Below are 56,295 nucleotides of genomic sequence, written 5' to 3'. Positions count from 1 at the left end.
GGCGACCTGGCCCGAGGCGGGCAGAAAGCTGGCGAAGATGACGGTGGCAATCAGTGCCAGTGTGAAGTTATCGGGGACAAAGCGGGGGCGAGACATATTCTTGAACTGAAGCCATCCATGCAAAGCACCGGACCGGTGCGCGATGGCTGCGTATTGGACACGCAATCCATTTAAAAGAGAAATGGATTTATTCGATAGACCTATAATTTTTTGATATGAATATCAGTCTGCGTCAACTGCGTGCCTTTGTTGCAGTGGCCCAAAGCAGCAGTTTCAGTCGTGCTGCCGATGCCCTGGCATTGACCCAGCCTGCTGTCAGCCGCAATGTGACGGATCTGGAGCAGGCCTTGGGCTTGCTGCTGCTGCATCGCACCACGCGTGAGGTGGAGCTGACCGAGGCAGGCCGTCTGCTGCTGGGCAATCTCTCGCGCGTGCTTGAGGATCTCGATGCCTGCCTGCTCGAAGTGCAAGGCCTGGCGACTCAGCGCAAGGGCCGCGTGAAGGTGGCCAGCAGTCCCACGCTTTCCGCCAACCTGCTGCCGCAATGCATTGCGCGTGGCAGACAACAGTCACCGGGCGTCAATATCCAGTTGCTCGATCGTATTCAAAGCGATGTGCTGCTCAGCGTGCGCAGCGGGGAGGTGGATTTTGGGGTGGTGATCGACCCATCCGAGAAACAGGACCTGCATGCACAGACCATCCTGACCGAGCCTTTTTGTCTGGTCTGCCTTTCCTCGCATAGCCTGGCGCGCAAGAAAGAGGTGCACTGGGAACAGCTGGCTGGTGAATCGTTGGTGCTGCTCGATCATGCGTCGGGCAGCCGACGCCTGATCGATGCCGCACTGCAGGCGCATGGCGCGGCTGCATCGGTGGTGCAGGAGGTGGGGCATACGGCCACCATCTACAGCATGGTGCAGCAAGGCCTGGGTTTGAGCGTGGTGCCGCGTCTCGCCATTCCCTCGGCCTGGGCAGCTCAGGCTGCTACGACTGCGGCAGCTGGCAGTGCCGTTTTGGTCAGCCGTCCCCTGGTGCCCAAGGTGCAGCGCAGCATCATGCTGGTCAAACGCCAGCAGCGTGAGCTATCGCCCGTCGCGCACTTGGTCTGGGATCTGATTGCAGCGGAGGCAGTCGGTCTGCTGGGCGAATAGCGGCTCAGGGCCTGAGCACGATGCGTGAATCAATCACCAGCCCCTGCGGCTGCGGCGCGACATATACCGGCTGGGGCGGGGCTACATAAACCGGTTGTGGCGCATAGTAGGCATCTGGACGATCTCTGCACTTGCGCTTTTCCTTGTACTCGCCATTGCTCTTCCACTTGCGCTCCACTTTGCAGTGGCCGTCCCAGTACTCTTCCTTGTGCTCGCGCTTGTGATGGTGATGACGATCGTGTGCCTGGCTGCTCAGTGGCGTGGCAATCAGCACCACAGGCAGGCAGATGGAAACAAGAGCAAGGATTTTCTTCATTGTGGGTGGGGCAGTCCATGGCCCAAGCCATGGCCGCATCGGTTTTAGAACGCTGCGAGCATAAGCGCAATGCACCGAAGAGACTGTATCAATTCATGAGCGAGATTTGTGCTGTGGCTGTGCGCTGGACGTGCATGAGGTGCTGGTACTTATGCAAAAGAGAGCGGCTTGTGCTTGAAATACATTAGCTTTGACATGATTTCTATCTGAAATCAAGTAAATTGAAGCGGAACAAGCTATTCAAAAGATAGCTTTTCAATGGATAACTGCTTTGATCTGGACCGTGGTAGTAGACACAGCTACTCGAATGCCATGGCTTCAGGAGACGGACATTGATTTCGCAAACCGGAGCCGGGATGGGCTGAGCCTCGTAAGACCGCTTTGGGCTGCTGGGCCGGCTCGCTGGTTTCCTATCGAGGCATGTCTGCGCCCGAAGAGGCTTCGATTGCTGGATTGCATGTCTGGACCGTGGCCGCTGCTTTCCGGGCAGACCTTTTCTGATGGTGTTGCCTTGGTCGCTCGGCTGGCGCGTGCGGTCAAGAGATGGCTCGGCTCTGGCGCTGTCCATCGCCGGATCGATGGCGCCACAGAGGGGTGATCCCATGTCCTGCTCACTGGATGGATCACCCGTCTGCCAGCCGTTCTCATCGGCAAGCCGGGCAGGCGAACCAGAATGTCCTATGTCGATGGGCACCAGGCACAGTCTGCCAGATGCTGCCGCAGCCCTGGCCGCCCTGGGAGCTGTGCCGCAGTTTCCTTGAGCAGGAATGATCGCTGCGGCCCCGTTGGCAGTGATTGAACCGTAGCTTCAGGTCCGGCCTCGTCTGCTGCTCTGCCCCGTGTCGTTTCACGAGATGGTGGAAAATCCGTCCGACCCTGTCCAATCTAAGCAGGGAAACTACAGGCAATGCAAAAGTGCCGCTCTTGCCAGGTTGACGATGAGAGGAGTGTCGAGGTGTGGTGTCGAAAAAAGAAGAGGGAGGCCAGCGTCACCAGTCGTGGTGGCGGGTGCAAAGTTCTGGCTGCCAAGCGCGATGCACAGCTGGCGACCAGTCTGCTGTTGGTAATCTGGGTCTCTGTACTGGTAGCCACCAGCTGGCAAATCTGGTCGGCGCATCAACGCACTCTGAGCGAGATTGATACCAACAATCGCAATCTTGCACAGACGCTGAACACCTATGCCGAGGGGGTCTTCACCCAGAGCTCCATGCTGCTGCTCGGCATGCTTGAGCGTCTCGAGGTGGAGGGCACCACGCCTGAGCATCTTGCGCGCATGCAGCAACTGGTCGGTCGCCAGGAACATCTGCTTTCCCAGCTCAATGAATTGCTTGTCATCGATGCGAGCGGTAAATGGCTCATGTCATCGAGAGGGGGATTTCTCGAGGGAAGCAACAGTGCTGACCGTCGCTTTTTTTCATACCACCGCGATAACCCGTCGCACGAAATCTTCATCGGTGCGCCCATACGTAGCCGCTCTACAGGGGAATGGGTGCTTACCATCAGCCGGCGATTTGAGAACCAAGAGGGGGACTTTGCCGGGGTCATCGTTGTCGTGCTGGGGATAGAGAACTTTCTGCACTTGTTCGGCAAGATCGATGTCGGCGAGCAAGGGTCTATCGGATTCGCAACGACCAGCGGACAGTTGTTGGTGCGTTATCCATTTCGTGAACAGGATCTGGGGCGTGACTTCTCTCGCTCCCCTAACTTTCTGCGCTATTACTCAAACCTGAAATCCGGCACGGCGTCCTTTGAGTCCGGCATAGATGGAACGGAAAGGCTATATGCCTTCAGGAGCAATGATCGTTATCCCGTTTTCACGGTGGTGGCCCGGGGGCGGTATGAGGCACTGCAAGCCTGGCGAAGCCAGGCGCTGCTGACGGCTGGTGTGGTGCTAGGCCTGCTGGCAGTTGTCACACTGATAGGCTGGCGTCTGATCCTGCTCATCCGACAGCGTGCGCAGGCAGAGACATCCTTGATGGCAGTGCGTGAGAAGTTGCTGGATGCCAACCTCAAACTGGAGCGGTTGGCTACCCAGGATTCGTTGACAGGGCTGGCGAACCGGCGACGCTTCGACGAGGTACTGCAACTGGAGGTCCGGCGTGCCGCGCGTGACGGGACGGTGCTCTCGCTTTTGCTCATCGATCTTGACCATTTCAAGGGCTTCAATGACCGCTATGGTCATGTCGCCGGCGACGAATGCCTGAAAGCGGTGTCGCGGCAGCTGGAGCTGTCGGCCAAGCGCTCAGGGGATCTGGCAGCACGTTACGGCGGAGAGGAACTTGCCATCATTCTTCCCAATACCGCGCTGGAGGGGGCCATGCGCGTTGCCGAGGAGTTGCTGAAGTGCATACGAGGACTCGACATTGCCCATGAGTCCAGCCAATTCGGCCATGTCACTGTGAGCATAGGAGCGGCAAGCATGCAGGGCAGGCATGGACTGGCGAGTCCGCTGGATCTGGTTGAAGCGGCCGATCAAGCCCTGTATCGGGCCAAGGCGGCTGGGCGCAATCGTGCCGAGTGCTGAACTATCGGAGCTGATCTCTCGGATCCTTGGACGACATTCAAGCAATCTGAGGGCGCGAGCCATCATTTCAAATCCGTAGTCTTGCCAAAGGGGAACGCTGCCTGGAGGTATTTGTCGATCCATGGCCAGGAGGTCGGCGCAGGACGCAGCAAAAGCACCGAAGCCGGTTGGCGTATTCCTGCGAATATCTGGCCTGAACACTGGTGCCCGCGAACGCAGGGAGGTTGGCCTATCGCATGATTTACGACAGGGCATCATGTTGATGCTGGCTCTGATAGTTATGACCTGCATCGAGGCCAGCGCTACGTGCAGGAAGGTCGCAGATCTACAAGGAAATTCAACACTTGCAGCGAGGGGCAGGAGCTGGGATGAGGCCGGCGATAGCAACGCCACCGATGACTGGTGGCGGACTTTGTGCATGCCTGATTCCCGGCTGGTCAGGCTGGATGTGCAGGCGGTGGGAATCTCAAACAAATGGCGTGAGAGTGCCTCAGCGATCCATATCGACACGCGCTGAAGGCAGTGCGAGCATCGAAGAGCCAGAGCTGACCTCTGCGATCTGCATCTGGAGCAGGCTGAGCTTGCAATTGAGCTGCAGGCCGGGTGCTTGCGCGGCCCCGTGATCCTGCAGCTGACACAAGCATGTCGAACTGGTCGCCGTAGCGCACCAGATCAACCGCCGAGGCTTAGTGGCGGCGCTGCTGCGGCGCAGGGTTGCTGTTGTTGGAACGCTCGATATGACGGAAGGTCAGGCGACCCTTGTTCAGATCATAGGGAGACATCTCCAGCGTTACCTTGTCGCCTGCCAGCACGCGAATACGGTGCTTGCGCATCTTGCCGCCGGAATAGGCAATCAGCTGGTGGCCGTTGTCCAGCGTCACACGAAAGCGGGCGTCCGGCAAAACCTCGTCCACTCTGCCTTGCATTTCAATCAATTCTTCTTTGGCCAAAATATTTCCTTTCTACAAAGAGGTCAGTTCAACTGGTTGTCCAGCACCATGCTGCGCCCCTCGGCGAGGGCATATTTGCTGGCCATATCCGGGGTGTCGAACTGGCGGATAAACCTGAAAATCCGGTCATAGGTTCCGCGTCGGATGGAAACCGCTGCAGCAACCTTGCCGGAGTGAGTCATTTGGGTGAGGGCAGTCACAATGTAGTTGCCGACACGCTCTGTGATTTGTTCTGTGTGCATATCGAGTCAACGGGCGGCACAAACCCAGGGCAGGGCATGCCGACCAATGAAAAATGAAGGAATCCAGCTCTGATGAGCCGGGATCAAATAAGCCAGCCGCTTGCGGGTGGCTTAAGCTTCTTGCCATGGAGTGCTATGACTGTATGGAGTCAAGCGTGGGCAACGTGAGAACTGCCTGAGAGATACTGCGCGGGGCAAGTGCCATGCAGCAATCGGCAGATTATAAAGCATTGTTCTTTTATGCGCAAATCGTGATGAAACCGAGTAGCTGCAAAAGAAAAAGCCCCAGGCTCTTGCGAACCTGGGGCTTTTATTCTGGTGCCGGAGACATGAATCGAACACGCGACCTTCTCATTACGAATGAGCTGCTCTACCGACTGAGCTACACCGGCGATAAGCTATAAATTATAGCGCTTTTTCATCGGCTTCGAGGTGGTAGCTGGTCACGCGTTCCACTTCGTTCTTGGAGCCGAGGACGACGCTCACGCGCTCGTGCAACTGCGTTGGCTGGATGTCCAGGATGCGCTGGCGGCCGTTGGTGGCCATGCCGCCGGCCTGCTCGACAAGCCAGCTCATGGGATTGGCTTCGTACATCAGGCGCAGCTTGCCGGCCTTTTGCGGCTCGCGCTTGTCCCAGGGGTACATGAAGATGCCGCCGCGGCAGAGAATGCGGTGGACGTCGGCCACCATGGCAGCAACCCAGCGCATGTTGAAGTTCTTGCCGCGCGGGCCGTCTGCACCTGCCAGGCATTCGTCCACGTAGCGCTTCACCGGGGCGTCCCAGTGGCGCATATTGGACATGTTGATGGCAAATTCCTTGGTGTCTTCGGGGATCTTGACGTTTTCCTCGATGAGCACGAACGAACCTTGCTCGCGGTCCAGCGTGAACATGGAGACACCGTCGCCCACGGTCAGCACCAGTGTGGTCTGGGGACCGTAGATGCAGTAGCCGGCAGCCACCTGCTGGGTGCCGGGCTGCATGAAGTCGCTGTCGTGCACGCCAGGGTGGCCTTCAGGCTTCTTGAGCACGCTGAAGATGGTGCCGATGGACATGTTGATGTCGATATTGGACGAACCGTCCAGGGGGTCGAACATCAGCAGGTATTCGCCCTGAGGGTAGCGGTTGGGCACCACATAGATGCCTTCCATTTCCTCCGACGCCATCGCGGCCAGGTGGCCGCCCCATTCATTGGCTTCAATCAGGGTCTCGTTGGCGATGATGTCCAGCTTTTTCTGCACTTCGCCCTGCACGTTTTCGCTGCCGGCCGTACCCATGACGTCGCCGAGCTCACCTTTGTTCACGGCAAAGCTGATGCGCTTGCAGGCGCGGGCCACCACTTCCAGCAGCAGGCGCAACTGGCCGGGGATGAGCCCGTCAACACGTTGTTGCTCGACCAGATAGCGGGTCAGGCTGATGTTTTTCTTCATGCTTCAACTCCTTGATATTCGATGCAAATCTGAAATGGACTGAGGGCAGGGGGCCCGATCACTTGCCTGGACGCCCTGCATTGCGCTGCTCAAGTTCTGCCAGCAGCTCCTTGACGCGGGTTTGCTGCTTGCTGTCTTTCTGGTTCAGCGCGTATTGTTCATAGCGGGCCAGCCATTGGCGGGCCTGCGGTTCTTGCTTTTGCTCATGGGCAAGGACCATGAGCTGGAAATAGCTGTCGTAGACGGTGGCATGGTCTTGCGCCGCCTGCGCAATCTGCAGACGCTCCTGAAGATAGATGGCAGCTTGCTTCAGATCGCCCAGCTCATAGCAATTTTGCGCAACATTGGTGAGTACACCGCGTATTTGCTGCAGCTTGCCCATGGCTTTGAGGCGTTCACGCGCGACAGGAAGCAGTCGCTCGTTGGCTTGCCTGGCCGCGCGAAACCGCTCCAGTTCATGCAGCAGATATCCTTCGTCCTCATAGACGCCGAGAATCTGCATCTGGCTCGGAAAATCCAGAGCCCGTGCAGGCCTCACGCTCTCGTCCCAGCGCATTTCGGCGGGTAGCACGGCAATCTGCTGCAGCGGGTATTGAGCCTGAAAGGCTTTGACCCACTTGAGCGCCGCTTCATGCTGCCCGTCATCTGCCAGCCAGCGGATGCTTGAGTAGCGCAGGAAAAAATGAGCGTATGACAGCTCAGGATCCTGAGTTCCGGACAAAGCCGTCAGTGCCGTCTGAGCTGCTTCGGCTGCCTCTTTGGGCATGCCGCGGCGAGCGTAGACGCTGGCCTGTGTGTAGTAGAGCCGGAAGATATCGCGTGCAGCGAACCCCGGCTTTTTCAACAGCGGCTCCAGCGCCTGCAGATCGGCACTCATGGCTCGCCCGCTGAAGCTGCCGCCTTCGCTGAAGACAGTGGCATAGAGGGGCGCAAAACGGGCTTCGAATCCCGCATCAGGCTTTGCCGCCTGAGTGCTCAGCGACATGCTCGCCGCAGCGACGGCAAGGGCCTTCATGCCCCGAGCCGCGTGTCGAGCAAGCATGTTCAGACCCATCAGTCCGCCAGGGCGCGGGTGATGACCTCGCGCACATCGTTGGACAGATCGGGCTTGGCAGCCACACGGGCGATGGCTTCGCGGGCCGCAGAGCGGTAAGGCTCGGCCAGTTTCTTCCAACGGTCCATCACCCGGGCCAGGCGGGAGGCCACCTGGGGGTTGATGCCGTCGATCTCGATCACGCGATCGGCCCAGAACACATAGCCCGCCGCATCGGCGCGGTGGAAGGCGCCGGCATTGTTGCAGTAGCTGAAGATCAGGCTGCGTGCGCGGTTGGGGTTCTTGATCTGGAAGTCGGCATGCTTCATCAGCGCCTTGACTGCCGGAAGCACATCGCCGCCGCGGTCGCTGGCTGTACCCTGCAGCGCAAACCATTTGTCCAGGACCAGCGCATCCTGCTTGAACAGCGCGTGAAAGCGCTGCAGCGCCTGCTCGGCCAGGGGGCTGGCACTGTAGACCAGGGCGGAGAGAGCCGCCATGCGGTCCGTCATATTGCCGGCATCCTTACAGCGTTGGTAGGCCTTGCCGGGCCAGACCGTGTCGCCGGTGCGGGCCGCCTGCAGGCACAGCATGGACAGGGCGCGGCCCGCCAGCGCACGGCGGCCGGCGCTGACATGGTCGGGGCGATAGGCGCCGGTGTCGCGATTGGCTTCCCAGGCGGCTTCCCACTCGGGCTGCAGTGCGGTCGCGAGCTGCAAGATCATGGCTTCGCGCACGGCATGCACGCGCTGGGGATCGACTTCGGCCAGTTGCTCGGCGATATAGCTCTCGGACGGCAGCGTGAGCACCAGGTCCTTGAACGCCGCGTCCAGCTTGTCGTCGCGCAGCACGCGGCGCATGGCTTCGATAAAGGCTTCAGGCAGGATTTCGGTACTGGCGTCGCCGCTGGCCGCGATGGCCTTGAGGGCATAACGCAGTCCCAGGCGCTGGCTGGCTTCCCATTGATTGAACGGGTCGCTGTCATGGGCCAGCAGGGTCAGCAGATCGGCATCGCTGAATTCATGCTCCAGCACCACGGGGGCGCTGAAGCTGCGCAGCAGCGAGGGCACGGGGGCTTCGCTCACATTGCTGAAGACAAAGCGCTGTTCGGCTTCGGTCAGCACCAGCATGCGGCTGGCGACAGCCTGGGCTGCATCTTCGCCTGGCAGTTGCAGGGCGATGGGCTGGCCGCTGGCCGTGAGCAAACCCATTTGCACGGGAATGACGAACGGCAGTTTCTCGGCCTGACCCACGGTGGGCGCGCAGCTTTGCGACAGCGTCAGCGTATAGGTCCGGGCGTCGGCATCGTACTGGCCCACGGCCTTGAGCACAGGCGTGCCGGCCTGGCTGTACCAGCGGCGAAATTGCTGCAGATGCTGGGCCAGAGCAGAGTCCGGGTTGGCGTCGGCAATGGCTTGCGAGAAGTCATCACAGGTCACGGCCTGGCCGTCATGGCGCTCGAAGTACAGCTTCATGCCCTTGGCAAAGCCTTCGCGGCCGACCAGGTTGTGCTGCATGCGTACGACTTCCGCGCCTTTTTCGTAGATCGTGACCGTGTAGAAGTTGTTGATCTCGATATAGCTGTCGGGGCGCACGGGGTGGGCCATGGGGCCGGCATCTTCGGGGAACTGCACGGTGCGCAGCACGCGTACATCGTCGATGCGCTTGACGGCGCGGGCCGAGGTCGTGCCCGCCATGTCCATGCTGAACTCCTGATCGCGGAAGACCGTCAGGCCCTCCTTGAGACTCAGCTGGAACCAGTCGCGGCAGGTGACGCGGTCACCCGTCCAGTTATGGAAGTATTCGTGTCCGACGACGGATTCGATATTGGCGTAATCGGTGTCGGTGGCCGTGGCCTGGCTGGCCAGAACATACTTGGTGTTGAAGATGTTCAGGCCCTTGTTCTCCATGGCGCCCATGTTGAAGTCGCTGGTGGCGACGATCATGAAGCGGTCCAGATCCAGGCTCAGGCCAAAGCGCGCCTCGTCCCATGCCACGGAGTGCATGAGGGAGTTCATGGCGTGCTCGGTCTTTTCGAGGTCGCCGGGGCGCACATAGACCTGCAGCAGGTGATCGCGGCCGGCACGGCTCTTGATCTTCTGCTCGCGTGCCACCAGATTGCCGGCCACCAGCGCAAACAGATAGCTGGGCTTTTTATGCGGATCGACCCACTTGGCAAAGTGGCGGCCATCCTCCAGGTCGCTGGACTCCACCAGATTGCCGTTGGACAGCAGCACCGGGTACTGGGCCTTGCTGGCGCGCAGCGTGACGGTGTACATGGCCATCACGTCGGGGCGGTCCAGGAAGTAGGTGATGCGGCGGAAACCTTCTGCCTCGCACTGCGTGAAGAACGTGTCCTCGCTCACATACAAGCCCATGAGCTTGGTGTTCTTGATGGGGGCACAGGTGGTGAAGATCTCCAGCTCCACGGGCTCGTTGCCCTCGGGCAGGTTCTCCAGCACCAGCTGGTCGCCATCCATCTTGAAGGAGGTACCGCCGCCGTTGACCATCACCCGCGCCAGATTCAGCTCGTCGCCGTCCAGGCGCAGCGCCTGTGCCGGCACCTCGGGGTTGCGGCGCACGCGCATCTTGCTGAGCACGCGCGTCTTGGCCGGGTCCAGGTCAAAAGTCAGGTCCACCGTGTCGATCCACCAGGCCGGGGCCTCGTAGTCGGCACGGTAAATCGCGGTGGCCGGGGCTTGCCCGTCACGCAGTTGCAGCATATCGATTCCTTTCTAGGATCAGAGGCCTTGCTTGAGCGAGGCTTCGATAAACACATCCAGGTCGCCGTCCAGCACCTTCTGGGTGGCCGAGACTTCGACGTTGGTGCGCAAGTCCTTGATGCGGCTGTTGTCCAGCACATAGGAGCGGATCTGGTGACCCCAGCCCACATCGGTCTTGGTGTCCTCGAGCTTTTGCTGCTCTTCCATGCGCTTGCGCATCTCGAAGTCGTACAGCCTGGAGCGCAGGCGCTGCCATGCCACGTCACGGTTGCTGTGCTGCGAGCGGCCGTCCTGGCACTGCACCACGATGCCCGTGGGAATGTGGGTCAGGCGCACGGCAGAGTCGGTCTTGTTGATGTGCTGACCGCCGGCGCCCGAGGCGCGGTAGGTGTCGGTGCGCACATCCGACGGATTGATGTTGATCTCGATGGAGTCATCAATCTCGGGGTAGACGAACAGCGATGAAAAGCTGGTGTGACGGCCACCCGAGCTGTCGAAGGGCGACTTGCGCACCAGGCGGTGCACGCCGGTTTCGGTACGCAGCAGGCCGTAGGCATACTCGCCTTCGACCTTGATGGTGGCACTCTTGATGCCGGCTACGTCGCCCGGAGTCTCTTCTTCGACCGTGGCCTTGAAGCCCTTGCGTTCGGCGTACTTCAGGTACTGGCGCAGCAGCATGCTGGCCCAGTCGCAGGCTTCGGTGCCGCCGGCGCCGGCCTGGATGTCGATGAAGCAGTTGAGCGGATCGGCTTCGCCGCCGAACATGCGGCGGAACTCGAGCTCCTCGATCAGCGGCTTGAGCTTGGCGGTTTCGGCTTCGATGGTTTCAAGGCCGGCATCATCGCCTTCTTCCTTGCTCATCTCGAACAGCTCGGAATTGTCGGCCAGTTCGGTGGTGAGCTTCTCCAGGGTCAGCACGACGGAGTCGAGCGACTTCTTTTCCTTGCCCAGCTCCTGTGCCTTCTTGGGGTCGTTCCAGACAGCAGGGTCTTCCAGCGAGGCGTTTACCGTGCGCAGACGTTCGTACTTGGCATCGTAGTCAAAGATACCTCCGGAGATCTGCCGTGCGCTCGGCCAGATCTTGGAGGGTGTTGCCGATAGAGTTGACGCGTTCTGCTTCCATGGTGAATCCGTTGTTCTTGCTGATAAATAAGGGCTGATTTTCTCATGCCGGACGGCTGTAAGGATGCAATGGCCTTCGACAGGGTTTTTGAGTGCTTCATCGGGGTGTCTTTTTGAACCCAGCTATGCCCCTGATGCCACCATCGGTTTTATTCATGGATGCTGTTACTCGAAGTAACAAATTCTGAATAGAATTCGCAGGCGCGCGCAGTGTGTACGCGCTTTCAGGCAGTTTTCCCCATTCCCCATCTCGCAGGTGCCAGACCTTGCAGGTCGCCCAGGCGCCCAATTCCCCCATGAACTTCTTTCGCAACCTCAAGCTGGCCAACAAGCTGCTGGTGTCTTTTGTGCTGATCCTGCTGATCAGTGCGGTATCGGGTCTGTATGGCCTGGTCCAGATGGAGCGTGTCAATGCCACGGCCACCGATCTGGCGCGCCAGTGGCTGCCGGCGGCCCGCAACCTGCAGGACATGCGTTATCAGCTTCAGCGCTATCGCTCGCAGACCATGCAGCATGTGATGGCGCAGTCGTCCGAGGAAATGGCGGTCTATGACAAGAGCATGCCCAAGCTCTGGGACGAGCTGGTCCAGAACCAGCAGTCGTATGCCAAGTACGTGAGAACCGACAAGGAGCGAGCCCTGCTGGCCGAAATCGGCGAGGAGCTCAAGGCCTATGCCGTGCAGACGGCCAAGGTGGTGGATCTGTCGCATCAGCTGCTCAACGATGAGGCCAGCGAAATCTTGCGCGGCGAGTCGCTCAAGATCAGCCGCGGCATCAATACACGTCTGGATGCTCTCAGCGAGATCAACCATCAGGCGACCGAGGAAACCAATCAGGCCGGCGATGACCTGTATGCCGCTGCCCGCTGGTGGGTGATGGCGCTGCTGCTGGGCTCCATCGTCATCGGCGTGGCGCTGGCGGTGCTGATCGCACGCTCCATCTCGCGTCCTTTGCAGTCGGCCGTTCAACTGGCCCAGTCCGTGGCTGCGGGCGATCTGAGCGCCAGCATCACCGTGCAAAGCCAGGATGAGGTGGGCCAGCTGCTGCAGGCGCTCAAGGACATGAACACCAGCCTGCAGCGCATCGTGGGTCAGGTGCGCCAGGGCACGGACTCGATTGCCTCGGCCAGCAGCCAGATTGCCAGTGGCAACCAGGATCTGTCTTCGCGCACCGAAGAGCAGGCCAGCTCGCTGGAGCAGACGGCGGCCTCGATGGAAGAGCTGACCGCCACCGTGCAGCAGAACGCCGGCAATGCCCAGCAGGCCAATCAGATGGCGTCTGCAGCGTCCCAGGTGGCCGTACGCGGTGGTGCCACCGTGGCCCAGGTGGTGCAGACCATGTCGGCCATCAACGATTCCTCGCGCAAGATCGTGGACATCATCGGCGTGATCGACTCCATCGCCTTCCAGACCAATATCCTGGCGCTGAACGCGGCGGTGGAAGCGGCCCGTGCGGGCGACCAGGGCCGTGGCTTTGCCGTGGTGGCCTCCGAAGTGCGCACCCTGGCCCAGCGCTCGGCCGAGGCGGCCAAGCAGATCAAGCAGCTGATCGACGACTCCGTGAGCAAGGTGCAGGAAGGCAGCACCCAGGTCGACGAGGCCGGCAGGACCATGGACGAGATCGTGATGAGCGTGCGCCGTGTCACCGACATCATGGGCGAGATCTCGGTGGCCAGCCACCAGCAGACTTCGGGCATCGAGCAGGTCACCCAGGCTGTGACGCAGATGGACCAGATGACCCAGCAGAACGCTGCCCTGGTGGAGGAGGCCGCAGCCGCGACCGACGCGCTGCGCAGCCAGGCCGCCGCGCTGGCCGAGACGGTGAGCTTCTTCAAGCTCGGCGCCCAGTCCGGTCTGCAAGCCACGCCAGCCCTGGCGCCTGCGGCGCTCAAGTCCGCGCCTGCCAGGGCTGCGATCAAGGCTGCGGCCCCGCTCAAGGCCCCGTCGGCTGCGCTCAAGCGCCCGGCGATGTCGGCGGGGAGCAAGCCGCCGGTCCTGAGCCCCGCGAAAAGCGCAGCAGCGCCCCAGCCGCAAAAGGCAGCAACGGCAGACGATGGCGAGTGGGAGAGCTTCTAAGCACGGTACGGGCGTGCGGTGCCGGGCCTGGTGCTGTTAGCTATGTTGCTATTGATTAAGGAGCTTTTATCGTATGTATTCATTGAATTTCAATATGTTTTGCATCTGAAATCATTTGATATAAGGCGGTATAAGCTTCTTTGTTGATAGCGAGTAACAAGCCTGCCTTCGAAACAAAAACACCCCGCAGCCGTGGCTGACGGGGTGTTTTTGTTTCCAGGGAGCAGGAGCGGCGTGATCCGCTCCTGCCGCCTCGCATCAGCCGCCGCGTGTGATGGGCACTTCGGCGTTCTTGCCGTAGCTGCCGTATTTGCCCAGCTCCCATTTGGCGATCGCGTTGCGGTGCACCTCGTCGGGGCCGTCGGCAAAGCGCAGCGTGCGTGCTGCGGCATAGGCATAGGCCAGCGGGAAGTCGTCGCACATGCCGCCTCCACCGTGGACCTGCATGGCCCAGTCTATGACCTGGCAGGCCATGCTGGGGGCGACGACCTTGATCATGGCGATCTCGGTCCTGGCCACCTTGTTGCCGGCCACGTCCATCAGCCAGGCGGCCTTGAGCGTGAGCAGGCGCGCCATGTCGATCTTGCAGCGGGCTTCGGCAATGCGCTCCTGCGTCACGGTCTGCTGGGCCACGCTCTTGCCGAAGGCCACGCGGCTGCTGGCGCGCTTGCACATCAGTTCCAGCGCGCGCTCGGCCAGGCCGATCAGTCGCATGCAGTGGTGAATGCGGCCCGGGCCCAGGCGGCCCTGGGCGATCTCGAAGCCGCGCCCTTCGCCCAGCAGAATATTGCCGACGGGAACGCGCACGTTCTCGAAATACATCTCCATGTGGCCGTGGGGCGCATCGTCATAGCCCATCACGTTCAGCGGACGCTCGATGCGGATGCCCTTGGCATCGGCCGGGATGATGATCATGCTCTGCTGCGAATGTTTGGCCGCTTCGGGGTCGGTCTTGCCCATGGTGATGAAGACCTGGCAGCGAGGATCGCCGGCACCCGAGATCCACCACTTGTGGCCGTTGATCACGTATTCGTCGCCCTGGCGCTCGATGCGCGTGCAGATATTGGTGGCGTCGGAGGAGGCGACTTCGGGCTCGGTCATGGCGAAGGCCGAGCGGATCTTGCCTTCCAGCAAGGGCTTGAGCCAGCGCTCCTTGAGCTCGGCACTGCCGTAGCGGGCAATGGTCTCCATATTGCCGGTGTCCGGCGCGGAGCAGTTGAAGACTTCGGAAGCCCATGGCACGCGGCCCATGATTTCGGCCAGCGGTGCGTATTCCTGGTTGGTCAGGCCCGCGCCGTGGTAGCCCGAGGCTTCGGCGCTGTCCACGGGCAGAAACAGATTCCACAGGCCCGCGGCCTGGGCCTTGGGCTTAAGCTTTTCAATGGTTTGCAGCGGCGTCCAGCGCTTGCCGGCGGCCGTGTTGGCCTGCATCTCCTCGGCATATTCCTTTTCCGCCGGGTAGATGTGTTCGTCCATGAACTTGAGCAGGCGTTGCTGCAAGTCCTTGGTTTTGGGCGAGTAGTCGAAGTCCATGAGTGCTCCTTTTATTGTGGGACGGTCAAGTTGCGTGGTGGTGGATAAAAAGTCAGGCGCGCTGAGCAAAGGACCAGGCCAGCTCCGCCATGGGGCGGGCGGTGTCGCCCGAGGCCTTGGCCTGGGCGCTGGAGGCCGTGCCGGCCTCGACGCGCTTGGCAATGCCTTGCAGGATGGCCGCGATGCGGAACATGTTGTAGGCCAGGTAGAAGTTCCAGTCGCGCTGCAGCGTGGCCACATCGGCAATGCCGGTGCGCTGGCAGTAGCGCTGGATGTAATCGTGCTCGGCAGGGATGCCCAGGCCCGCGATGTCCAGCCCCGCGATGCCGCGGCCCAGCTCGGCCGGTATATGCCAGCTCATGCAGTGGTAGCTGAAGTCGGCCAGCGGATGACCCAGCGTGGACAGCTCCCAGTCCAGCACGGCGATCACGCGCGGCTCGGTGGGGTGGAACATCAGGTTGTCCAGGCGGTAGTCGCCATGCACGATGGAGACGCGGCCCTCGTCGCGCGCGCTGGCCGGCATATGGGCGGGCAGCCACTCCATCAGTTTGTCCATCTCGGGGATGGGCTGGGTCACGGAGGCCACATACTGCTTGCTCCAGCGACCGATCTGGCGCTCGAAGTAATTGCCGCTCTTGCCGTAGTCGGCCAGGCCACGCTCGGCAAACTTTACGCTGTGCAGGGCTGCGATCACTCGATTCATCTCGTCGTAGATCTCGGCGCGTTGCGCAGGCGTCATGCCGGGCAGGGACTGGTCCCAGAGCACGCGACCCTCCATGAACTCCATGATGTAGAAGGCGCGGCCGATGACGGATTCATCCTCGCACAGCGCATACATATGCGGCACGGGCACATCGGTGCCGGCCAGGCCCTTCATGACGCGGTATTCGCGCTCGATCGCATGGGCCGAAGGCAGCAGCTTGGCCACGGGACCGGGCTTGGCGCGCATCACGTAGCTTTTGCCGGGCGTGATCAGCTTGTAGGTGGGGTTGGACTGGCCGCCCTTGAACATCTCCACCTGCAGCGGACCTTCAAAGCCCTGGACATGACGGCTCATCCAGTCGGTCATGGCATTGGTATCAAACGCATGCTGATCGGAAACCGCGCGGGTGCCGACGAAATGCTCATAAGTGCTCATGCTGTCTCAGTCCTTTGTTCGATTTGTGATGGGCAAGGCGCAGCCCGCCACGCCGCACAAAAGTGCAGCGAGCGAATGCGTGAAAGGGGGGAGTTGCCGCAGAACGCGGCAAGAGAGAAACGAAGGTGAAAACTGGCGCGATCCCCGCCAGAGATGCCGAGCAAGAGCCGCCTCGCAGCGATGGCATCGTCCCCCTCCCGCAAGCGCAGCGAAGCGAGAGAGGGGGAAGCGGCAAAGCCGCTCAGGGGGTGAATCAGTGGTCGGTGTCTGCAATACGCAGCAGCGTCACCCGGTCGCGCACGATGAGGCCGCCCGGCTCGATGCGAATCACTTCCTCGCGCTCCATGGACTTGAGCTCCTGGTTCACGCGCTGGCGCGAGGCGCCCAGCAACTGCGCCAACTCTTCCTGTGCCAGATGCAGGCCGATGCGGATCTCGTTGCTGTCCGACAGGCTCATCACGCCATAGCTGCGCGTCAGGTGCAACAGCTGCTTGGCCAGGCGCGCGCGCAGCGGCAAGGTGTTGAGGTCTTCCACCAGGCCGTAGAGCTGGCGCACTCGGCGTGCATTGAGGCGCAAGATCGCTTCGGAAAACTCCACATGCTCTGCCAGAATGCGCTTGAAGTCCGCCTTGGATACGCACAGCAACGTGGTCTCGCCATGTGCATAGGCGTCGTGCGTGCGCTTGTCGCCATCCAGAATCGCGACATCCCCGAACCAGATGCCCGGCTCCACATAGGTCAGCGTGATCTGCTTGCCCGTGATGGAGGTGGAGCTGACCCGCACCGCTCCACGTGCACAGGCAATCCACTCCTCGGGCGGTTCGCCGCGAGCGCAGATGAGCATGCCATCTTTGTATCGTTTGACGTAAGCGCATCGAAGAATGTCGTGCCGCAAAGAGGGCGAAAGGGATGAAAACCAGCGACCAGAGTTGATCGCCTCACGTTCTTCCATACTAAGAATTGGCTCGTCCATGTTCTGTCTTATGCGTGACTGGTAACCGCCCCATTGTCGCGTGTGGGACCGGCTGTGCCGCAGCTGGTGGACTCAGGGTTGTCACCTGTGCGTCCGCTTTTACCGCGAACAGGGCTTGTGCCGATCAAGAAAACCCAGCAGATATGCGGTCTGCACAGCGGCTGCCAGCAAAAATGCCCGCTGGCTGCGGGCATTCAATCTTGTCATTTCCGGAGTTTCGTGCACCAGGCATGTACGGCACTGCTGCAGTCGTTGAGCATGCAGTAAAAAAGCTGCCGGCACCTATATCAAGCGCTGGCAGCTATTGAGTCGGAGGTAGATGCGCTCAGGCTGCGGCCTGCATGCGCTGCAGCAGATGCTGGGCGGCAGCTTCCGGATCGGGGGCGTTGACCAGAGCGCGCACCACGGCTACCGAGCCCACGCCCGTGGCGCGCACGGCGGGGAACAGGTCCTCGGAAATGCCGCCAATCGCCACCAGCGGGTATTGCTGCATCAGTCGCACATAGGCCGCCAGACGCGCCAGACCTTGCGGGGCAGTCGCCATCTTCTTGAGCGTGGTTGGGAATACGGCGCCCAGGGCGATATAGCTGGGCTGGACCGCATGGGCGCGCACCATCTCGGCGTAGCCATGGGTGGAGACGCCCAAGCGTGTGCCCGAGCTGCGGATGGTCTGCAGATCGCGCTGGCCGATCACGTCCAGATCTTCCTGGCCCACATGGATGCCGTAGGCGCCTGCGTCCAGCGCGGCCTGCCAGTGGTCGTTGATGAACAGGCGTGCATTCGTGCCCTTGACGGCTTCGACAGCAGCCTTGACTTCACGGGCCACGGCGGCCTGGTCGCCGGATTTGAAGCGCAGCTGCACCGTGGGCACGCCCGCGCGGGCCATGCGGCCCACCCATTCGGCCGTGGGCAGCACGCCATACAGGCCCAGTTCGCTCGGGCAATGGGCAAAAGCCAGTGCCGGGTCGGCCTTGCCGAGACCGAAGTCGCGTGGGTCGTCGGGCCAGTGGGTGACATCGAACTGGTTGGTGCGTTCGCTCTGGCACTGCCAGGCCTGGGCCAGTGTTTGTGCATCCACGGCGATAAAGCCCAGCTGGCTGCAGGCTTCCAGCGCGGCCAGATAGGCGGGCTCCTGGCGCAGCGCGGGCGGCACGGGCTGGGGCGTCAGCTCGACCGAGTTGGCATCGTGGTGCAACCGGGCGCCAAAATTGGCACTGTGCTGGTGGATGATGGCTTGCGCCAGGGCCTTGATTTCTGCGGAGTCCATGGGCCGGCCTTTATTCCTGATGCCAGAAAGGGGTGCCCAGCACGGGCGTGCTGGGCTGGGCGGCGTTCTGCTCCGCCATGGCGCCAGCGCGCCAGGCGGCGTGACCGGCATTGACGGCATCGGAGAACGCGCCGGCCATGGCTACGGGGTCTTCGGACAAGGCCACGGCGGTGTTCAGCAGCACGGCGTCATAGCCCCATTCCATCACGGTGCAGGCGTGGGAGGGACGGCCCAGGCCTGCATCGACGATCAGCGGCACCTTCAGGCGCTCGCGCAGCATCTGCATGGCATAGGGGTTGATGGGGCCGCGGCCGGTGCCTATGGGCGCAGCCCAGGGCATGACGGCCTGGCAACCCACGTCGACCAGTTTTTGGCACAGCACCAGGTCGTAGGTGGTGTAGGGCAGGACCTGGAAACCGTCCTTGATGAGGATGGAGGCAGCCTCCACCAGGTTGAGCGTGTCGGGCTGCAGCGTGTAGTCGTCGCCGATCAGCTCCAGCTTGATCCAGGGTGTGTCGAAGACTTCACGCGCCATCTGGGCCGTGGTCACGGCTTCCTGGATGGTCATGCAGCCTGCCGTGTTGGGCAGCACGGGCACGTTGAGCTTGCGCAGCAGTTCCCAGAAGCTGGCGCCGGTCTCGGCCGCATTGCTGCCCTGGCGGCGCAGCGAGGCCGTGACCATGGCGGGCCTGGAACGCTCCACAGCCGCTTCGAGAATGGCGGGCGAGGGATAGCGCGAGGTGCCCAGCAGCAAGCGGCTTTCAAAACGTTGGCCGTAGAGAACCAGGGTGTCGTCGGTGGTTTTTGTATTCATGATTTATCTATATCTCTTGTCTTTGTACCGCAATGCGTGTGAAGCCCAGTGAGCCTCAAACAGGCATGTGCCCAGTCAGTGACACCGAGCAAGAGCCGCCTCGCCGCGAGGGTGTCGTCCCCTGGGGGAAGGCGCGAAGCGACTCAGGGAGGTCATTCCTAGCCGCCTGTCACTGGAGAGATGACTTCCATCCTGTCGCCCTCGTTGAGCGCATGGTCGGCGTACTGCGTCTTGGGCACAAACACCATGTTGACCGCCACGGCAAACGGGGGCTTGGCCTGCATCTGCGCCAGCGCATCGGCCACGGTGGCATGGGCTTGCAGCTCGGTGGCTTGCTGGTTGAGGGTGATCTTCATGGCATGAAACAGAAAATAAAGCGGGTGCTAAGTTAAACCTCTGCACGGCGGCGCTTGCGTGCGCAGGAGGTGCAAGTGCTGTGCGCCAAAGTTCGGGCTCGCGGCTCAGCCGCGATGCACGGCGACATCGAACTCGCGCGCCAGCGGCGAGTCGTTGCGGTCCACCAGCTCCAGCACCACGTCGAGCATGGCGGGCGAGATCATGAAGCCGTGGCGGTAGAGGCCGTTGACTTCCATGACGCGCGGCGTCAGCAGGCGCACGGCGGGCAGATTATCGGGCAGGGTGGGGCGGCACTGGGTGGCGATCTCCACAATCCGGCCTTCGGCAAAGCCCGAGTGCACGGTATAGGCCGCGCTCAGCAGCTCCAGCGTGGAGCGCACGCTGGCCGGCGACATATCGTCGGATTCGATCTCGGTCGCGCCAATCACGAACAGATGGTCTTCCTTGGGCGCGATATAGATGGGGTAGCGTGGATGGATCAGGCGTGTGGGGCGCTGCAGCGTGACTTCGGGCGCATGGATGCGCACCACCTCGCCGCGAATGCCGCGCAGCTGCTTCCATTGGCTGCGGGCACCCAGGCCCCGGCAGTCGAACACGAAGTCGGGCTGGCCGGCCTCGCCGGGGCGGAAGTCGCCGACCTCACGCGGGCTGTCCCAGTGCAGCTGCACGCCCAGGGCGCTGAGCTTGTCGACCAGCGCCGTCAGCAGCTGGCGGTTGTCGAGCTGGCCTTCGCCGGGCAGATAGACGGCCTGGTTGAAGCGTCCCTGCAGCGCGGGCTCGCAGTCCTGCAGCGCCGCGCCGGTCTTCTCCTGCATGGCCGGCAGGCTGGGGTTGATGCGCCGGTTTTTCTCCAGCAGACCGAAAAAGCGTGCCGCATCGCCCTGATCCTGGCGGTGCCAGAGAATCAGCGTGCCGTTTTGCTGCAGAAACACATGCTGCTCGAGCTGAGCTATCAGCTCGGGCCAGCGCTTGAGCCCATGCTGGCCCATGCGCACCACGCCGGGCTCGGTAATGGCCGACTCGGCCAGCGGCGCCAGCATGGCGGCTGCCACGCGCGCTGCAGCACCATCGCCTTGCGGGCCATGGGCGTCATAGAGGTCGATGGCGTGACCGCGCTGGGCCAGGGCCAGAGCCAGCAGGCGGCCCATGAGGCCGCCGCCGAGAATTGCGATCTTTGAAGAAGCTTGTAGCAATGACATGTGCAAATCGTTTTCCATCCGGACACAGGAACAGGGCCATGTGCAGGACAAAACGCGGCATGCCTTGCGGCTTGTGAAACTCCCCACGCCAGCATGACCTGGATCGGGTGCAGGGGGCACAGGGCACGAATGGTGCTCTGGTGCGCAGCCCGTGGCTGGCGCAGCCCCAGGGTGTTTCTCAGTCCGCACAGGCTGCTTGCCTGCGGGACACCCCTGTTTCGTCCGTTGGACATTACAGCACAACCGCAAACAGCACGCATTGACCATGCGCATGGGCGATAATTTTTGCCATGACAGTGATTGCTTCTTCCTCCATCTCCGGCGCCGCAAAAAAGCGCTATGCACGTGTGCTCTCCATCGCCGGCTCGGACAGCGGCGGTGGCGCCGGCATCCAGGCCGACCTCAAGACCTGTGCGGCACTGGGTTGCTACGGCATGACGGCGATCACGGCCATCACCGTGCAGAACACGCTGGGCGTGACGGGTATTCACGGCATTCCGCTCGATACCGTGCGCGGCCAGATCGATGCCGTTGTGCAGGACATAGGCGTCGATGCCGTCAAGATCGGCATGCTGGCAACCCCCGATGTGGTGAGCGTGGTGGCGGATGCGATCCGTCGCCACGGGATCAGGAACGTGGTGCTGGACCCCGTGATGGTGGCCACCAGCGGCGATCGCCTGATCGTTCCCGAGACGGCACAGGCGCTGGTCCAGGAGCTGTTCCCGCTGGCGACGGTGATTACACCCAATCTGGATGAAGCAGCTTTGCTGCTGGGTCGCAGTATCGACGGCATTGCGGCGCTGGATGCAGCCGTGGCCGATCTGCTGGCCATGGGGGCGCCGGCCGTATTGCTCAAGGGCGGGCATCTGAGCGGCGATCTGGTCATGGATGTGCTGGGCCGACAAGGCCGGCAGGCCGGCGACTATCTGCGTCTGCAGTCGCAGCGCATCGTCACCCATAACGGGCATGGCACGGGCTGCACGCTGTCGTCGGCGATTGCCTCTTTCCTGGCCCAGGGGCTGGCGCTGGAGGCCGCGGTGACCGAGGCGCGCAGCTATATTCTGGGCGCCATCGAGGCGGGCGCCGAGGTCTATACCGGCCAGGGTCACGGCCCCCTCAATCACGGCTATGCGCCGCGCGCGCAGATGATCGTCGAAGGCTGATTGCCGGTACCTGCAGAAAAGGCCTGCTGCTGCAGGCCTTTGCTTTGGGTGTTCGTGTTGCAGGGCTTACCAGCCACAGACCAGATTCTTGGCCACCCAGCCGCTCTGGCCGTTGCTGCGCTGGACCTGGGCCCAGCTGCCTTGCTTTTTCAGAGTCTGCAGCACCTCATGCTGCTCCAGCTTGCCCACGCGCTTGTGCTTCTGGCCGGGGCCGGAGCGCAGATTGGCCGTGCGCGCCGTCACCACCATATGCGGGCTCTTGCTGGTCAGCGGGGCGTGGACCCAGCCCAGCGTGGACTCATAGTCCTTGACGCGCAGCCACTGGCCCTTGCGCTGGGTGACTTGCAGCGGATAGCCCTTGCTCAGTTCCCAGAGGGTTGCGGAGCGGGTGTTGGGCTGCTCGCGCACATTCACGGTCGTGCCCTTGATGCTGACAAATTCCTGGGCTTGTGCGAGGGCCGGCAGCAGGCCGGCGGTGAGCGCACCCAGCGCGATCAGGCTTGAAGTGGCGGCGGTGCGGATCCAGCGGTTGCAAGGCACGGGGCAGATTCTCCTTCGAACGATTAAAAACAGGCTGTAACCCTCATCGGACTTGCGTGGCTAGCTATAGTTCCTGTAGAAAGCTGACAGGGGCTGAACACCCGACAGTCATAAAGGAATGCCATGAACCAGCCAGTTCGCGCCCATGGGAGCGCCTCGTTGACCACCCGATTGACGCTTGTGATGACGGCTCTGGCCGCCGCGACCCTGCTCACGGCCTGCCAGAGCAGGGCGTCGGCGAATGCTCCGGCTGTAACACCTGCCGCCGCTGCGGCGCCAAAAGCCGGGGACCCGCAGATGCCGGGCCAGCAATTGCTGGCCGCTGCCGCGCAGGGCGATGTCGTGGCGGTGCGCAATCTGCTGGCCGGCAACGCGCCTGTCGACGTGCAGGACGCCCGGGGCAATACCCCGTTGCTGCTGGCCACGGCGGCCAACCATATCGAAGTGGCGCGATCGCTGCTGATGCACGGTGCCAGCCCCAATATCCAGAACCAGATGCAGGACAGCGCCTATCTGCTGGCCGGCGCGCAGGGCCGGCTGGAGATTGTGCGCATGACGATTTCCTATGGCGCCGATCTCAAGAGCACCAACCGCTATGGCGGCACGGCCCTGATTCCGGCCTGCGAGCGCGGCCATCTGGAAACAGCCCAGGCGCTGATCGCCGCCGGCGTGAATGTGAACCATGTCAACCGGCTGGGCTGGACCTGCCTGATGGAAGCCGTGGTGCTCAGCGACGGCGGGCCGCGCCATCAGGCCATCATCCAGGCCTTGATCGACGCGAAGGCGGATCTGAATCTGCCCGACAAGGATGGGGTGACGGCCCTGGCCCATGCACGCCAGCGCGGGCAGAAGGCCGTGGTTCATATGCTGCAGGCGGCGGGCGCCAAGTAAGAACAGAGGAGATGGCTGCAGAGCCTTTCTACCGCGCGTGTGATGCTATTGCTTTTGAGTTTCAGTCAGGCAGCAATGGAGCGCGGCTGCAGCTGGCGTGTGGCGACTGCCACCACAAAGGTCAGCGCCAGCGTGGGCAGGGCCGAGCCCAGGGCCGTGCTGACATAGGGCAGCAGGTGATAGAAGGCAATCCCCAGCACCCAGATGGTCACGGCATCCCAGCGCACGGCGGGCGCTTTTTGCATCAGTTGTACGGCATCGGTGCCAAATGCCAGGCGACCCAGCATTACGCCGAACAGCGGCACAAAGCAGGAGCTGAGCAACAGCAAAAACGGCTCCAGACTGTGCATGGGCAGTACCATGGCCAGCGCCGTGCACAGGGCCGCGATCAGCAGGCCCCAACGGCGAATGCTCCAGCGCGGTTGCAGGCTGTGGGCCGACATGGCGCCCGAGTAGGCATCGCCATAGGCATTGTCCACCTCGTCGATCAGAATCAGCGACAGCGCAATCAGCCCGCCCTGGGCCAGCAGCAGGGCCGTGACCAGGTCTTCGCTGGGCAGGGTCAGGGCCACCAGCACGCCCAGGGAGTAGCACCAGATATTGGCCAGGGCAAAGCCGGTCCAGGCACCCGTCAGCGCGGACTTGCCGCTTTTGCCGTGGCGCGCATAGTCGGCCACCAGCGGCAACCAACTGATGGGCATGGCGATCACCAGATCGACGGCGCCGAGCATGCTCATGCCGCCTGCACCTTCACGGGCCATCAAGTTGCCCAGGCCGGTGGCGCTGGCCATTTTGAGGAATTGCCAGCTCAGCCACAGCAGCGAGGCAATCACCAGCGGCAAGGCCACGCGCGAAATGATGCGGCGCACCAGGGTGGTCATGGAGCCGCTCATCAGCAGCAGGATCACCCCACCCCAGAGCAGCGTGGCCAGCCAGGGCCAATAGGCAGCGCCCATGATGCCGCTTTGTTTGCCCAGCGCCACGGTCGCGTCACGCATCACCACCAGCTCGAAACTGCCCCAGCCCAGCAGCTGGATGATGTTGAGCACGATAGGCAGTCGTGCGAAGCGGCGGCCGTAGACACTGTGCATCAGCCCGGCGCTGGACAGGCCGCTGTCGCAGCCCAGCTTGCCCACCCAGCCCAGCAGGCCGGCGCCGATCAGGGAGCCGATGGCTATCGCAATCAGCGCATGCAGCGGGCTGAGCGCAGGCAGCAGATAGGCGCCCATCTGCATGACCAGCAGGCCAACGCCCAGACTGAACCACAGCGAGGCATGGTCGCGCCAGGCAAAGACGCGCTCCTTAGCCGTCACCGGGGCCAGGGCCCGATTGGCCGATGTGGAAGAAGATGAATTCATGAATGCTCCGCCAGAAAAACGAAGCAGGGGCCGCATGGTTTGCGCGGCGAGCCAGCAAAGACATGGCCAGTCGCGGTCTGACACCTTGGACAGCTTCCCTGCGCGAGGATGATCTCGGGCAAGCGGTGGTCAAGACACCGCTTGCGCAATCAGGTTCAAAGGGACTCTCTCAGCCCTGACCGGTCATGGTCAGGACACCCCCAGCATTGCTGCCTGCCTTGGGCTGCAGCGAGCGCGATTGTGCCAGACATGCTGCGGCGGGGCAGAACTGCAGCGCAAAGCTGTGTTGCAAATGCTTGCAAATCAGAGTGCCTGTCTTGACCCCGTTGCGTCTGCTGCTGCGTTTCAGCCTCCGACAAGTTTGTTTCAGCCGCTGTGGCTGCATCTTGAGGAGGCCTTGTCCATGTTGTCTGTCCCTATCGAACCCCCGGTTCCTGGTTTCTTGCTGTCGCGCGGCCGTTTGCTGCGCGCTTCGCTGCTCTGCGCTGCCGCGATGGTGGCCGCCACGCCGGCTTCGGCCTGGATGCGCGGCAACCCAAAGCTGGCCCAGATCAGCATCGTCGAACGCGCCACGGGCCGGGTACTGCCCCAGTACAGCCACGAGGGCGAGCTGTGGGTGGTGGGCCGCCCCGGTGCCAATTACGCGGTGCGCATCCGCAACTTCGAGAGCCGCCGCATCATGGGCGTCATCAGCGTCGACGGGGTCAATGCCATCAACGGCCGCACGGCGAGCTCCCGCGCCGAAGGCGGCTATGTGCTGGATGCGGGTGACAGCTACGACGTGCGGGGCTGGCGCAAGAGCAATGACAATGTGGCTGCGTTCTATTTCTCCGAAAGCGATATGTCCTATGCCGCCAGAACCGGCAGGCCGCAGGATGTGGGCGTGATCGGAGTTGCGCTGTACCGCGAAAAGCTGCCCGAGCCTGCTGCCTACCAGGGGCCGCTCCATGAGCCGCAAGCGCAGGCCAGTGCCTCGGCGGCTGAATCTGCAGCGGCGGATGTCGCCGTGCCTCAGGCCGCCAGCAAGAGCCGCAGCGCCGAGCGCCGTGCGCCACAGGCCTCGCCGACCCCCTCGCTAGGCACGGGCCATGGCGCGGTGGAGCGCTCGCAAGTCACCCAGGTGGACTTCGAGGCCGATACAGACCAGCCCCGGCAGATGGTGCGCATCCGCTACGACAGCTATGCCAACCTGGTCGCCAGAGGCGTGATTCGCGAGCCCCGTCCACGGCCGTCCCAGCCGCGCGCGCCCAATCCTTTTCCCGGGGACAACGGCTTTGTGCCGGATCCACCCCGCAACTGAGTTGATTGCGCTGTCGTCGGAGTTTGCATAATCGCGGGCATGCTTGCACCGCCGCTTGCCCAAGCCCAACTCGCCGATGAAGCCCTGATGCGCAGCTATGCCGCAGGGCAGGCCACGGCGTTCGAGACGCTTTATGCCCGGCACAGCCTGCGCATATGGCGCTATTTCTATCGCAACACGGGCGATGCGGCGCTGGCCGACGATCTGGCGCAAGACCTCTGGCTTACCGTGGTGGACTGCGCCTGCCGCTATGAGGTGCGCAGCAGGTTCACGACCTGGCTGTTCACCATGGCGCACAACCGCCTGGTCGATCACTGGCGCAGGCAGCGGCCGGGCATCAGCCTGTCGGCAGACACGCAAGAGTCCATGCGGCTGGCCGAAAGCCTGTTTGCGGCCTCGGGCTTCGAGCCCGAGCAGCATCTCGATCGTCAACTCATGGCCCAGGCCATCCTGGCAGCGCTGGCCCGGCTCCCGGCCGAGCAGCGCGAGTGTTTTCTGCTGCAGGTCGAGGCTGATCTGACGCTGGCCGAAATTGCCCAGGCCACCGGCGTTGCCGAGGAAACGGCCAAAAGCCGCTTGCGCTATGCGCGTGCCAAACTACGCGCCGCGCTGGAGGAACTGGCATGAATATGCACCCCGAAAACCCGTCTGGCGACGACAAGCTCGATGCGCTGCGCGAGCTCTACCACGAGGCCGTGGCAGAGGATCGTGGCCCCAGTGCGCAAAGCAGCGCAGCCATCCTCAAGCGCGCACGCCAGCGCGCGGCAGCTGTGGGGCAGGAGCCCACGGAGCCTATGGACAAGCCTGCCGCCAATGACCGCTTCTGGCTGCGTCATGCGCTGGGCGGACTGGCGGCTGTCGGGCTGGTGGGCTGGCTGATGCTGCAGCACGCCGCCTGGTGGAGTGGGCCGGACAAGGAGAGCGAGCGAGATTCCAGGGCCGAAGCAGTGGCCCAGCCAGCTGAATCGCAGCCGGCTCCGGCAGTTGAGGGTGCGGATCGCGCCGCCATGGTGGAATCGGCTCCGGGCGCGGCGGCGCTGGCGCAGAAATCCACGGAAAAAAAGACTCGAATCCAGGCAGGGAAAACACCAGAAGCTATGGATATGGAAGCATCTATAGCTGCATCAGCCCCTGTGCTGCGGCCAGAGGCTGCTCCGGCCCCGGGTGCGGCGGCGCGCTCCGCAAAGCCGGCTGCCAAAGCGCCATCCCGCAGCGATGAGACCACAGAACCTGCTGCCACGGCGGAGGCCATGGCGCCGCAGATCTCCAGGTCAAGCGCGCAATTGCCGCTATGCCCCTTGACGGCCGAGGTGCATGGCAACACGCAAGCTGCAAAAGAGGGGGCGGACAAAGCCTCAGGCATCGCAGGCAAGCCGCTGGATTGCCGTCCGCGAAAGCATGGGGAAACGCAGCCGGATGATGCCAAGTCTGGGCGGGATGCTTCTAAATATATAGCATATCCGCCACAGTGAGACAAAAAAAGCCCGCTTGACGCGGGCTTGGGTGATGGTCTGGCCAGTACTTTTGGGTACTGACGTTAGATCATGTTACTGGATTTTTGCGCTTTTGCGCAGATGATCTTGGAACTGCTGCTCTTTTTGCTGCTGCAACTGCTGCGTGATCTGGGGTTTGACATCTTCGAACTTGGGCATTTCGGCCTGGCGCTCGTCATCCATGCGGATGATGTGCCAGCCGAACTGGCTCTTGACGGGCGCGTCGGTCATCTCGCCCTTCTTGAGCTTGATCAGGGCTTCGGTGAACTCGGGTACGTAATTGTTGGGGTTGGCCCAGTCCAGATCACCGCCACGGGCGCCCGATCCGGGATCCTTGGATTCCTTCTTGGCGATGTCTTCAAACTTCTTGCCGGCCTTCACCTCGGCAATGATGGCCTTGGCGCGGTCTTCGGACTCCACCAGGATGTGGCTGGCCTTGTATTCCTTGCCGCCATTGGCAGCGACGAATTTGTCGTACTCGGCCTTGGCTTCGGCATCGGTCACGGGGTTTTTCTTGCGGAAGTCGTCAAACAGCGCGCGGATCAGCACGGTCTGGCGTGCCATTTCCATCTGCTGCTTGTAGGCTTCGGAGCCGGCCAGGCCGCGGCGGTTGGCTTCCTGCATGAAGATTTCACGCGCGATGACTTCATCCTTGATCATCTTTTCCATCTCGGGCACAACGGGCTGGCCGCTGGCTTCGATCTGGGTCTTCAAGGCATTGACGCGGGCCATGGGAACGGCCTTGCCATTGACGATGGCCACATTCTGGGCCGAGGCGGACAGGGCGGCTGCGCCCAGAACAGCGGCGGCCACGATGCGGGCCAGTTGCTTTTGTTTCATGCTCATTCGAGTTGTGATTGAGAAAAGTGAGTGAAGTTCAGTCCATACGCAACAGGCTCCCGTCAAGGAGCCTGTGGTCAGAACAGTGCGTTCTCAAAGTACTTCAATGGCGATGGCATGAACACCCTGGTCAATGAAGTCTTGCAGTGCATCATACACAAGGCGGTGGCGTGCCACGCGGGTTTTTCCATCAAAGGCAGGGCCGGCGATGCGCACGCGAAAATGCGTGCCCACACCGCTGTCGTTGGCGCCGGCATGACCGGCATGCTGATAGCTCTCGTCGATGACTTCGAGTCGGGTCGGGGCCAGACGCTGGCGCAGGGCGGCGTCCATGGCCTGGGCACTGATGGTCACGCTCATGGCTGCTTGTCCTTGGCTTCGGCTGCGTTGGGCACGCCGTCCTGGGGCAGGTAGCGGCTCATGTAGATGGCTTGTGCAATCACAAACACCACCATCAGTCCCATGCCACCAAACAGCTTGAAGTTGACCCAGGTATCGGTGTCGAAGTTATAGGCTACCCAGATGTTGAGTCCGCCCATGGCAGCGAAGAAAGCAGTCCAGGCCCAGTTGAGCTTGAGCCAGATGGCGTCGGGCAGTTGCAGCTGCGCGCCCATGACGGAGCGCAGCAGGTTCTTTTTGAACACCAGCTGACCGATCAGCAGCGCGCCGCCCATGAGCCAGTAAAGCACCGTGGGCTTCCATTTGATGAAGTTGTCGTCATGGGCCAGCAAAGTGGCGCCGCCAAACAGCACGATGACGCCGAGGCTCATCCACTGCATGGGCTCGATCTTGCCGGTCTTGAAGCGCAGATAGGCGATCTGCGCCACGGTGGCGGCAATGGCCACGGCCGTGGCGGTGTAGATGCCCCAGACCTTGAAGGCCACGAAAAACAGGATGATGGGGAAGAAATCAATCAGCAGCTTCATGCGCGAAATGGTAGTCGTTCTGGAATTCAGACTGCGTAGCACCGACAAGGTTCCCGGCGCTGCGAGCAAAGCCGCATCATGCACCAAAGCCCAGGTCGTACCGTAGGCAAAGCCTTGTACGTCGGACGGATTCAGCTATCAAAGCTGATGTGCAAGGCCGGCGCAGTGAGCCCGGCCCGAAGCCGCGCGGCCCTTGCTGTTCAAGCCTTGCCAGCTCTTATTTTGGGGGCTCGTTCTGGAAATCCAGCGAGGCCGAGTTCATGCAGTAGCGCAGGCCGGTGTCGGTGGGACCGTCGGGAAAGACATGGCCCAGATGGGCCCCGCAGTTGCTGCATACCGTCTCGGTGCGGACCATGCCATGGCTGCGGTCCACGATATTGGTGATGGCACCGGGCAGGGCCTGGTCGAAGCTGGGCCAGCCGCAGCCGGCGTCAAACTTGGTATGGGAGTCGAATAGCCTGTTGCCGCAGCAGATGCAGTGGTAGCTGCCATCGGCCCAGAACTGCTCGTATTTGCCGGTGAAAGGTCGCTCGGTGGCTGCGTGGCGTGTGACCTGGAAGGCCGCCGCTTCGGCGCCCTTGTCCTGCAACAGGGCTTGCCATTCTTGGTCGGATTTCTGGACAGGAAAGCTCATGATGAACAGCTGATTTCAATCGAGGAAGCCCAGTCGGGCGGGAAGCCGGCCCAGTCGGCGTGGTCCGGGTGCGAGTCATAAGGCGTCTGCAACACGGCCAGCATCTGCTGCACCGGGGCGAAGTCACCGGCCTGGGCGGCGCGAATCACGGTTTCGCCCAGATGGTTGCGCAGCACAAAGCGCGGATTGGATTTTTGCATCAAATCGACGGTCTGTGCTTTGTCCACTTGCGCCAGCTGCTCTGAATAAGTGAGTGACCAGGCATCAAAGCTGGCCCGGTCAAGAATGATGTCACGCAGTGGCTCAAAGTCGATTTTCGTTTCCTGCCTTTGTGCAACAGCATCGGTCAGGCGGCTGAAAAAGATGGTGTAGTCCACCTTGCTGTCGGCCAGGATCTGCAGCAGCGGGTTGACCAGCTGCGCAAAGCGGCCTTCGGTGGCAGGCGTGCCGGCCTCGTTTTCGGGCAGGCCCAGCTTGGCCAGCATCTGGCGCGCATAGGCGGCGGGGAAGACGGTCTTGTAGGACTCCAGCGCAGCAATCGTCAGCTCTTCGTCGCCGATCAGCGGCAGCAAGGCCTGGCCCAGGCAGTAGAGATTCCAGTAGGCCACCTGGGGCTGGCGGTTAAAGGCATAGCGGCCCTGGCTGTCGCTGTGGTTGCAGATATGGCCGGGGTCGAAGGCATCGAGAAACTGGAAGGGGCCGTAGTCGATGGTCAGGCCCAGAATGCTCATATTGTCGGTATTCATCACACCATGGCAAAAGCCCACGCCTTGCCACTGGGCCATCAGTCGGGCAGTGCGCTCGCTCACGGCCTGCAGAAAATTGGCGTAGGGATTGCCGTTCAGTGCAACAGCCGTGCGGCATTCCGGGTAATGCTGGTCTATGACCAGATCGGCCAGGGCTTTAAGTTCGGTCTGCATGTCGCGCGCGGCGAAATGCTCGAAATGGCCGAAGCGGATGAAGCTTTCGGCCACACGGGTCACGACGGCGGCAGTTTCCATGGTCTCGCGCGCCACGGGCAGGGGCGAGCCCGTCAGCGCCAGCGCTCGCGTGGTGGGAATGCCCAGGGCTGCCATGGCTTCGCTGCAGAGAAATTCGCGAATCGACGAGCGCAGAACGGCCCGGCCGTCGCCCATGCGTGAATAGGGGGTGCGGCCAGCGCCCTTGAGCTGGACTTCAAAGCCCTGCTCAGTCTCGCCCAACAGGATGGCACGGCCATCGCCAAGCTGGCCGGCCCAGACGCCGAACTGGTGACCGCTATAGACAGTGGCCAGCGGCTTGCTGCGGCCTTTGCCATGGCCGGAGACGGCATTGCCGCTGAGGATTTGCAGCGCTTCGGCGCTGTGCAACCACTCGGTGTTCAGACCCATCCAGCGGGCCGTGCTGACGCTGGCGGCAATCCAGTGCGGCTCTGGCACGGGCGTGGGTTGGAGATAGGTGAAAAAAGCCGGGCCCAGAGCTTCGAAGCGGCCGGGCTTGCGCCATTGCGGGGCAGGGGATTCGCTCATGCAATCATTGTGCTTGAGCAGCATCAAGGATAGGGTTTGCAGGGTTGTCGAGCCGGTTTCCGTTGGAGAGCAGCCTAGGTTTTTCCCTGAGTGCGCGCACATCGTTCAGAGGGAGGATGCAGACAAAGGTCGCCAAGGTTACGCATTGGTGACAGTCCTCAGATGACGGCCTGGAAGCCCGCGCTAGGATGCTTCCCGATCATCACAACGATATCCAGGAGACTGCCAATGTTGGGTCTGATGCAAAGCCAGCCGCTGTTGATTTCTTCCCTGATCGAGTTTGCCGCGCGCAACCATGCCGATGGAGAGATAGTCTCCCGCCGTGTGGAAGGCGATATCCACCGCTACACCTACAAGGATCTGGCGGCGCGCTCGCGTCAGCTTGCCAACAAGCTCGATGCCATGGGCCTGGTGCCGGGCGAGCGCGTGGCCAGCCTGGCCTGGAATGGCTATCGCCACATGGAGATGTATTTTGGCGTCAGCGGCTCGGGCCGGGTGTTGCACACCATCAACCCGCGCCTGCATCCCGAGCAGGTCGCATGGATCGTCAATCACGCCGAAGACAAGGTGCTGTGCTTTGACCTGACCTTTTTGCCCATCATCCAGGCCGTGCATGCCAAATGCCCGCAGGTGCAGCAATGGGTGGTGCTCTGCGATACAGACCGGCTGCCGGCAGACAGCGGCATTCCAGGCCTCGTCAGCTACGAGAGCTGGATTGCGGGCCAGTCCGATCAATACCGCTGGCCGCAGTTCGACGAGAACACCGCATCCAGCATGTGCTACACCAGCGGTACCACGGGCAACCCCAAGGCCGTGCTCTACAGTCACCGCTCCAGCACGCTGCACGCCTATGCCGCAGCGCTGCCCGATGTGATGTGCCTGTCGGCCCGTGATTCGGTGCTGCCCGTGGTCCCCATGTTCCACGTCAATGCCTGGGGCTTGCCCTATTCGGCGGCGCTCACGGGCTGCAAGATGGTCTTTCCGGGCCCGGCGCTCGATGGGAAGTCGGTCTACGAGCTGATCGAGTCGGAAGGCGTGACCTTTGCTGCTGGCGTGCCCACCGTCTGGCAGATGCTGCTCGGCTATATGAAGCCGGGCGGCCTGCGTTTTTCCAAGCTCAATCGCACGGTGATCGGCGGCTCCGCCTGCCCGCCCGCCATGATCACCGCCTTCCAGGACGACTACGGCGTGGAGGTGCTGCATGCATGGGGCATGACGGAGATGAGCCCGCTGGGCACGCTGTGCACGCTCAAGAACAAGCATCTGGAACTGCCCAAGGAAGAGCAGATGAAGATCCGGCAGAAGCAGGGGCGCGCGATCTATGGTGTGGAGATGAAGATCGTCAACGACGCCGGTGACGAACAGCCCTGGGATGGCAAGAGCTATGGCGACCTGCTGGTGCGCGGCCCCTGGATCATCGACAGCTATTACAAAGGCAGCGGCAACCCCCTGGTGCGCGGGGCTGACGGCCACGGTTGGTTCCCGACGGGGGATGTGGCGACGATAGACCCCGACGGCTATATGCAGATCACCGACCGCAGCAAGGATGTGATCAAGTCCGGCGGCGAATGGATCAGCTCCATCGATATTGAAAACATCGCCATGGCCAACCCGGCCGTGGCCATGGCGGCCTGCATAGGCATGCCGCATCCCAAGTGGGACGAGCGCCCCATCGTGGCCGTGGTCAAGAAGCCCGGCGCGGAAATTACGCGCGAGGAGTTGCTGAAGTTCTATGAGGGCAAGACGGCCAAGTGGCAGATTCCCGATGATGTGGTGTTTGTGGACGCTATTCCAATCGGTGCCACAGGCAAGATGCTCAAGGCCCGTCTGCGCGAGGAACTCAAGGACTACCAACTGCCCACGGCGGTCTGAACGTTCCCCGGCCTGGCCGGAGCAAAGCCATCATCGTGAGATGATGGCTTTTTTGCCTGGGCCTTTTCTGGCGCCATTGGTTGACATCCATGCCTTCAGCTCCCGGTTTTTGCGACTGCTCGCCACCCTTGATATCGGATGGTGGTCGCGCCCACGATTTGCCGCGACGCCAGCTTCTCGGAGCCGCCTTGCTGGGCGGGCTGGGTGCATGGAGTCTGCCTGCAGCAGCCTGCGGGCCAGAGACTGTCGCCCCGGCTGCGCCGCGCAATGTGTGTCTGGAATGTCTGGCACGCCGGGCACAGCAGCGCTCGGCGTTTGTGAACAAGGAGTTGCCGTGAGCGCCGGGCCGCTGTGGCCGCAAACAAGGCCTGCACGCAAGAGCTGGCCTTTGCGCTGGTCGCAGCTCAATTCGACCGGCAAGGCAACAGGCAAGCCCTTGCAGCTGTATCTGTTGCTGGATGCGGCGCAGAACCAGGACTTGTTGGCACAGGTGCCGGAAAGCGGTGCCGAGGCCTTGTTTGCTTTCACGCGCGCGAGCAAGGAGGGCCAGCTCAGTCCCTGGTTGGTACACCTTGGCAGCACTGCTCAGGCCTTGAAAACGCCACAGCAGAATTTTCTCGATGCCGTGCTCGATGTGGTGCAGGCCAGCCCTTGTGCCAGCTTGCTGGCAAGCGAGTGCGAGATGCCGGTGCTGCTGGCCCATCTGCGCCTGGCCATGGACCCAAGATTGCCTGGCGGCGACGGCAGCTATCTTGCCTTCTGGGACCCTGCCGTGCTGGCGGCCTTGCTCGGGCAAAGCGATCCGGACACGCAAACCGGCATCGAACCCGTGCTGCGCCCCGCCCAGTGCCAGGCCTTGCTGGGTCCGGTTGCACGCTGGTGGTGCTGGAGCCGATCGGGCCGGTTGCATGAATATGCGGTGGCTGATTTTGTCGGGCCTGCGGCGCCCCTGCCGCTTCAGCTCGGCACCGCTCAGGTCGATGCGTTGGTAAAGGGCAATGTGCCCGATCTGCTGATCTATTACCTGAATCTGAACCAGGTCCATCTGCGCGACAGATTGCCGCCGCTGGCAATGCATTGGTTTGCGCGTCAGCAACTGGAGTTTGCGCGCCGCCATGGGCTTGCTGGTACGCGCGACCTGCTCAACTATCTGTGTCTGGCGCTGATTGCAGGAGCACGCTTTGATCAATTGCCCGGAGTGGTCGAACTGCTGGCCAAGGTCAAGGCCGGCAGGCTGAGTTTCGACGAGTTGATGCGCGATATAGGTCCGCATCTGGAGGACAGGGAGCTGCCGGAGCCGCAGGTGCTGACCAGCTCCAGCGGCCTGCCGCTGACGGAAAGCCAGTTGCCGCTCTAGGTCGCTGAATCAGATAAGTCTCTGCACTTTTATAGGCGGGCGCCAGCAGCTATTGTTTTGGGAGCTTCGGCCTGAGGTAAACCCTGCAGTCGCCAAAGTGATATGCGCTAGGGCAACCCCCAAGCCGCAGGCGCTGGCTTGCCCTTTAGTCTGGGCGTCGCTCATAACCACCAACGGAGACGCTCTATGAAGTTTGCAATCAAGGCTTTGACAGCATCGGTGATCCTGGCGTGCGCGGGGAGTGCGATGGCGCAGAAGGGCGAGACCGTCAAGGTCGCCTGGATTGACCCGCTCTCGGGCCTGATGGCAGCGCTGGGATCCAATCAGCTCAAAAGCCTGCAGTACGTGGCCGAGGAAATCAACAAGAGCAGTGCTTCGGGGGTGAAGTTCGAAATCATCGGCATCGACAACAAGCTCAGCCCGCAGGAGACCACGGCCGCGCTGCGCTCGGCCATGGACCAGGGCGTGCGCTATGTGTTCCAGGGCAATGGCTCGGGCCCGGCGCTGGCCATCATGGATGCGCTGGAAAAGCACAATGCGCGCAACAAGGGCAAGGAGGTCGTGTTCCTCAACTATGCGGCGGTGGACCCGGACCTGACCAACAGCAAGTGCAGCTACTGGCATTTCCGCCTCGATGCCGATACCTCCATGAAGATGGAGGCCTTGACCACGTATATGAAGGACGTGCCAGAGGTCAAGAAGGTCTATCTGATCAACCAGAACTACTCGCATGGCCAGCAGGTGTCCAAGTTCGCCAAGGAGATGCTCAAGCGCAAGCGCCCCGATGTGGAAATCGTGGGTGATGACTTCTCTCCTCTGGCCCAGGTGCGAGACTTCGCGCCCTATGTGGCCAAGATCAAGCAGTCGGGCGCCGATACGGTGATCACCGGCAACTGGGGCTCGGACCTGGCGCTGCTCATCAAGGCCGCCAACGATGCAGGTCTGAACAACGTCAAGTTCTACACCTATTACGGCATTGCCACGGGCGCGCCCACGGCCATGGGGGCGGCGGCGGCGGGCAAGGTCTATATGGTGGGCTACGGCCACCTGAACATGCCCGGCACCATGGACAAGATCGTCAAGGGCTTCAAGGCCAAGGTCAACGAGGATATGTACACCGGTACCGTGTACACGGGCCTGAACATGCTCGACCAGGCTTTTGCAAAAGCCAAGACCACCGATCCGGTCAAGGTCGCCGCGACCATGGAGGGCATGAAGTTCCAGAACTACAACGGCGAGGTCGAGATGCGCAAGACCGATCACCAGCTGCAGCAGGGCCTGTACATCGCGCGATGGGAGAAGGCCGGCGGCAAATACCCCATGGACTCGGAGAACACGGGATATACCTTTGCGCCCGTGAAGTACTTCGAGCCCTATGTGGCCAGCACCCCCACCAGTTGCCAGATGAAACGCCCCTCCTGAGCGGGGGAGGCGGGATCGATATTCGGGGCGCCCTGGTGGCGTCCTTTTTTTATTCCCGGGTTTCATTCGCCTGCAAGTGCGATCAGCTGTCGCACAAGTGTCGCCAACTGCCGCGAATCGGCCTTGGAAGTCGCATGCGTGATAGTTACTAAGGCTTTCCCCAGCGGGAAAAAGTCTACCGACCGGTAGATTGGCGGCAGTCGCTAGCAAAAACAATGAAAGGAGACAAGTATGAAATGGGTTATACGTGCGGTGGCCCTCTCGGCTATGGCTGTGAGTGCAGGTGGTGCATGGGCTCAGAAGGGTGAAACCGTCAAGGTCGCCTGGATTGATCCCTTGTCGGGTCTGATGGCTGCCGTGGGAACGAATCAGCTCAAGACTTTTCAGCTGCTGGCGGAAGAGTTCAACAAGAAAAATGCCTCGGGCGTGAAGTTCGAGGTCGTGGCGCTGGACAACAAGCTCAGCCCGCAGGAGACTACGGCTGCGCTGCGCTCGGCCATGGATCAGGGCGTGCGCTATGTGACGCAGGGCAATGGCTCGGGACCGGCGCTGGCCATCATGGATGCGCTGGAAAAGCACAACAATCGCAACAAGGGCAAGGAGCTGCTCTATCTGAACTACGCTGCGGTGGATCCCGACCTCACCAACAGCAAATGCAGCTACTGGCATTTCCGTCTCGATGCCGATACCTCCATGAAGATGGAGGCATTGACCACATTCATGAAGGACGATGCCGAGGTCAAGAAGGTCTATCTGATCAACCAGAACTACGGCCATGGTCAGCAGGTGTCCAAATACGCCAAGGACCTGCTCAAGAAAAAGCGCCCCGATGTGCAGATCGTGGGTGATGACTTCTCTCCTCTGGCTCAGGTGCGCGACTTTGCACCCTATGTGGCCAAGATCAAGCAGTCGGGGGCCGATACGGTGATCACCGGCAACTGGGGAGCGGATCTGTCGCTGCTGCTCAAGGCCGCCAATGATGCGGGGATGAACAACGTCAAGTTCTATACCTACTATGCCTTCGGTCCTGGGGGGCCTACTGCCATGGGCGCAGCGTCCGAGGGTAAGGTCTATACCGTGACTTACGGGCACTACAACATGGGTGCGCCGATTCAGGCCAGCATGGAAAGCTTCAAGAAGAAGTTCAACGATGACCTGACGCAAAGCTCCATCTACCATGTGTTCGCCTTGCTGGATGCAGCTTTTGTCAAGACAGGCTCCACCGACCCGGTCAAGGTTGCGGCGGCACTCGAGGGTATGAAGCTGAAAAGCTTCAACGGCGATGTCGAGATGCGCAAGAGCGACCACCAGTTGCAGCAAGGCCTGTATATCTCCAGGTGGCAGAAGGCTGGCGGCAAGTTCCCTTATGACGCGGAAAACACAGGCTACACCTTCGCTCCCGTGAAGTACTACGAGCCCTATGTGGCCAGCACGCCCACCAGTTGCCAGATGAAGCGTCCGTCCTGAGTCAGGCTCACTCTCCCTCGTGCTGCAGCATCCGTACCCACAAGAACGCATAACAGGTGCAGTGCTGCAGCAGTCTTTTTGCTCATGAGAACAAGGCAAGTCGATGACGCCTGAATTTTTCACCATATCGATGCTCAACGGTGTGAGCTACGGGCTGCTGCTCTTCATGCTCAGCTCAGGCCTGACGCTGATCTTCAGCATGATGGGCGTGCTTAATTTCGCTCACACCAGTTTCTACATGCTGGGGGCGTACTTCGCATACACGCTCAGCGGCATCATCGGGTTCTGGCCCGCGCTCTTTCTCTGCCCCGTGCTGGTGGGCGTGCTGGGGGCGCTGTTCGAGCGCTACAGCCTGCGCCGCGTGCACAAATATGGCCATGTGCCCGAGTTGCTGGTGACTTTTGGTCTGTCCTATCTGATTCTCGAGGTGGTGCAGCTGGTATGGGGGCGGGGCACCGTGCCTTATGCGCTGCCGTCGGCGCTGCAGGGGCCGCTGTTTACCCTGTATGGCACACAGTTCCCCAAGTCGCGCTCCTTTGTGATGCTGGTGGCGCTGCTGATGCTGGTGGCCGTCTGGCTGCTGCTGACGCGCACACGCATTGGCCTTGTGATTCAGGCCGCGCTCAAGAACCCCGAAATGGTGGAGGCGCTGGGCCACAACGTGCCGCGTGTCTTCATGCTGGTGTTTGGCGGTGGCTGCGCGCTGGCCGGCCTGGCCGGCGTGATCGGCGGCAACACCTATGTGACCGAGCCAGCCATGGCGGCCTCCGTGGGCTCCATCATTTTCGTGGTGGTGGTGGTCGGCGGCATGGGCTCGCTGGCCGGGGCTTTCGTGGCCTCGCTGCTGATCGGTGTGGTGCAGACCTTTGCCGTGGCGCTGGACTGGTCTCTGGCCGGCCTGTTCACCTCCATGGGCCATCAGGTCAATGAGTCCACCTTCGGCTGGCCCGTGCTGCGACTGACGCTGTCGCAGGTCGCGCCCATCCTGCCTTACCTGTTCCTGGTGCTGATTCTGATCTTCCGCCCCAAGGGCTTGCTGGGTACCAGAGGGGATTGAGCCATGTCTTCGATTGCAAAAACATCCATGAATTCTTCTGCTGCCGACAAAGCTCGGTCCCAGGGACATTACCGCTTCAAGCCCTTGAACATAGGGCGAATTCTGATATGGGGCCTGTTTGCGCTGGCACTGATCGTGGCACCGCTGATCTTCACCAGCTCGCTGGCGCTGACCATGCTCAGCCAGATCGGCTATCTGATCATCATCTGCCTGTCCTACAACATCCTGCTGGGGCAGGGCGGCATGCTGAGTTTCGGTCATGCGGTCTATACCGGCCTGGGGTCGTTTCTGGCCATTCATGCCATGAACAAGGCTGCTGCAGGCGAGATGGCAATTCCGCTGGTGCTGATTCCCGTGGTGGGCGGCCTGGCGGGCATGTTCTTCGCTGCGCTTTTCGGCTATGTGACGACCAAGAAATCCGGCACCACCTTCGCCATGATCACCATGGGTCTAGGTGAGCTGGTGGCATCCATGGCGCTGATGTTTCCCGAGTTCTTCGGCGGCGAGGGCGGCATCACCACGGACCGGGTCTACAGCAAGTTCTTCGGGCTGGATTTCGGCTCGGGCCTGCAGGTGTACTACCTGATTGCCGTGTATTGCTTTGTCTGCACGGCTGCCATGTTTGCCTTCACCGGCACGCCGCTGGGTCGCATGCTGAACGCCGTGCGCGACAACCCCGAGCGTGTCGAGTTCGTGGGCTACAACACCCAACGCGTGCGCTACTTAGCTTTCATCATTGCAGGCTTTTTTGCCGGCATTGGTGGCGGGTTGACGGCCATCAATTTCGAGATCATCACGGCCATGGACAGCGTCAGCGTGGTGCGCTCGGGAGGCTATCTGCTGTTCACCTTCCTGGGCGGTGCCACCTTCTTCTTCGGTCCCATCATCGGTGCCGTGCTGCTGGTGCTGGCATCGGTGCTGCTGTCCGAGCTGACTAAGGCCTGGCTGCTGTATCTGGGCCTGGTGTTCCTGCTCATGGTCATGTATGCCCCCGGCGGTGTGGCCAGCCTGATCATGATGAATCTGCGTGTGGCCAAGTTCGGGCATTTCAAGCGCCTGCTGATGCCCTATCTGGGCATTCTGGCTGCGGGCATCGTGACGGTGATCGGTGCCGCCTCGCTGATCGAGATGATCTATCACATGCAGCTCAATGCGGCTCTGGGCCCCAAGGTGCCGTTCATGGGAACCGAACTGGACACCAGTGCTGCTGCCACCTGGACCGTGGCGATTGTGGTGTTCGTGGTGGGCCTGGGGCTGCTGGAGGGCGTGCGCCGACTGACGGCCCGTCGCTGGGGCCGCATACAGGAAGCGATCGAAGAAAGCATCAAGAAAGGGGAGGGCTGAACCATGTCCAGCATCGCCATCCATCAACCGGCTGCGCAAGCTGTGCAGCAGTCTGCTCATGCGCTGGAGCTGCGCGATCTGCGCAAAAGCTTCGGCAAGACCGAGATCATTCGCGGCGCCAATCTGGCGGTCAATGCGGGCGAGCGCGTCGCCATCATCGGCCCCAATGGTGCGGGCAAGAGCACGTTGTTCAATCTGATCAGCGGCCGCTTCGAGCCCAGCAGTGGCGAGGTGCTGCTGCACGGCCAGCGCATTGACGGCAAAAAGCCTTTCGAGATCAATCGCATGGGGTTGTCGCGCAGCTTTCAGATCACGAATATCTTTCCCAAGCTTTCGGTGTTTGAAAACCTGCGCTGCAGCGTGCTCTGGAGCCTGGGCTACCGCTACAGCTTCTGGCGTTTTCTCTCCAATCTGCACGATGCCAACGAACGTGCCAACGAGCTGATGGAGATGATCGGCCTGCATCGCAAGCGCGACACGCTCGCGGTGAACCTGACCTATGCCGAGCAGCGTGCTCTGGAGATCGGCATCACCATCGGCGGCGGTGCCAGCGTCATCCTGCTCGACGAACCCACGGCAGGCATGAGCAATAGCGAAACCGCGCATTTCATTCAGTTGATCAAGAAAGTCACCGAAGGCAAGACGCTGCTGACCGTGGAGCACGACATGGGCGTGGTCTTCGGGCTGGCGGACAAGATTGCCGTGGTGGTCTATGGCGAGGTCATCGCCTATGACACTCCCGAAGCCGTGCGTGCCAATGCGCGGGTGCAGGAGGCCTACCTGGGCTCCTCCGTCGCCGATCAACAGGCCTCTGCGCACTGAAGGAGTCCCCATGCTAAAGATCAATGATTTGCACGCCTATTACGGCAAAAGCCATGTGCTGCATGGCGTGGACTTCGAGGTTCATGCCGGCGAGATCGTGGCCTTGCTGGGGCGCAACGGCTCGGGCCGTTCCACCACCGCCAAGGCCATCATGGGACTGGTGCACTGGGAGGGGGCACTGGACTGGAAAGGCAAGAACCTGCATGGCAAGAAAGCCTACGAGGTGGCCCATCTGGGTATCGGCTATGTGCCCGAAAGTCGTGACGTATTCCCCAATCTGACCGTGCATCAGAACCTGATGCTGGGGCAGAAAGGCAAGGGCAAAGGCAGTCGCTGGGGCTTTGACGATATGTATGCCATGTTTCCCCGCCTCAAGGAACGTCAGCACACCGAGGCCGGCGTGATGTCGGGCGGCGAGCAGCAGATGCTCACGCTCTGCCGCACGCTGATGGGTGACCCGGATCTCATCATCATCGACGAACCCACGGAAGGGCTGGCGCCCAAGATCGTGGAACTGGTGGGCGAGTACCTCAAGAAGATCAAGGATCGTGGCGTGTCCGTGCTGCTGATCGAGCAAAAGCTGACCATCGCCATGAATATCTCGGACCGGGCGCTGGTCATGGGCCATGGGCATATTGTTTTTGACGGAACTCCCGAAACCCTCAGAGCGAACGAAAAGGTTCGCAAGGAGTGGCTGGAGGTTTGAGCTGACACACCCCTTGAGCGGCTTTGCCGCTTCCCCCTCTCTCGCTTTGCGGGAGGGGGACGACATCCTGGCTGCGGGGCGGTGGGGCCGCCCAGGCCCTTGCTTGATGTCTCTGATATGAGGTGTGCTCATTCTGTGAGCTGTCTCGCTCAGGACAAGCATCAGTTGCGCAACGCAGCAAAATTCGGAAAATAAAAAACGCACGACCGTTCTTTTCTATTTATTGAACAGGGGACAACAGCATGACTGCTGAATACAAAGTGGACGGAGCCATCGCCGTCATTACCTTGAACAACCCGCCGGTCAACGGCCTGGGTCTGGCCACCAGACGAGGTGTGGTTGAGGGTTTGCGCCAGGCTCTGGCGGATGACGCCGTCAAGGCCATCGTCATTACCGGCGCCGGCAAGGCCTTCTCGGGCGGAGCCGATATCACAGAGTTCGGCAAGGAAGATGCCTACCGCGAGCCGCATCTGATTTCGGTCATCCAGCAACTGGACCTGTCGACCAAGCCTGTGATCGCCGCGATTCACAGCGTCTGCATGGGGGGCGGGCTGGAGCTGGCGCTGGGATGCCATTACCGCATTGCCGCCCCCGGCACGGCCGTGGCGCTGCCCGAGGTCAAGCTGGGCCTGCTGCCAGGCGCCGGCGGCACCCAGCGCCTGCCTCGCGTACTGGGTGTGGAAGCCGCACTCAATATGATTGTCAGCGGCGAGACCGTGATGAGCGAAATGCTGGCCATGCTGCCCGGCCAGAAGCTGTTCAGCAAGATGTCTGCTTCGGCCGAGACGCTGCTGGCCGAGGCCAAGGCCTTGGCGCTGGAAGTCGCCGATGTCCGCCCGCTGCCGCGTGTGCGCGACCTGTCCTGCAAGCATCCCCAGGGCGAGGCCTATTTCGAGTTCGCTGCCACCATGGTGCAGGGCATGTCCAAGAACTTCCCTGCGCCCCTGCGCTGCCTGGAAGCCGTCAAGAATGCCACGACCAAGAAATTCGACGACGGCATGGTGGCCGAGCGCGAGGCCTTCATGCAGCTGATGATGACGCCCGAGTCGCGTTCGCTGCGTCATCTGTTCATGGCCGAGCGTGCCGCCTCCAAGATCCCCGACGTGCCCGGCGATACACCGGTGCGCGAGATCCGTACCGTGGGTGTGATCGGTGCCGGCACCATGGGCGGCGGCATTTCCATGAACTTCCTCAATGCGGGCATTCCCGTCACGATTCTGGAGACCAAGCAGGAAGCCCTGGATCGCGGCGTGGCGACCATCCGCAAGAACTATGAGGCCCAGGTCAAAAAGGGCAAGCTCTCCGAGCAGAAGTACGAGCAGCGCATGGCGTTGCTCAGCACCACGCTCAACTATGGCGATCTGAAGAATGCCGACCTCATCATCGAGGCCGTGTTCGAGGAGCTGGGCGTGAAGGAGCAGGTCTTCAAGCAGCTCGATGAAGTGGCCAAGCCCGGCGCGATTCTGGCATCCAACACTTCCACGCTCGATGTGGACAAGATCGCCGCCTTCACCAAGCGTCCGCAGGATGTGGTGGGCATGCATTTCTTCAGTCCCGCCAATGTGATGAAGCTGCTGGAAGTGGTGCGCGGCAAGGCCACGGCCAAGGATGTGCTGGCCACGGTGATGAAGGTAGGCAAGAAGATCAAGAAGACGGCCGTGGTCTCCGGCGTCTGCGACGGCTTCATCGGCAATCGCATGATCGAGCAGTACTCGCGCCAGGCTGGCTTCCTGTTGGACGAAGGCGCATCGCCACAGCAGGTGGACAAGGCCATCGAGAAGTTCGGCTTTGCCATGGGCCCGTTCCGCATGGGCGACCTGGCGGGTAACGATATTGGCTGGGCCATCCGCAAGCGTCGCTATATCGAGAAGCCCGATATGAAGTACAGCGCCAGTGCGGACCGTCTGTGCGAGCTGGGTCGCTTCGGCCAGAAGACCGGTGCGGGCTGGTATGACTATGTGCCCGGCAAGCGCGACGCCATCCCTTCGGAGGTGGTGGCCAAGATGATCGACGAGCATCGCAAGAGCCTGGGTATCACGCCGCGCAAGATCTCCGACGAGGAAATCGTGCAGCGCCTGGTCTATGCGCTGGTCAACGAAGGCGCTCAGATTCTGGAAGACGGTATTGCCAGCAAGTCCGGCGATATCGACATGGTGTATCTGACCGGTTATGGCTTTCCGCTGTGGCGCGGTGGCCCCATGCACTATGCGGGCGAGGTCGGCCTGTTCAACGTGGTTCAGGCCATGGGCCGCTTTGCCCAGAACCCGAATGACGATGCCAAGTTCTGGCAGCCCGCGCCGTTGCTGGCCAAGCTGGCCGCCGAAGGCAAGCAGTTCAGCTAGGCGCGGACGATTTCCCACGAAACACCCAGAATCAAAGGACAGAACATGACATCCGCAGTGATTGTTTCTACCGCGCGCACTCCGCTGGCCAAGAGCTGGAAGGGCGCTTTCAACATGACTTACGGCCCCACCATGGGCGCCCACGCGGTCAAGGCCGCAGTGGAGCGCGCAGGCATCGAGGGCGCCGAGGTCGAGGATGTGATCATGGGCATGTCCCTGCCCGAAGGCACGACAGGCGGCAACGTCGCCCGTCTGATCGCCATCCGTGCAGGCCTGCCGGTCACGACATCGGGGCTGACCATCAACCGCTTCTGTTCCTCGGGACTGCAGGCGATCGCGCTGGCCTCCCAGCGCATCATCGCGGGCGAGAACGATGTGCTGGTGGCGGGCGGCCTGGAGAGCATCTCCTGCGTGCAGCCCCATCTAAACCCGCATATGGCCTTCGATCCCGAACTGACGGCCATGAAGCCCGAGATCTACTGGAATATGCTGCAGACTGCCGAGCAGGTGGCCAAGCGCTACAACATCAGCCGCGATGCCCAGGATGAGTACGGCGCCTCCAGCCAGCAGAAAGCGGCTGCGGCACAGGCGGCCGGCCTGTTCGAAGCCGAAATCGCCCCCATGAAGACCGTCATGGGCGTGGCCGACAAGGTGCGCGGCCTGATCACCAAGGAGGTGACCGTCAGCAAGGATGAGGGTATTCGCGAGGGAACGACCAAGGAAGGTATCAGCGGCCTGCGCAGTGCGCTGCCCGGCGGGGTTATTACCGCTGGCAATGCGAGCCAGTTCTCCGACGGCGCCGGAGCCTGCGCCATAGTCAGCGAAGCCTATGCATCGCGCAAGGGTCTGCAGCCCCTGGGTCGCTTTCTGGGCTTTGCCGTGGCCGGCTGCGAGCCCGACGAAATGGGCATCGGCCCCATCTATGCCATTCCCAAGGTGCTCAAGAAGCTGGGTCTGTCGATCAATGACATCGACCTCTGGGAGCTCAACGAAGCCTTTGCCGTGCAGGTCATCTACTGCCGCGACAAGCTGGGCATTCCGGCCGACCGCCTCAACGTCAACGGCGGCGCGATTGCCGTGGGCCACCCCTATGGCGTCTCGGGCCAGCGCCTGACGGGCCATGCACTGATCGAAGGCAAGCGCCGCGGTGCCAAGCGCGTCTGCGTGACCATGTGCATCGGCGGCGGCATGGGCGCAGCGGGCGTGTTTGAAGTGCTGTAAGCAGGGCTTGGGCCAAGCCGCCTTCTGGTCACCTTGGGGTAGGGGCTGGGGGCGGCTTTTTTCTCCTCTGGATATATGAAATTGATAGCTTCAAGCGCTTTATCCATAAGCGATGAAGCCTGCTTTGATAGGTAATCTATGCGCCTGCGTTCCACCATTGACTTTCTGCTCTACGACTGGCTGCAGGCCGAAGGCCTGACCAGCCGCCCCCGCTTTGCCGATCATTCGCGTGATACTTTCGATGCGGTGATGGATACCTGCGAGCGTATCGCGCGCGAGAAATACGCGCCCTTCAATCGCACGGTGGATCTGCAGGAGCCGCAGTTCGATGGCGAAAAAGTCATCCTGCCTCAATGCACCTACGAAGCCCGCGAGGCCTATGCCGAATCGGGCATGCTCAGCGCCGCCCAGGACTACGAGATGGGCGGCATGCAGCTGCCCTATACCGTGGAGGCGGCGGCCAACTGCTTTTTCGCGGCGGCCTCGATCAGCATTGGCTCGAACATGCTGACTTCGGGCAATGCCAATGCCATCATGGCCCATGGCAGCGAGCGGCAGAAAAAAGTCTTTGCCGCCAACGAGTTCAATGGCCGCTGGGCCGGCACCATGGCCTTGTCCGAGCCGCAGGCGGGCTCCTCGCTGTCGGACATCGCCACGCGCGCCGAGCCCGATGGCATCGAGCATGAGAGTGACGCGCTGGGGCCGCGCTATCGCCTCAAGGGCAACAAGATGTGGATCAGCTCGGGCGACCACGAAATGACCGAGAACATCGTGCATCTGGTGCTGGCCAAGATTCCGGGCGCCGATGGCAAGACCATCCCCGGCGTGAAGGGCATTTCGCTGTTCATCGTGCCCAAGAAGCTGGTCGATGCCGAGGGCCGGCTGACCGGCGAGCGCAACGATGTGGCCCTGGCAGGCCTCAACCACAAGCTGGGCTGGCGCGGAACGACCAATACCTTGCTCAATTTCGGCGAAGGCAAATACCCTGTGCGCGGTCAGCATGGTGGCGGTCTGGACGGCCGCGGCGCGGGTGCGATCGGCTATCTGGTCGGCAAGCCCGGCGAGGGCCTCAAATGCATGTTCCACATGATGAACGAGGCGCGCATTTCCATCGGCATGGCGGCCTCCATGCTGGGCATGGCCGGCTATCACGCCAGTCTCGAGTATGCGCAAAGCCGTCCACAGGGCAGGCCCATAGGCGAGGGCGGCAAGGATGCGAGCCGGCCGCAGTCGCGCATCATCGAACATGCCGACGTCAAGCGCATGCTGCTGGCGCAGAAGGCCTATTGCGAAGGTGCGCTGGCCTTGAACCTGCTGTGCGCCAGATTGGTGGACGAGCAGTACACGGGCGAAGCACAGCAGGCGGCAGAAGCCAGGCTGCTGCTGGAGGTGCTGACGCCGGTGGCCAAGAGCTGGCCCAGCGAGTTCTGCCTGGAGGCCAATTCGCTGGCCATCCAGATCCATGGCGGCTATGGCTATACGCGCGATTTCGCGGTCGAGCAGTACTGGCGCGACAACCGCCTGAATATGATTCACGAGGGCACGCACGGCATACAGGCCATGGACCTGCTGGGCCGCAAGGTCGTCATGGATGGCGGCAAGGGCCTGCAACTGCTTGCTGCACGCATCAATGCCACCATTCAGCGGGCCATGCAGCATGAGAAGCTGGGCAGCTATGCCAATCAACTGGCGCGTGCGCTGGCCGATGTTGGATCAACCACCAAGGCAGCCTGGGCCACGGGCAACCCGCAGGAGGCGCTGGCCAATGCCGTGCCCTATATGCAGGCTTTCGGTCACCTGGTGCTGGCCTGGATCTGGCTGGATGTGGCGCTGGCCGTACTGGCCATGGACAAGGATCTGGCGATTGCTGCTCACCGCGGCAGCATGGCCGCGCAACGCTACTTCTTCCATTACGAGCTGCCGCGCATCGGCGCCTGGCTGCAGGTGGTCAAGGCGCGCGACATGACCTGTGCAGGAATGGAGGAGGAGGCGTTCTGAGCCTCGCAGCGCTGCAAAAAGGCCCGCATCAGCGGGCCTTTTTCATGGAGCAGGTTCAGCTCAGGGCTTTTCGCAGTTGCCGCTCATACCCACCATACCGGACAGCTTTTGAAGGCTGGAGCGCTGTTTCAGGCAGTCCTGATAGCTGGCTTCGGCGGCTTTCTGCTGCGCTATTTGAGTGGCTTTGGTGCGTTCGGCGCGCAGCTGGGCGATGCGTTCGCGAATCTGCGGCATCAGTGCAGTGGCGGCCTTCTCGCCTTCCACAATCGCGTGGCTGCGCTGTGCGAAGTCGGCCGGGCCGATGTCCAGCACCTTGGGACGAATGATGATGTCGGCACGCGCCAACTCGGCCTGGCCCAGCTTCTGACCCATGATGGCAATCGACTGATTGAGCGCTCCCAGCATATTGGCAGGGGTCTTGCCGCTGGCCTTGTTGGAGATGTCCACGGCGATCACGATGTCGGCCCCCAGATTGCGCACGGCATCCACCGGCACGGGGCTGACAATGCCGCCGTCCACATAGTGGTGCCTGCCGATGGTGACGGGCTGGAACACGCCCGGCACGCTGCTGGAGGCACGCACGGCCTGGCCTACATTGCCACGTGCGAACACGGTGCGTTCACCGTCTTCCAGGCGCGTGGAAACCGCAACAAAAGGCTTGGCCATCTGCTCCAGCGGTTTGCGGCGGACTTGTTCATTCACATAGTCCTCAAGCTTCTGGCCCAGCACCAGGCCGCCCGCAGACAGCTGCAGGTCGCGGATCTTGGCTTCGTCCAGCGCCACGGCTTTTTCCTGCAGCTCAAATGCGTTCATGCCGCTTGCATAGAGCGCACCCACCACGCTGCCGGCGCTGGTGCCTGCCACGAACGAGGGCGTGAGGCCATTGGCCTCGAGCATCTTGATGACGCCGATATGGGCAAAGCCCTTGGCCGCACCGCCGCCCAGCGCCAGGCCGATCTTGATCGGAGGGGCTGATGCGGTGGTCGAGGGGGCCTCAGGAGTCGCAGCGGGGCTGGGGGGATTGCTGCCGCAGGCGGCAAGGCCAAGCAGACTCAAACAGACCAAGGGGCGCAAAAAAGCATTCAGGCACATGCCGGGAAATCCTGCTGTCATTAGGGCGCAAAGTATAGCGACGGGTGTTTGAACCATTGACGTACTGGTTTTGATCGTCAAAAAGCATAGCTTCCTGTGCTTGATAGCAAATAGTTTGGGGCATGTATCCTTTGTTTGGCCTATGCGTGCCGATGCGGCTTTGCAGACAATGTTCTCATCACAAGCATGTGGCTGGCCCGCTCTGACGGCGCGGCAGGACCAACGACTGTCCGCTCTGTCCCTGTCGCAGGCCCGGCCCGATCAAGAGGCAGCAAATGTCGCAAAGCAATACATGGCAGGCCGGCGCCACAATGGCACAGGCCTCGGTCTGGTGGGTGGGCTTCGGCCTGGTGGTGGGTGTGCTGGGGGCGGCGCTGATCAGTCCCCTGTATGCGCTCTATCAGCAAGCCTGGCAGTTGCGGCCCAGCGATATCTCGCTGATCTATGTGCTCTATATGTGCGGTGGCCTGTGCGCCCTGCTGTTTCTGGGGCGTCTGCCCGACCGCATCGGCTTTCAGCGCGTGATGCTGTGTTTCCTGTGTCTGACGCTGGCAGGCACCCTGATCTCCATGCTGGCCTGGAATCTGCCCAGCCTGATCGTCGGGCGCTTTGTGGTGGGGCTGTCCTCAAGCCTCATCACCATCAGCGCCACCACGGGGCTGACACTGCTGGCTGCCAGCGCAAGCACCGGTCTGCAGCCGCAGCGCGTGGCCATGGTGGCCAGCTTTCTCAATGTGCTGGGCTTTGGTCTGGGGCCCTTGATCGGTGGCGTGGCGGGGCAGTGGCTGCCTCAGCCCTTGACGACGGCCTATCTGGTGCCGCTGGTGCTGGGCTGCATCGGTGTGGCGGGCGTTGTCACGCTCAAGCTGCCGGAGTCGGTGCAGCGGGATGCGGGTCAACTGGGGCAGGCCCCGGGTCGCCTGCACTGGCGGGACTGTCTGCCGCGGCTGACCTGGCCTGTGCACGAGGATTCCCTGGCCTTTGCACTGACCTGTGGCTACCCGTTCGTGGCGTTTGGCGTATTCGGGCTGTATGCCTCGATGGCGCCGCTGTTTCTACAGCAGATGATTCCCTGGAGCGGCCCGGTGGTCAGCGGTACGGCCATTGCGGTGATTTTGCTTGTCTCTGCAGGCATTCAACTGGTGGCTGCCAGCCTGCCGCTGCACCGCTGCGGTTTTGCCGGCATGGCGCTGCTGGTGCTCAGCAACGGCATGCTGTTGCTGAATCTGCAGATGCGCTCGACGCTGCTGTTCATCTTGGGCGTGTGTTTGACTGCACTGGGGCATGGCATGTGCATGCTGGCCGGCATGACCATGGTGGGCCGTCTTGCCAGACCCGACAACCGGGCAGGTATGTTGTCTACCTATCAGACCATCGGTTTGCTGGGCTCCATGCTGCCCATGATGGCAGTGGGCTGGATTGCAGACCACTGGAGCGTCCAGCTGGCCGTGAGCCTGTTTGCCTGCTTTGTCATGCTGTTGGCTACCCTGCTGGGCTTGGCATTTGCACGCCATCCGCGCATGCAAGAGGTTGCGGATTAGCGCATGGCTTGCATAGAGTTTCTGTAAATCACAGAAGAAAACATTTATTAATCAAATGTCACAGATTCGGACAAATTTGTCCTACAGGGATGCGGGAAAAGTTCGTATCCGAGCCAAAATGGTGGTTCGTTACAGTTGACCGTCATGTTTTTGCAAGCATTAAGGGAGAAATCGATATGACCACTATGTTCAAGCGTTCCGCTCAAGTTCTGGCCATTACCGCCTTGGCCTTTGGCTTGGCTGCCTGCGGCAAGTCCGACGACAACAAGACCGCTGGGCAGAAGCTCGATTCCGCCATTTCCCAGACCGAGAAGGCTGCGGAAAATGCTGGCAGCAAGATTGAAGAAGGTACGGCCAAGGCCGGCGATGCAGCTGCCGATGCATTGGCCAAGGCTGGTGAAGCTACCGGTGCCGCCATGGAAAAGGCTGGCAACAAGATGGAAGAAGGCGCTGCCAAGGCGGGTGCTGCCCTCGATGACGCCGGCATTACCGCTGCCGTCAAGACCGATTTGATCAAGGCTCCGGAAATCAGCGCTCTGCAGATCAATGTGGACACCAAGGGCGGCGCAGTGACCCTGACCGGCACCGTGCCCAGCGAAGCCGTCAAGACCCAGGCCGGCGAGATCGCCAAGGCTGCCAAGGGCGTGACCTCGGTCAACAACAACCTGACCGTGAAGGCTGGCTGATCCCCCTAGGTCGCCACCTCGCATGAAGCCAGAGCGCGCAAGCCCTCTGGCTTTTTTGTGGCTGCATGGCACTAAGATCAGGGCATGACCCAAGCCGACCACAAGCTATCCACCCATCTGATCCATCATCCCTACAAGCCACCGACGGACTTCGAAGGCCCTCAGCTTGCCGTGCACAAGGCCTCGACCGTGTACTTCGAGAATGTGCAGGCCATGCGCGAGCGCCGCTGGCTGGACAAGAGCAGCTACACCTACGGTCTGCATGGCACGCCCACGACCTATGCCCTGGAAGAACGTCTGGCCTCGCTGGAAGGTGGTCTGCAATGCCTGCTGGTACCCAGCGGCCTGGCCGCGATTGCCACGGTGTCGCTGGCGCTGCTCAGGACGGGCGACGAGGTGCTGGTGCCCGACAACGTATACGGTCCCAACAAGACGCTGACCGAGGGCGAGCTGGCTCATTTCGGCATTCGCCATCAGTACTACGACCCCATGTGCGTCGAAGACCTGGCAGCCAAGATCACGCCGGCCACCAAGCTGGTCTGGCTGGAGGCTCCTGGCTCGGTAACCATGGAGTTCCCCGATCTTGTCGAGCAGGTGCGCCTGTGCCGGGCCAGGGGAGTGACCATGGTGCTGGACAACACCTGGGGCGCGGGTCTGGCTTTCCGTCCCTTCGACCTGCTGGGCGATGGCAGCCTGGGCGTCGATGTCACGGTCCATGCCCTGACCAAATACCCCAGCGGCGGCGGTGATGTGCTGATGGGCAGCATCATCACGCGCAACCAGCCCCTGCATATGCGCATCAAGCTCGCGCACATGCGCCTGGGCCTGGGCGTGAGCGGCAACGACGCCGAAGCCGTGCTGCGCAGCCTGCCCAGCATCGGCCTGCGCTATCACGCGCAGGATCGCTCGGCACGCCAGTTGGCGCAGTGGCTGGCCACCCAGAGTGCCGTGGCGCAGGTGCTGCACCCCGCCATGCCTGATGCCCCGGGCCATGCTTGCTGGAAGCAGCTGTGCGGACAAGGGCAGGGCCAGGATGGCGTAGCCGCCGGTCTGTTCAGCGTGGTCATCGACGAGCGCTTCGACCAGGCGGCCGTCGATCGCTTCTGCGACAGCCTGCGCCTGTTCAAGCTGGGCTACAGCTGGGGTGGGCCTGTGAGTCTGGTCGTGCCCTATGAGCTGCCCGAGATGCGCAGCCGTGCCACACCCCACATCAAGGCGGGCACCGTGGTGCGCTTTGCCATCGGCCTCGAAGATACTAGCGATCTGCAGGCCGACCTGGCCCAGGCCCTGCTCAGGGCCTTTGGTTGAAGCTATTAAATAGGAGCTGGCAGCGCTTGTCGAGAAGCGATTTCAATGCTTTTATTGACTGAAGTCAATAAAGGCTGGGCGCTATAAGCTCTTGTTTTCATAGTGAAAACGCGGAGGCCGGCATGCGGGCTTTCCGCAATGCAGATTCGAGGTTGAGCGGGTAACTTGTTCCTGTCAGCTGCCGCCACCGAGGCGCGGTACGGGCGACAAGGAGGGTCTCGCATGCAAGCTTCCCCTGTTTCCGAGGTCAAGGCCGAGTCCGGCAATCTGCAGATTCTGCAACTGCGCTGGAGCGAGCCCTGGCAATGGCTGCTGCTGGGCCTTAGCGATGTGCGGCGCGCTCCAATGATTGCGCTGTTCTACGGCCTGTGTTTCTGGGGCATGGCGCGTCTGATGGCCTGGGTGTTTCGCTCCAGCCCCGAATATCTGATGTCCATGGCCAGCGGCTGTCTGCTGGTAGGCCCCTTCCTGGCCATGGGCCTGTACTACGTCAGCAAGCAACTGGAGCAGGGCAAGCCCGTGCTGCTGTCGGAGTCGTTGACCTGCTGGGACAAGCATCTGGCCAGCATGGGCATGCTGGTCATGGTGCTGATGGTGCTGGAGATGCTCTGGGGGCGCGCCGCCATGGTGGTGTTCGCCATTTCGTTCGATACCGGCATGCCCAGTACGGCAACCCTGCTGCAGACCCTGCTGCGGCCCGAGAACTGGGAGTTCCTGCTGGGCTACACCGCGGTTGGCGGGATATTTGCTGCCTTGGTGTTTGCCAGCATGGTGGTTTCACTGCCCGCCATTCTCGATCTGGATACCGATGCCTTGACGGCCTGCATCACCAGCATGCGCGTGGTGGGGGCCAACACGGGTGTGATGCTGCTGTGGGGGCTGATCATCACCGTGTTGATCGCGGTCTCGCTGCTCTTCTACAGTGCTGGTCTGATCGTCATCGGGCCGCTGCTGGGTTGCACCAGCTGGCATGCCTATAAAGCCAGCGTCCGCGCCGAAAGCAAGGAGAACCCTGCTTGAGGTGCAATGAGGGGGGATGTCATGGAGTTCTGGAACTGGTTGAAAAAAGTCTTCACGCCCCAGTCAGGCGCTTCGGGCCGCAGCACCGATTCGCAGCTGACCTGGACTTCGGCGAGCAGCCGCGAGGACGGCCGCGACGTCTTCAACGACAGCTATTTTTGCGGCTCGGGCAGCAACGAGAGTGCCTGCAGTCCGGACGGCGGCGACTCTGGCGGTGATGGCGGAGGCAGCGGCGACTGAGGCCGCGCGGCCGTCACTTATTTCAGCAATGGCCTGAGCTTGGGCCAGACATTGGCCAGCATCTGGGGCTGGGCCTGGGCATTGGGGTGAATGCGGTCGCTCTGAAACCATTGCTCGGCGTTCGCAGCATCGCCGATGCCCGACAGCAGAAACGGCACCAGCGGCAGTTTTTGCGCGTCGGCAATGCTCCTGAACATCTCGGCAAATTGCTCGGTATATGTCGCTCCATAGTTGGGCGGTACCTGCATGCCCACCAGCAGCACCTGGGCCCCGGCCTCCCTGGCGGCCTTGATCATGACTTCCAGATTCTGCTGAGTGCTCTGCAGCGCCAGGCCGCGCAATGCGTCGTTGCCGCCCAGCTCCAGAATCAGGATGCCCGGCTCATGCTGCCTGAGCAGCGACGCCAGGCGCGCTCTGCCGCCGGCCGTGGTCTCGCCGCTGATGCTGGCATTGACCACCTTGCGCGGATTCTTTTCGTCATTCATGCGCTGCTGCAGCAACTGCACCCAGCCCTTGCCGCGCGTCAGGCCGTATTCGGCGCTCAGAGAATCGCCAAGCACCAGCACCGGGCCGGGTTTCGCGCCGGGAGCGGCCTTGGCCGGCTCCTTGTTCCTGGCGGGCGATGAGGCCACTGCCGCACCGCAAGCCCCTGAAATGGCGAGCGACAGAGCAACAGCGATACAGTGACGGCGCTGCAGTGCAAAGTGCTGGTTGCGACTCTTGACGTTTTTGCTATCCAATTGATTCATGTCCACAACTCTTGCCATTCCTTTGATTGCCGTTGAGCAACTGTCCAAATCGGTGAGCGATTCCACAGGCGTGCTGGATATTTTGCGGGATATCAATCTGAGTTTCACGGCCGGCGAAACCGTTGCCATTGTGGGGGCCTCCGGCTCGGGTAAAAGCACTTTGCTGTCGATTCTGGCCGGCCTCGATACCCCCAGTCGCGGCACGGTCCGCTTGCTGGGCCAGGATCTGTTTGCACTCAGCGAGGACGACAGGGCGGCGGTGCGGGCACAGAAGATGGGCTTTGTCTTCCAGAGCTTTCAGTTGCTGGGCAATCTCACGGCGCTGGAAAACGTCATGCTGCCGCTGGAGCTGGCAGGTCAGCGCGATGCGAGAGCGCGAGCTTCGCAGATGCTGGAGCGCGTGGGCCTGGGCCAGCGTCTCAATCACTATCCCAGGCTGATGTCGGGCGGCGAGCAGCAGCGCGTGGCCCTGGCGCGTGCTTTTGTGGTGGAGCCGGCCGTGCTGCTGGCCGACGAGCCCACCGGCAGCCTGGACTTCGCCACGGGCCAGACCATCATGGAGCTGATGTTTGCGCTCAACCGCGAGCGCGGCACGACTCTGATTCTGGTGACGCATGACCGCGAGATTGCGGCGCAATGTGATCGAAGCATCACCATAGAAGCCGGGCGCTCTGTCTGAAAAACCAAAAGGCCTGTGTGATCACAGGCCTTTTTGGGGATCTGGCGCTTATCAAATAAGCGCTTGCAGCTATCAAATCAGTAGATTCTGAGTTCAAGCCTCAGATGCGCGCGACTTCCAGCCCGGCCCTGCGCTCTGCGGCGCGGCAGGCTGCCGCGGTAAACAGCACGTCGGTCGAGGAATTGAGGGCTGTCTCGGTCGAATCCTGAATCACGCCGATCACATAGCCGACACCCACCACCTGCATGGCCACATCGTTGGGAATGTTGAACAGGCTGCAGGCCAGCGGAATCAGCAGCAGCGAGCCACCGGGTACGCCCGAGGCACCGCAGGCACAGACCGCAGAGACCACGCACAGCAGTATGGCCGTGGGAATGTCCACCGAGATATTGAGCGTATGGGCAGCGGCCAGTGTCAGCACGCTGATGGTGACGGCAGCGCCGGCCATATTGATGGTGGCGCCCAGCGGGATGGAGATGCTGTAGGTGTTCTCGTCGAGCCTGAGCTTCTGGGCCAAGGCCAGATTGACGGGAATGTTGGCTCCCGAGCTGCGCGTGAAGAAGGCGGTCACTGCGCTTTCGCGCAGGCATGTCAGCACCAGCGGATAGGGGTTGCGGCGAGTCTGTGTCCAGACAATGACCGGGTTGATCACCAATGCCACAAACACCATGCAGCCGACCAGCACGGCCAGCAGATGGGCGTAGTCCTTGAGTGCTTCCAGCCCGCCGGAGGAGAAGGTGGCGACCACCAGGCCGAAGATGCCGAAGGGGGCCAGGCGAATCACGCCTTGAATCACGCGGGTGATGGCATGGCCAAAGTCCTCCACCATGGTGCGGGTGGTGGGCGTGGCGTGGCGTAGTGCCAAGCCCAGCGCGATAGCCCAGGCCAGAATGCCGATGTAGTTGGCGTTCAGCAATGCATTGACGGGGTTGTCGAACAGGCTTTGGACGACGGTGCTCAGCACCTGGCTGATCTCGCCGGGCACGCTCTGGACTTTGGGCGCTTCACGAAAGTGAATCACCGAGGGAAAGAGCGCGCTGGCTGCAACGGCCACGCAGGCCGCCGCCAGCGTGCCGATGACGTACAGCCAGAGCACGGGCTTGATTTGCGTTTCCTGGCCGGGGCGGTGGCTGCTGACGGCCGCCATGACCAGCAGCAGCACCAGAACCGGAGCGACAGCCTTGAGCGCGGCAATGAACAAGCTGCCCAACAGGGAAACCGACTGGGCGGCGGCCGGCCATAGCCAGGCCGCCAGGCCGCCCAGAATCAGGGCAATCAGAATCTGCAGCACCAGGCTGCTGCGGTTGAACCAATCGAGCAAGGCGTTGAGCATGCTGGGTATTCGTTATGGGATGGGAGGGAGATACAAACACGTAAGCCTCCTCATGCCGGACATGAAGAGGCTATATGTATGAATGCAGGGGCAGCAGGCTCAAGCCTGTTGCCAGTCGTTCTGGGCGGCAGTGGAGCTTCATGTGAAGACTCGCACTCGGAAAAAACCATGCTGGTACTGCTTGATGAACCGGTGCCTTGCCCGTTGGGGGCGCAGTGTAGCGGCAATGGAAAACCTCAGCTGTCAGCCCAGACATGGCCCTGCGAGTCTCAGGTCTGCCGTAAACGCCGGGATAATGTGGCCCCATGTCGTCCCCCAAAGTTCTTTTCGGCTTTCACGCCGTAGGCGTGCGTCTGAAGACCGCCCCCCAATCCATCATCGAAGTCTATTTCGAGGCTTCGCGCCGCGATGCGCGCATGCGCCAGTTTCTGGAACGTGCCAAGGAAGCCGGGGTGCGTCTGATCGAGGCCGATGCCCTGCGCCTTGCCAAGCTCGCCGGCTCTCACGGCCATCAGGGCGTGGCTGCACGCGTGGAAGAAGTCAA

Annotated in this window: 52 protein-coding genes and 1 tRNA gene (2 of these 53 running past the window's edge); 27 read left to right on the top strand and 26 right to left on the bottom strand. The window is 61.8% G+C overall.

Annotation, left to right across the window (positions count from 1 at the left end; all coding sequences use genetic code 11):
• A protein-coding gene (locus tag ACWGXF_RS15985; protein ID WP_012838965.1) for a bile acid:sodium symporter family protein crosses the window boundary here: on the bottom strand, positions 1-96 show its 5' end (the start). 894 nt of this gene lie to the left of the window's left edge; the window shows 96 of its 990 coding nt (coding positions 1-96); its start codon is at positions 94-96; the stop codon falls past the left edge of the window.
• 119 nt (positions 97-215) lie between these two features.
• On the opposite strand from ACWGXF_RS15985, the gene ACWGXF_RS15980 reads away from it, so the two are divergent.
• Complete coding sequence (locus ACWGXF_RS15980) at positions 216-1,148, top strand: LysR substrate-binding domain-containing protein (RefSeq protein WP_452102101.1); 933 nt, start codon at positions 216-218, stop codon at positions 1,146-1,148.
• A 4-nt stretch (positions 1,149-1,152) separates the two neighbouring features.
• On the opposite strand, the gene ACWGXF_RS15975 is transcribed toward ACWGXF_RS15980, so the two are convergent.
• Positions 1,153-1,464, bottom strand: a complete 312-nt coding sequence (locus ACWGXF_RS15975; protein ID WP_039050546.1) for a hypothetical protein — start codon at positions 1,462-1,464, stop codon at positions 1,153-1,155.
• 955 nt (positions 1,465-2,419) lie between these two features.
• On the opposite strand from ACWGXF_RS15975, the gene ACWGXF_RS15970 reads away from it, so the two are divergent.
• A complete protein-coding gene (locus ACWGXF_RS15970) occupies positions 2,420-3,988 on the top strand; it encodes a sensor domain-containing diguanylate cyclase (protein WP_256630870.1) in 1,569 nt (522 codons plus the stop codon).
• 686 nt (positions 3,989-4,674) lie between these two features.
• Here the strand turns inward: ACWGXF_RS15970 and infA are convergent.
• From infA to prfB, 7 genes are all read right to left on the bottom strand, one after another.
• Positions 4,675-4,938: a translation initiation factor IF-1 gene (gene infA / locus ACWGXF_RS15965; protein WP_003061434.1), complete on the bottom strand. Its 264-nt coding sequence runs from the start codon at positions 4,936-4,938 to the stop codon at positions 4,675-4,677.
• Positions 4,939-4,961: 23 nt separating this feature from the next.
• Entirely contained in the window at positions 4,962-5,180 is a 219-nt protein-coding gene (locus ACWGXF_RS15960) for a hypothetical protein (RefSeq protein ID WP_003053604.1), read from the bottom strand.
• 316 nt (positions 5,181-5,496) lie between these two features.
• Positions 5,497-5,572: transfer RNA gene (locus ACWGXF_RS15955), tRNA-Thr, on the bottom strand.
• A 13-nt stretch (positions 5,573-5,585) separates the two neighbouring features.
• A complete protein-coding gene (locus tag ACWGXF_RS15950; RefSeq protein WP_003061245.1) occupies positions 5,586-6,608 on the bottom strand; it encodes a class 1 fructose-bisphosphatase in 1,023 nt (340 codons plus the stop codon).
• Between the two features lie 58 nt (positions 6,609-6,666).
• The gene (locus ACWGXF_RS15945; RefSeq protein WP_452102100.1) at positions 6,667-7,623 is read right to left on the bottom strand and encodes a hypothetical protein; all 957 of its coding nucleotides are present in this window, start codon (positions 7,621-7,623) and stop codon (positions 6,667-6,669) included.
• Positions 7,624-7,661: 38 nt separating this feature from the next.
• On the bottom strand, positions 7,662-10,364 hold the full coding sequence (pepN, locus tag ACWGXF_RS15940; protein ID WP_452102099.1) for an aminopeptidase N: 2,703 nt from the start codon (positions 10,362-10,364) through the stop codon (positions 7,662-7,664).
• An 18-nt stretch (positions 10,365-10,382) separates the two neighbouring features.
• Positions 10,383-11,487 (bottom strand): peptide chain release factor 2 gene (gene prfB / locus ACWGXF_RS15935; RefSeq protein ID WP_100086375.1). Its coding sequence is split into 2 segments (ribosomal slippage): positions 10,383-11,405 and positions 11,407-11,487, totalling 1,104 coding nucleotides; the frame shifts between segments, so codons are not numbered across the junction.
• A gap of 295 nt (positions 11,488-11,782) precedes the next feature.
• Between prfB and ACWGXF_RS15930 the strand changes: the two genes are divergently transcribed.
• Positions 11,783-13,561: a methyl-accepting chemotaxis protein gene (locus tag ACWGXF_RS15930; protein WP_256630867.1), complete on the top strand. Its 1,779-nt coding sequence runs from the start codon at positions 11,783-11,785 to the stop codon at positions 13,559-13,561.
• 258 nt (positions 13,562-13,819) lie between these two features.
• Here ACWGXF_RS15930 and ACWGXF_RS15925 read toward each other — a convergent pair whose 3' ends face one another.
• The 7 genes from ACWGXF_RS15925 to ACWGXF_RS15895 form a co-directional block, all read right to left on the bottom strand.
• Entirely contained in the window at positions 13,820-15,094 is a 1,275-nt protein-coding gene (locus ACWGXF_RS15925) for an acyl-CoA dehydrogenase family protein (protein WP_034358531.1), read from the bottom strand.
• Between the two features lie 52 nt (positions 15,095-15,146).
• Positions 15,147-16,232, bottom strand: a complete 1,086-nt coding sequence (locus ACWGXF_RS15920; protein ID WP_057092614.1) for a phosphotransferase — start codon at positions 16,230-16,232, stop codon at positions 15,147-15,149.
• A gap of 253 nt (positions 16,233-16,485) precedes the next feature.
• Positions 16,486-17,205 (bottom strand): Crp/Fnr family transcriptional regulator, encoded by a 720-nt coding sequence (locus ACWGXF_RS15915; RefSeq protein ID WP_034349335.1) that lies wholly within the window; start codon positions 17,203-17,205, stop codon positions 16,486-16,488.
• A 325-nt stretch (positions 17,206-17,530) separates the two neighbouring features.
• The gene (thiE, locus tag ACWGXF_RS15910; protein WP_012838934.1) at positions 17,531-18,472 is read right to left on the bottom strand and encodes a thiamine phosphate synthase; all 942 of its coding nucleotides are present in this window, start codon (positions 18,470-18,472) and stop codon (positions 17,531-17,533) included.
• 10 nt (positions 18,473-18,482) lie between these two features.
• On the bottom strand, positions 18,483-19,286 hold the full coding sequence (locus ACWGXF_RS15905) for a thiazole synthase (RefSeq protein ID WP_003061258.1): 804 nt from the start codon (positions 19,284-19,286) through the stop codon (positions 18,483-18,485).
• Between the two features lie 158 nt (positions 19,287-19,444).
• Positions 19,445-19,642 carry a sulfur carrier protein ThiS gene (gene thiS, locus ACWGXF_RS15900; RefSeq protein WP_452102098.1) on the bottom strand — a complete coding sequence of 66 codons (198 nt, stop codon included), beginning with the start codon at positions 19,640-19,642 and terminating at the stop codon, positions 19,445-19,447.
• Between the two features lie 105 nt (positions 19,643-19,747).
• Positions 19,748-20,842, bottom strand: a complete 1,095-nt coding sequence (locus ACWGXF_RS15895) for an FAD-dependent oxidoreductase (RefSeq protein WP_012838933.1) — start codon at positions 20,840-20,842, stop codon at positions 19,748-19,750.
• Between the two features lie 290 nt (positions 20,843-21,132).
• On the opposite strand from ACWGXF_RS15895, the gene thiD reads away from it, so the two are divergent.
• Positions 21,133-22,005, top strand: a complete 873-nt coding sequence (gene thiD / locus ACWGXF_RS15890) for a bifunctional hydroxymethylpyrimidine kinase/phosphomethylpyrimidine kinase (protein WP_012838932.1) — start codon at positions 21,133-21,135, stop codon at positions 22,003-22,005.
• A 66-nt stretch (positions 22,006-22,071) separates the two neighbouring features.
• Here the strand turns inward: thiD and ACWGXF_RS15885 are convergent, their stop codons facing one another.
• Complete coding sequence (locus tag ACWGXF_RS15885; RefSeq protein ID WP_452102097.1) at positions 22,072-22,545, bottom strand: SH3 domain-containing protein; 474 nt, start codon at positions 22,543-22,545, stop codon at positions 22,072-22,074.
• A 123-nt stretch (positions 22,546-22,668) separates the two neighbouring features.
• On the opposite strand from ACWGXF_RS15885, the gene ACWGXF_RS15880 reads away from it, so the two are divergent.
• Positions 22,669-23,436 (top strand): ankyrin repeat domain-containing protein, encoded by a 768-nt coding sequence (locus ACWGXF_RS15880; protein ID WP_256630865.1) that lies wholly within the window; start codon positions 22,669-22,671, stop codon positions 23,434-23,436.
• A 65-nt stretch (positions 23,437-23,501) separates the two neighbouring features.
• Here the strand turns inward: ACWGXF_RS15880 and ACWGXF_RS15875 are convergent, their stop codons facing one another.
• A complete protein-coding gene (locus ACWGXF_RS15875; protein ID WP_256630864.1) occupies positions 23,502-24,794 on the bottom strand; it encodes a purine-cytosine permease family protein in 1,293 nt (430 codons plus the stop codon).
• A gap of 403 nt (positions 24,795-25,197) precedes the next feature.
• On the opposite strand from ACWGXF_RS15875, the gene ACWGXF_RS15870 reads away from it, so the two are divergent.
• The 3 genes from ACWGXF_RS15870 to ACWGXF_RS15860 are packed head-to-tail and all read left to right on the top strand — an operon-like array spanning position 25,198 to position 27,566.
• Positions 25,198-26,094 (top strand): hypothetical protein, encoded by an 897-nt coding sequence (locus ACWGXF_RS15870; RefSeq protein WP_256630863.1) that lies wholly within the window; start codon positions 25,198-25,200, stop codon positions 26,092-26,094.
• Positions 26,095-26,133: 39 nt separating this feature from the next.
• Positions 26,134-26,721 (top strand): sigma-70 family RNA polymerase sigma factor, encoded by a 588-nt coding sequence (locus ACWGXF_RS15865; RefSeq protein WP_003061273.1) that lies wholly within the window; start codon positions 26,134-26,136, stop codon positions 26,719-26,721.
• Entirely contained in the window at positions 26,718-27,566 is an 849-nt protein-coding gene (locus tag ACWGXF_RS15860; protein ID WP_256630862.1) for a hypothetical protein, read from the top strand. Before ACWGXF_RS15865 ends, ACWGXF_RS15860 begins: the two co-directional genes overlap by 4 nt.
• A gap of 75 nt (positions 27,567-27,641) precedes the next feature.
• Here ACWGXF_RS15860 and ACWGXF_RS15855 read toward each other — a convergent pair whose 3' ends face one another.
• The 5 genes from ACWGXF_RS15855 to ACWGXF_RS15835 form a co-directional block, all read right to left on the bottom strand.
• Entirely contained in the window at positions 27,642-28,427 is a 786-nt protein-coding gene (locus ACWGXF_RS15855) for a peptidylprolyl isomerase (protein ID WP_452102103.1), read from the bottom strand.
• Between the two features lie 93 nt (positions 28,428-28,520).
• Complete coding sequence (locus tag ACWGXF_RS15850) at positions 28,521-28,787, bottom strand: BolA family protein (protein WP_003061279.1); 267 nt, start codon at positions 28,785-28,787, stop codon at positions 28,521-28,523.
• Complete coding sequence (locus ACWGXF_RS15845; RefSeq protein ID WP_003061281.1) at positions 28,784-29,353, bottom strand: septation protein A; 570 nt, start codon at positions 29,351-29,353, stop codon at positions 28,784-28,786. The genes ACWGXF_RS15850 and ACWGXF_RS15845 overlap by 4 nt, the downstream gene beginning before the upstream one ends.
• Positions 29,354-29,570: 217 nt before the next feature.
• Positions 29,571-29,987 (bottom strand): peptide-methionine (R)-S-oxide reductase MsrB, encoded by a 417-nt coding sequence (gene msrB, locus ACWGXF_RS15840; RefSeq protein WP_256630861.1) that lies wholly within the window; start codon positions 29,985-29,987, stop codon positions 29,571-29,573.
• Complete coding sequence (locus tag ACWGXF_RS15835; protein ID WP_370466636.1) at positions 29,984-31,519, bottom strand: protein adenylyltransferase SelO; 1,536 nt, start codon at positions 31,517-31,519, stop codon at positions 29,984-29,986. Before ACWGXF_RS15835 ends, msrB begins: the two co-directional genes overlap by 4 nt.
• Positions 31,520-31,723: 204 nt before the next feature.
• Between ACWGXF_RS15835 and ACWGXF_RS15830 the strand changes: the two genes are divergently transcribed.
• From ACWGXF_RS15830 to ACWGXF_RS15775, 12 genes are all read left to right on the top strand, one after another.
• Positions 31,724-33,367 carry a 3-(methylthio)propionyl-CoA ligase gene (locus ACWGXF_RS15830; RefSeq protein ID WP_314352340.1) on the top strand — a complete coding sequence of 548 codons (1,644 nt, stop codon included), beginning with the start codon at positions 31,724-31,726 and terminating at the stop codon, positions 33,365-33,367.
• A gap of 89 nt (positions 33,368-33,456) precedes the next feature.
• Positions 33,457-33,705: a hypothetical protein gene (locus tag ACWGXF_RS15825; protein WP_123975007.1), complete on the top strand. Its 249-nt coding sequence runs from the start codon at positions 33,457-33,459 to the stop codon at positions 33,703-33,705.
• Positions 33,702-34,724 carry a DUF4123 domain-containing protein gene (locus tag ACWGXF_RS15820; RefSeq protein ID WP_012838920.1) on the top strand — a complete coding sequence of 341 codons (1,023 nt, stop codon included), beginning with the start codon at positions 33,702-33,704 and terminating at the stop codon, positions 34,722-34,724. Before ACWGXF_RS15825 ends, ACWGXF_RS15820 begins: the two co-directional genes overlap by 4 nt.
• Positions 34,725-34,910: 186 nt before the next feature.
• The gene (locus ACWGXF_RS15815; RefSeq protein ID WP_012838919.1) at positions 34,911-36,146 is read left to right on the top strand and encodes a branched-chain amino acid ABC transporter substrate-binding protein; all 1,236 of its coding nucleotides are present in this window, start codon (positions 34,911-34,913) and stop codon (positions 36,144-36,146) included.
• Positions 36,147-36,377: 231 nt separating this feature from the next.
• Complete coding sequence (locus ACWGXF_RS15810; protein WP_452102096.1) at positions 36,378-37,613, top strand: branched-chain amino acid ABC transporter substrate-binding protein; 1,236 nt, start codon at positions 36,378-36,380, stop codon at positions 37,611-37,613.
• Between the two features lie 103 nt (positions 37,614-37,716).
• Complete coding sequence (locus ACWGXF_RS15805; protein ID WP_012838916.1) at positions 37,717-38,670, top strand: branched-chain amino acid ABC transporter permease; 954 nt, start codon at positions 37,717-37,719, stop codon at positions 38,668-38,670.
• A gap of 3 nt (positions 38,671-38,673) precedes the next feature.
• Complete coding sequence (locus tag ACWGXF_RS15800; protein ID WP_452102095.1) at positions 38,674-40,014, top strand: branched-chain amino acid ABC transporter permease; 1,341 nt, start codon at positions 38,674-38,676, stop codon at positions 40,012-40,014.
• Between the two features lie 3 nt (positions 40,015-40,017).
• Positions 40,018-40,836: an ABC transporter ATP-binding protein gene (locus ACWGXF_RS15795; protein ID WP_012838914.1), complete on the top strand. Its 819-nt coding sequence runs from the start codon at positions 40,018-40,020 to the stop codon at positions 40,834-40,836.
• Positions 40,837-40,846: 10 nt separating this feature from the next.
• Positions 40,847-41,542 carry an ABC transporter ATP-binding protein gene (locus tag ACWGXF_RS15790; protein ID WP_003069489.1) on the top strand — a complete coding sequence of 232 codons (696 nt, stop codon included), beginning with the start codon at positions 40,847-40,849 and terminating at the stop codon, positions 41,540-41,542.
• A 242-nt stretch (positions 41,543-41,784) separates the two neighbouring features.
• On the top strand, positions 41,785-43,884 hold the full coding sequence (locus ACWGXF_RS15785) for a 3-hydroxyacyl-CoA dehydrogenase NAD-binding domain-containing protein (RefSeq protein WP_452102094.1): 2,100 nt from the start codon (positions 41,785-41,787) through the stop codon (positions 43,882-43,884).
• A 45-nt stretch (positions 43,885-43,929) separates the two neighbouring features.
• Positions 43,930-45,105, top strand: a complete 1,176-nt coding sequence (locus tag ACWGXF_RS15780) for an acetyl-CoA C-acyltransferase (protein WP_314352336.1) — start codon at positions 43,930-43,932, stop codon at positions 45,103-45,105.
• Between the two features lie 138 nt (positions 45,106-45,243).
• Complete coding sequence (locus ACWGXF_RS15775; protein WP_034390748.1) at positions 45,244-47,103, top strand: acyl-CoA dehydrogenase; 1,860 nt, start codon at positions 45,244-45,246, stop codon at positions 47,101-47,103.
• Positions 47,104-47,163: 60 nt separating this feature from the next.
• On the opposite strand, the gene ACWGXF_RS15770 is transcribed toward ACWGXF_RS15775, so the two are convergent.
• Positions 47,164-48,195, bottom strand: a complete 1,032-nt coding sequence (locus ACWGXF_RS15770) for a patatin-like phospholipase family protein (protein ID WP_034390795.1) — start codon at positions 48,193-48,195, stop codon at positions 47,164-47,166.
• A gap of 275 nt (positions 48,196-48,470) precedes the next feature.
• On the opposite strand from ACWGXF_RS15770, the gene ACWGXF_RS15765 reads away from it, so the two are divergent.
• The 5 genes from ACWGXF_RS15765 (at position 48,471) to ACWGXF_RS15745 (ending at position 52,990) form a co-directional block, all read left to right on the top strand.
• Entirely contained in the window at positions 48,471-49,736 is a 1,266-nt protein-coding gene (locus ACWGXF_RS15765) for an MFS transporter (RefSeq protein WP_452102093.1), read from the top strand.
• A 176-nt stretch (positions 49,737-49,912) separates the two neighbouring features.
• Positions 49,913-50,422, top strand: a complete 510-nt coding sequence (locus ACWGXF_RS15760) for a BON domain-containing protein (protein ID WP_003069479.1) — start codon at positions 49,913-49,915, stop codon at positions 50,420-50,422.
• 84 nt (positions 50,423-50,506) lie between these two features.
• Complete coding sequence (locus ACWGXF_RS15755) at positions 50,507-51,730, top strand: PLP-dependent transferase (protein WP_314352334.1); 1,224 nt, start codon at positions 50,507-50,509, stop codon at positions 51,728-51,730.
• Between the two features lie 222 nt (positions 51,731-51,952).
• Complete coding sequence (locus ACWGXF_RS15750; RefSeq protein WP_003069476.1) at positions 51,953-52,750, top strand: DUF2189 domain-containing protein; 798 nt, start codon at positions 51,953-51,955, stop codon at positions 52,748-52,750.
• A gap of 21 nt (positions 52,751-52,771) precedes the next feature.
• Positions 52,772-52,990, top strand: a complete 219-nt coding sequence (locus ACWGXF_RS15745; protein ID WP_314352333.1) for a hypothetical protein — start codon at positions 52,772-52,774, stop codon at positions 52,988-52,990.
• Positions 52,991-53,007: 17 nt separating this feature from the next.
• Here the strand turns inward: ACWGXF_RS15745 and ACWGXF_RS15740 are convergent, their stop codons facing one another.
• Positions 53,008-53,739 (bottom strand): arylesterase, encoded by a 732-nt coding sequence (locus ACWGXF_RS15740; RefSeq protein ID WP_034390740.1) that lies wholly within the window; start codon positions 53,737-53,739, stop codon positions 53,008-53,010.
• On the opposite strand from ACWGXF_RS15740, the gene ACWGXF_RS15735 reads away from it, so the two are divergent.
• The gene (locus ACWGXF_RS15735; RefSeq protein ID WP_003069470.1) at positions 53,738-54,418 is read left to right on the top strand and encodes an ABC transporter ATP-binding protein; all 681 of its coding nucleotides are present in this window, start codon (positions 53,738-53,740) and stop codon (positions 54,416-54,418) included. The genes ACWGXF_RS15740 and ACWGXF_RS15735 overlap by 2 nt on opposite strands.
• A gap of 100 nt (positions 54,419-54,518) precedes the next feature.
• Here the strand turns inward: ACWGXF_RS15735 and sstT are convergent, their stop codons facing one another.
• On the bottom strand, positions 54,519-55,751 hold the full coding sequence (gene sstT, locus ACWGXF_RS15730; protein ID WP_314352332.1) for a serine/threonine transporter SstT: 1,233 nt from the start codon (positions 55,749-55,751) through the stop codon (positions 54,519-54,521).
• Positions 55,752-56,056: 305 nt separating this feature from the next.
• On the opposite strand from sstT, the gene rlmB reads away from it, so the two are divergent.
• Positions 56,057-56,295, top strand: the beginning of a protein-coding gene (rlmB, locus tag ACWGXF_RS15725; protein WP_003069467.1) for a 23S rRNA (guanosine(2251)-2'-O)-methyltransferase RlmB. Its footprint extends 532 nt past the window's final position; only the first 239 of its 771 coding nucleotides appear in the window; it begins with the start codon at positions 56,057-56,059; its stop codon lies beyond the right edge, outside the window.

Source organism: Comamonas sp. HJ-2 (genome assembly GCF_053615495.1).
The sequence above is the reverse complement of the archived record's forward strand: the minus strand, read 5'-3'. Positions and strand labels throughout refer to the sequence as shown.

What these genes read in the sequence shown, in the direction of transcription:
- ACWGXF_RS15980 (WP_452102101.1), top strand. Translation starts at nt 216, where the DNA reads ATGAATATCAGTCTGCGTCAACTGCGTGCCTTTGTTGCAGTGGCCCAA.
- ACWGXF_RS15805 (WP_012838916.1), top strand. Translation starts at nt 37,717, where the DNA reads ATGACGCCTGAATTTTTCACCATATCGATGCTCAACGGTGTGAGCTAC.
- ACWGXF_RS15785 (WP_452102094.1), top strand. Translation starts at nt 41,785, where the DNA reads ATGACTGCTGAATACAAAGTGGACGGAGCCATCGCCGTCATTACCTTG.
- ACWGXF_RS15795 (WP_012838914.1), top strand. Translation starts at nt 40,018, where the DNA reads ATGTCCAGCATCGCCATCCATCAACCGGCTGCGCAAGCTGTGCAGCAG.
- ACWGXF_RS15860 (WP_256630862.1), top strand. Translation starts at nt 26,718, where the DNA reads ATGAATATGCACCCCGAAAACCCGTCTGGCGACGACAAGCTCGATGCG.
- ACWGXF_RS15765 (WP_452102093.1), top strand. Translation starts at nt 48,471, where the DNA reads ATGTCGCAAAGCAATACATGGCAGGCCGGCGCCACAATGGCACAGGCC.
- ACWGXF_RS15775 (WP_034390748.1), top strand. Translation starts at nt 45,244, where the DNA reads ATGCGCCTGCGTTCCACCATTGACTTTCTGCTCTACGACTGGCTGCAG.
- ACWGXF_RS15755 (WP_314352334.1), top strand. Translation starts at nt 50,507, where the DNA reads ATGACCCAAGCCGACCACAAGCTATCCACCCATCTGATCCATCATCCC.
- ACWGXF_RS15950 (WP_003061245.1), bottom strand. Translation starts at nt 6,608, where the DNA reads ATGAAGAAAAACATCAGCCTGACCCGCTATCTGGTCGAGCAACAACGT.
- ACWGXF_RS15735 (WP_003069470.1), top strand. Translation starts at nt 53,738, where the DNA reads ATGTCCACAACTCTTGCCATTCCTTTGATTGCCGTTGAGCAACTGTCC.
- ACWGXF_RS15835 (WP_370466636.1), bottom strand. Translation starts at nt 31,519, where the DNA reads ATGCTGCTCAAGCACAATGATTGCATGAGCGAATCCCCTGCCCCGCAA.
- pepN (WP_452102099.1), bottom strand. Translation starts at nt 10,364, where the DNA reads ATGCTGCAACTGCGTGACGGGCAAGCCCCGGCCACCGCGATTTACCGT.
- ACWGXF_RS15895 (WP_012838933.1), bottom strand. Translation starts at nt 20,842, where the DNA reads ATGTCATTGCTACAAGCTTCTTCAAAGATCGCAATTCTCGGCGGCGGC.
- ACWGXF_RS15945 (WP_452102100.1), bottom strand. Translation starts at nt 7,623, where the DNA reads ATGAAGGCCCTTGCCGTCGCTGCGGCGAGCATGTCGCTGAGCACTCAG.
- ACWGXF_RS15875 (WP_256630864.1), bottom strand. Translation starts at nt 24,794, where the DNA reads ATGAATTCATCTTCTTCCACATCGGCCAATCGGGCCCTGGCCCCGGTG.
- ACWGXF_RS15975 (WP_039050546.1), bottom strand. Translation starts at nt 1,464, where the DNA reads ATGAAGAAAATCCTTGCTCTTGTTTCCATCTGCCTGCCTGTGGTGCTG.
- ACWGXF_RS15850 (WP_003061279.1), bottom strand. Translation starts at nt 28,787, where the DNA reads ATGAGCGTGACCATCAGTGCCCAGGCCATGGACGCCGCCCTGCGCCAG.
- ACWGXF_RS15825 (WP_123975007.1), top strand. Translation starts at nt 33,457, where the DNA reads ATGCCTTCAGCTCCCGGTTTTTGCGACTGCTCGCCACCCTTGATATCG.
- ACWGXF_RS15870 (WP_256630863.1), top strand. Translation starts at nt 25,198, where the DNA reads ATGTTGTCTGTCCCTATCGAACCCCCGGTTCCTGGTTTCTTGCTGTCG.
- ACWGXF_RS15790 (WP_003069489.1), top strand. Translation starts at nt 40,847, where the DNA reads ATGCTAAAGATCAATGATTTGCACGCCTATTACGGCAAAAGCCATGTG.
- ACWGXF_RS15845 (WP_003061281.1), bottom strand. Translation starts at nt 29,353, where the DNA reads ATGAAGCTGCTGATTGATTTCTTCCCCATCATCCTGTTTTTCGTGGCC.
- ACWGXF_RS15865 (WP_003061273.1), top strand. Translation starts at nt 26,134, where the DNA reads ATGCTTGCACCGCCGCTTGCCCAAGCCCAACTCGCCGATGAAGCCCTG.
- ACWGXF_RS15740 (WP_034390740.1), bottom strand. Translation starts at nt 53,739, where the DNA reads ATGAATCAATTGGATAGCAAAAACGTCAAGAGTCGCAACCAGCACTTT.
- ACWGXF_RS15830 (WP_314352340.1), top strand. Translation starts at nt 31,724, where the DNA reads ATGTTGGGTCTGATGCAAAGCCAGCCGCTGTTGATTTCTTCCCTGATC.
- thiD (WP_012838932.1), top strand. Translation starts at nt 21,133, where the DNA reads ATGACAGTGATTGCTTCTTCCTCCATCTCCGGCGCCGCAAAAAAGCGC.
- ACWGXF_RS15930 (WP_256630867.1), top strand. Translation starts at nt 11,783, where the DNA reads ATGAACTTCTTTCGCAACCTCAAGCTGGCCAACAAGCTGCTGGTGTCT.
- ACWGXF_RS15915 (WP_034349335.1), bottom strand. Translation starts at nt 17,205, where the DNA reads ATGGACGAGCCAATTCTTAGTATGGAAGAACGTGAGGCGATCAACTCT.
- ACWGXF_RS15810 (WP_452102096.1), top strand. Translation starts at nt 36,378, where the DNA reads ATGAAATGGGTTATACGTGCGGTGGCCCTCTCGGCTATGGCTGTGAGT.
- ACWGXF_RS15770 (WP_034390795.1), bottom strand. Translation starts at nt 48,195, where the DNA reads ATGTGCCTGAATGCTTTTTTGCGCCCCTTGGTCTGTTTGAGTCTGCTT.
- ACWGXF_RS15780 (WP_314352336.1), top strand. Translation starts at nt 43,930, where the DNA reads ATGACATCCGCAGTGATTGTTTCTACCGCGCGCACTCCGCTGGCCAAG.
- thiE (WP_012838934.1), bottom strand. Translation starts at nt 18,472, where the DNA reads ATGGACTCCGCAGAAATCAAGGCCCTGGCGCAAGCCATCATCCACCAG.
- ACWGXF_RS15880 (WP_256630865.1), top strand. Translation starts at nt 22,669, where the DNA reads ATGAACCAGCCAGTTCGCGCCCATGGGAGCGCCTCGTTGACCACCCGA.
- ACWGXF_RS15750 (WP_003069476.1), top strand. Translation starts at nt 51,953, where the DNA reads ATGCAAGCTTCCCCTGTTTCCGAGGTCAAGGCCGAGTCCGGCAATCTG.
- ACWGXF_RS15800 (WP_452102095.1), top strand. Translation starts at nt 38,674, where the DNA reads ATGTCTTCGATTGCAAAAACATCCATGAATTCTTCTGCTGCCGACAAA.
- ACWGXF_RS15815 (WP_012838919.1), top strand. Translation starts at nt 34,911, where the DNA reads ATGAAGTTTGCAATCAAGGCTTTGACAGCATCGGTGATCCTGGCGTGC.
- ACWGXF_RS15960 (WP_003053604.1), bottom strand. Translation starts at nt 5,180, where the DNA reads ATGCACACAGAACAAATCACAGAGCGTGTCGGCAACTACATTGTGACT.
- ACWGXF_RS15925 (WP_034358531.1), bottom strand. Translation starts at nt 15,094, where the DNA reads ATGGACTTCGACTACTCGCCCAAAACCAAGGACTTGCAGCAACGCCTG.
- ACWGXF_RS15905 (WP_003061258.1), bottom strand. Translation starts at nt 19,286, where the DNA reads ATGAATACAAAAACCACCGACGACACCCTGGTTCTCTACGGCCAACGT.
- ACWGXF_RS15855 (WP_452102103.1), bottom strand. Translation starts at nt 28,427, where the DNA reads ATGAAACAAAAGCAACTGGCCCGCATCGTGGCCGCCGCTGTTCTGGGC.
- ACWGXF_RS15760 (WP_003069479.1), top strand. Translation starts at nt 49,913, where the DNA reads ATGACCACTATGTTCAAGCGTTCCGCTCAAGTTCTGGCCATTACCGCC.
- ACWGXF_RS15745 (WP_314352333.1), top strand. Translation starts at nt 52,772, where the DNA reads ATGGAGTTCTGGAACTGGTTGAAAAAAGTCTTCACGCCCCAGTCAGGC.
- sstT (WP_314352332.1), bottom strand. Translation starts at nt 55,751, where the DNA reads ATGCTCAACGCCTTGCTCGATTGGTTCAACCGCAGCAGCCTGGTGCTG.
- msrB (WP_256630861.1), bottom strand. Translation starts at nt 29,987, where the DNA reads ATGAGCTTTCCTGTCCAGAAATCCGACCAAGAATGGCAAGCCCTGTTG.
- ACWGXF_RS15920 (WP_057092614.1), bottom strand. Translation starts at nt 16,232, where the DNA reads ATGAGCACTTATGAGCATTTCGTCGGCACCCGCGCGGTTTCCGATCAG.
- thiS (WP_452102098.1), bottom strand. Translation starts at nt 19,642, where the DNA reads ATGAAGATCACCCTCAACCAGCAAGCCACCGAGCTGCAAGCCCATGCC.